Consider the following 57,671-nt stretch of genomic DNA (forward strand, 5'->3'; position numbering starts at 1 on the left):
GGTGGTAAGGGTGGCTGTGCCGCCGCCCTTCTTGATCATGGCCATCAGGTCAGCGGCGGAAACATTGCCCGCAACCACATGATATGTCAGAATATTGCTCAGAGCCGGTTTGTTTTCAGGCTTCAGCAGTGTAGCCACGGTGCCAGCGGGAAGTTTTTCAAACGCCGCATTGGTGGGCGCAAACACGGTGAATGGACCGGGTCCAGACAAGGTTTCCACAAGTCCGGCTGCCTTTACGGCTGCGACCAGCGTGGTGTGATCGGCTGAATTGACCGCGTTCTGGATGATGTTGCGGCTGGGATACATGGCTGCACCGCCGACCATAACCGTCATCGGGCTTTGCGAAGTCGCCATGGATGTATCGGTTGCGGCAACGCAGCCGGTTGTCAGCAAGGCAGCGGCCGCGACAGCGAGGGATTTTTGCGTGATTGTATTGAGCATAATGATCTCCTGTTAAGCACGCCTTTGCAGCCTGCCTGACAAGATACGCAGATGATGGCGCTGCGGATGCAGCCCGTGTTAAATTTATGCAAAGCACCATCTTTTCTGGCATCGCGCCCTTCGCAAGGCCGCCGGCCGCCAGGAAGGAACAGGCGATAGAACCCCGCCCGGCAGGAGGGGGCCGGGCGCAGTTCCTCACGCGGTAAACAAGGGGAAAACCGCGGAGCTGAATTTATATGGGATCAGCGGGGCCGCATCATGCAGTTCCAACCGCCACCACCATGCCAGTGCCTGCTGCCAAGATGGCCGTGCGGGCGAGGGCAAATGATGTGCGCGAATTGTTATTCAGCACGATCCTTCTCCTTTTTCCGCCAGGCCTGTGCGGGCTGACAAAGGAGTTACGCAGCGAGGCGCCACGCGGATGCAGGTGAATTCAGGTTGCCTGAAAAATTCCGTTGGCCACGACCGGCCCGGCATCGCTGCCGGGTTTGGCGCCGCCCAGTGGTTCGCGCGTCAAAAGCAGTTTCGCGCCCTCATGGATTTGCATTGCCACGGCATGGTCCAGCGTCATGCGCCGTTCTGCGCCCGCTTCCACCACGCCAAGTGATTTTGCGCCCTCATCTGGCGTCACCAGCCATAATTCATGGTCATGAACACCGTCGGCTGTAATGCCGCTGGCAGACACGAGCATTTCTTCGCGGTCGGGCAGGTAGGTCAGGCCAATGCGCAGCGGCGTATCGGCAATGGGGATGGACGCGACCAGCGGCGCGGCAGCCGCCAGCGTGGCGGATTGGGGGGCAGGTACGGGGGCAGGCGCGGGGGGCTGCATCAGCGGCAGCGCCAGCAGGGCCAAGGTCACGGCCGCTGCAGCAGAGATACCGGTGGCCATTTGCCAGCGGCGCAGCGTGCGGCGCAGGGCCAGCACTTCGACAACCGGCTGCGCTTCGTCCAGCGCCGCCATGATCCGGGGCCAGATATCATCAGCCGGCGTGATTGCCGGAATCGTGTCCAGAATAGGCGCCAGCCGGTCTTCCCAAGCGGCAACCGCAGCGGCAAAGCCGGGGTCAGTCGCCATCAGCCCGCGCGCCCTGAGTGCCTCTGCACTATCAAGCAGGCCCAGCGCATATTCAGCGGCAAGAATATCCTGCTGCGTCACCCTTCGAGGCACCTTTTCAGCTTCGCCAGCCCGCGGCGCACCCAGCTTTTCATGGTGCCGAGCGGCACATCGCGCATTTCAGCGATTTGCACATACGTCTTGCCTTCCAGAAAGGCAGTGCGGATGGCGTCCTGCTGGTTTTCATCGAGTGTTTTGATGCACAGATGGATTTGCGCGTTCTGCTGAGCGCTTTGCAGCAGATCGTCCGCCAGCGGGGCGGCGTCAGTCAGATCCATCGCTTCATCGACAGGCACGCTGCCCTGCCGCACCTTGCCCGTTCGCAGCCGGTCAATCGCGCGATTGCGGGCGAATGTGGACAGCCAACTGATGGGGCTGGCACGGTCGGCGTCAAACCGGTCCGCCCGCTTCCACAAACTGACATATACATCCTGCAAGGCATCCTCCGCTTCGGCCCGATCACCCAAGATACGGTAGCAGATGCCGAATAGTTTCGCAGAAGTTGCCCGGTAAATGGTTTCCAGCGCGCTGCGGTCGCCATTGGCCAACCGTTCCATCGCCAGTTTCAGCCGGTCACGCGCAGCATCGGCAGCAGTGCGGCCTGCGGGCTGTTCCATGCCGCTCATCCAGCGCAACCGGGGCGTTCAGGCGCAGTTTCGACCTGAACCGTGGAATGGCTGATGCGGAAATCATGGTTCAGCCCATGCGCAATTTTTCGCAGGAACGCGTCACCGGGGTGGCCCTGCGGCATGACCAGATGGGCAGTCAGGGCAGTTTCGGTCGTGCTCATCGGCCAGATGTGCAGATCATGGACCGCCGTGACCCCGTCAAGCGATGCCAGATAGCCGCGAACGGCTGCTTCATCCACGCCTTCGGGCACGCCAAGCAAACCCATTTTGACACTGTCTTTAAGGAGGCCCCATGTTCCCCATGCAATGACCAGCACGATGATGAGGCTGGTCAGCGGGTCAATCCACAATGCGCCGGTCACAAGGATGCCGACCCCTGCAATAACCACGCCCACAGAAACCAGCGCGTCTGCTGCCATGTGCAGGAATGCGCCGCGAATATTGAGGTCGTGCTTGCGGCCGCGCATGAACAGGAGGGCAGTGCCGGTGTTGATCGCAATGCCAATGCCGGCGACCACCACCATGGTCATTCCCTGCACTGGCGCAGGATCATAAAAGCGGTGTACGGTTTCAAACAGGATGGCGCCCAATGCCACCAGCAACAGGCCCGCATTGGCCATGGCAGCGAGAATGGTCGAGCTTTTCAGCCCATAGGTGAACCGCTGCGATGGCGGGCGCCTGGCCAGAATGCTGGCGCCCCATGCAAGCAGCAGGCTGAGAACGTCCGACAGATTGTGACCGGCATCAGCCACCAGCGCCATGGAGCCGGAAATGAGGCCATAGGTGACCTCGATCACCACAAAAGCGGTGTTGAGCACCACGCCTATGGCAAAGGCGCGGCCAAAATCCTTGGGCGCATGGCTGTGGCCGCCTGCATCAGCAGAGCTGTGTGCTGCCCCGTGATTATGTGAATGCCCTGCGCCCATCCCGGTCAGTCGTACACGCAACCATCCAGCCCGTCACGCCTTACAATGCCCATGCGCGCGGCAATTGTGTTGCCATATCTGCGGGTAAAGCCGGTCGGGTTGGTTACTGAACGCTTTTGCGGCAGGGGCAGGGCAGCCGCCATGCGCGCAGCTTCCGTGCGGGTAAGGCGGGCGGCTGAATGGTCGAAATACCGCTGCGCGCCCGCTTCTGCGCCATAGGTGCCGATGCCGGTTTCCGCGACATTGAGATAAACTTCCATGATCCGCCGTTTGCCCCAGATGTTTTCGATCAGGAAAGTAAACCAGGCTTCCATGCCTTTGCGGAAATATCCGCCATCCTGCCACAGAAACACATTCTTGGCAGTCTGCTGGCTGATGGTGGAACCGCCGCGCACGCGCCCGCCTTCGGCATTGCGCTTGATGGCCTTTTCAATCGCTTCTGCATCAAACCCATTGTGGCTGCAGAATTTGCCGTCTTCGGCAGCGATTACCGCCGTGACCAGATTTCGGTCGATGTTGGACAGGCTTTCCCAATCCTTGGTGATGCCGTCACCATTTAACAGCATGGTCGCAGTCACTGGCGGGGGCACGAATTTGAACAGGATCACCAGGGCAAGGCTGAGGCCCACAAACCATATGGCGATCTTGGCAAGGAAAAGGAAAAAACGTGTCATGGCGCTGCGTTAACCGGTTGCCCGCTGTCTTCCTAGTGCAAGAAAGCTCAGGCCAGTGAAGCAATGTCCCGGCAACGTGGAATAATGCCGAAAACATTGCCGCTTGCTCTGCTGACGTTGCCGGATGCCAACCACAAAAAAGGGCGGGTTTGTCGCCCGCCCTTCTGTAAAGGGTCTGACAGTTTATGCCGCTGTCGGCAACAACCGTTCACCGGCAATGCGCTGCATCGCCTTTTGCAGCTTTTCAAACGCCCGCACTTCGATCTGGCGGATGCGTTCACGGCTGACGCTGTAAACCTGTGACAATTCTTCCAGCGTCTGCGGATTATCCGTCAGGCGCCGTTCGGTAAGGATGTGCTTTTCCCGGTCATTCAGGCTGTCCATCGCTTCGCCCAGCATTTCATGCCGCACTGTCGCTTCTTCCGCTTCAGCCACGGTTTCGTCTTGCAACGGGCGATCATCCGTCAACCAGTCCTGCCACTGTCCGCCGCCATCTTCATCGCCGCGCATCTGGACGTTGAGCGAAGCATCGCCGCCCATCATCATCCGGCGGTTCATGTTGATGACTTCCTGTTCGGGCACGCCCAAATCGGTAGCAATCTTGGTCACATCATCGGGATGCAAGTCGGAATCCTCATAGGCTTCCAGCTGCTTTTTCATCCGGCGCAGGTTGAAGAACAGCTTCTTCTGCGCGGCAGTCGTGCCCATTTTCACCAGGCTCCAGCTCCGCAGGATGAATTCCTGCATGCTCGCCTTGATCCACCACATGGCATAAGTGGCGAGGCGGAAGCCGCGATCGGGTTCGAATTTCTTGACGCCCTGCATCAACCCGACATTCCCTTCGGAAATCAGGTCGCTTACCGGCAGGCCATAGCCGCGATAGCCCATGGCAATCTTGGCCACCAGACGCAGGTGTGATGTCACCAACTGGGCCGCTGCCTCAGGGTCTTCATGTTCGGCATAACGCTTGGCGAGCATATATTCCTGCTCGGGCGTCAGAATGGGGAATTTCTTGATCTCGGACAGATAGCGGTTGATGCTCTGCTCACCGCTCAGCGCCGGGACCGTCAAACTTTTCTTGGTGCTCACTTTTTCCCTAACCTTTCTTTCGTCGACCTCGCGGGTGCAAACCCCTGCTGGGCATTCGCGGTCACGGGCCACTTGGTTCTATATAGACCATCGCTGCCAATTCCTGAAGCGCGTTTCATCGATTTCAACGAGTGGCCTGGTCGATCAGTTCCCTCATATCGGTGGGCAATTCGGCGTGAAATTCCACCCATTCACCACTGTCCGGATGAACAAAGCCGAGCGATGCGGCGTGGAGTGCCTGTCTGCTGAAACCAAGATCCCGAAGGACCGGCCTGAGCCTGGAAGGAGTGCGTCCATATGTTTGATCCCCCAATAGCGCATGCCCGATTGACGCAAGATGAACCCTGACCTGGTGGGTTCTACCTGTTTCGAGCCGGCATTCTATCATGCTGCAATCATTGAGAACTTTGAGCGTTTTGTAGTGGGTGACCGCGTGTTTGCCGCGGCTCGATTCGTCATGCAGCACTGCCATTTTCTTGCGGTTGTGATCAGACCTGCCGATTCGCTTGTCAATCGTGCCGGAGGACGGCATCGGGAAGCCGTTGCAGATTGCCCTATACGTCCGTTCGATCGAATGGTCGGCAAATTGCTTTGCCAGCCCTTCATGCGCCTTGGTAGATTTTGCAACAACCAGCAAACCAGAAGTATCCTTGTCGATCCGGTGCACAATGCCGGGCCGCGCGACTCCGCCAATGCCCGATAATTGCCCCTGGCAATGGTGCAGCAGGGCATTGACCAGCGTGCCATCCTGATTGCCTGCGGCCGGGTGGACGACCATGCCCGCAGCCTTGTTGATGACGATCAGATTTTCATCCTCGTACACCACATCCAGCGGGATGTCCTGCGGGCGGGCTGCTGCCTCTGCGGCGGGCGGGACGACAATCGAATATTTCGCGCCAGCCTGCATCTTTGCCGAAGGATTTGTCGCAATGGTCTTGCCAACGGTGATGGCACCTTGGGCCATCAACGCCTTGATCCGCTCGCGCGACAGGCCGCTGGCTTCGGCCAGTGCCTTGTCCAGACGCTGGTTGGATTCCGATAATGCACCAGTAATGACTTCGCTGTCGCTCATGGCAGGGGTAATGACTTCATTGTCGTTCATGGTATTGGAATGGGCGATGAAGCTGGAAGTCTCAAGCTCTGTAATCGATGCCATGCTGCGCGAAGCGGCGAAAGCTGCCCCGCATGAGGCATGCGGAGTGTTGCTGGGCCGCGTTGATGCAGCATTGGCCCACATTGTCGGCATCAAACCTGCGGCAAATGTCGCCACCACGCCGCACATACATTTCGAAATCGATTCCCAGACACTCATCGATTGCCACCGCGACGCGCGTTCGGGCGGGCCGGCGGTCGTGGGCTATTACCATTCCCACCCTACGGGCCCGGCATCTCCCTCGGCAACCGACCGCTCACAGGCAGCGGGAGACAGGCGGGTGTGGGCCATTATCGGTGAAGGGCAGGTCCGCTTCTGGCATGATACTGCGGATGGTTTCGCCGAACTTTCCTGCGTGATCATCCCGGGGTAGTGGCCATTTCAGGTTACAGCCCTGCCTGCCTTCGATATTGATTGGACCAGAGGCAATTGGGTGGGTGGCGCACAAAGGATTTTGCCGTAATACATTTCCAGCTGTAACTGGGCCAACTGTAACTGGAAAATACGCTCTACCATGAACAATACGACCTCTGTCGATCTTGCTGCTCTCCTGTGTTCGCGCTTGTGCCATGATTTGCTCAGCCCGGTTGGCGCGCTGAACAACGGGCTGGAATTGCTGGCCGATGAAAAAGACCCTGAAATGCGCGCCCGCTGCATGGAATTGCTGGAGCAAAGCGCCCGCACCAGTGCCGACAAGCTGAAATTCTTCCGCCTGGCGTATGGCGCTGCTGGCGGGTTTGGTGAATATGTCGAAGTGGCCGAGCCCAAGGCGCTGATCGAAGCGCTGGTGGCGGACAAGAAACGCATCGAGGTGCAATGGGCGCTGGCCGATGCCAAATTGCCCAAGAATGCGGTCAAGGTGCTGCTGAACTTCGCCCATATCGCGATTGACGCGCTGGTGCGCGGCGGCACGCTGGATATCGGCGCGGAAATGCGCGACGGCGCCAGCGAGATTGTGGTGCGCGCGGCCGGCCCCAAAATCGCGTTTGACGATACAATTGGAAAGGCGCTGGAAGGGCGGCTGCCGGAAAGCGAATTGTCCAGCCGCACTGCGCCTGCGCATATGATTGCCCTGCTGGCAGAGCAGGCGGGCGGCGGGCTGCAATATAAGCGCAGCGACGAGGCGCTGGTGCTGGGTGCAGTGCTGCCGCAGCCTGAAGGCATGATCGGATGAAGGACGAGCTCGTTCACCGCGAGCATCTGTCGCCCAATTGCGACGAACGCAGCCTGCCGGTCAGCATGGTGGTGCTGCATTATACCGAAATGGAAAGCGCCGAAGCCGCCTTGCAGCGGATGTGCGACCCGCTAGCCAAGGTCAGCGCGCATTATCTCATCAGCGAAGAAGGCGAAGTCATCCGGCTGGTGCCGGAAGAAAAGCGCGCCTGGCATGCAGGGGCCAGTTTCTGGCGCGGCCACAAGGATGTGAATTCGGCCAGCATCGGGATCGAGCTGGACCATCCCGGCCATGCGCTGGGTTACCGCGAATTTTCCGATAAACAATTCGATGCACTGGTGCCGCTGTTGGCCCGCATCGTGAAGACCCATGATATTCCGCGTGCGAATGTGGTGGGCCATTCCGATATCGCGCCCATGCGCAAGATTGATCCGGGCGAATTATTCCCGTGGGACCGGCTGGCGGAATATGGCCTCGCCATTCCCAAACCGGACATCACGCTTGGTGACCCGTTCGACAATGATGGTGCGTTCTATCTGGCGTTGGAACGGTATGGCTATGACATTACTGATGGGCACAAGGCGGTGGAAGCCTTCCAGCGGCGATGGCGCCCGGAAAAGATCGACGGCGAGATAGATGGGCAGATTCGCGCCATCGCGTTCCAATTGCTCTTGGATCGGGACCGGGGAACCGCTAGATAGGCAGGGCCAGGGGGCCGGGCAGCCGCGTCGTTAGCAATAACGCCGAGGAAAGTCCGGGCTCCACGAAACAAGGGTGGCGGGTAACGCCCGCCGGCTTCCTTCGGGAAGTTAGGGAAAGTGCCACAGAGAGTATACCGCCGGACAGGCGTTCTTCGGGACGCATGACCCGGTAAGGGTGAAAGGGTGCGGTAAGAGCGCACCGCGCGGTTGGCAACAATCGCGGCATGGTAAACCCCACCCGGAGCAAGACCGAATAGGGGCGGCGCGCTGCGCGGCAACGCAAGGCAGGTGTGTTTTGCACTTGATCGCCCGGGTTGGTTGCTTGAGCGGCTTGGCAACAGGTCGCCTAGATGAATGGCTGCCATTGCAGATACGGTCCCGAATGGGATACCGTCTGTGATACAGAACCCGGCTTACAGGCCCCCTGGCACCTATCTGTAAAAACGAAAAAGCCGGAAGAAAATGGCTTTCTTCCGGCGTTTCGTGGGTCAGGGGAGCACAGTTTCAGGCCAGCACGGGCTCAGGCGGGCTGCCTGTATCAGTGGCGGCCAATGCTGACATAGGTGAAGCCTGCATCGCGCACGTCACCCGGCCGGTATATGTTGCGCAGGTCCACCAGCAGCGGCACCTTGGCAAGCTCTTTCACCCGGCCAAGATCCAGCGCGCGGAACACGTCCCATTCGGTCACAATCACCACTGCATCCGCGCCGTCGATAGCCGAATAGGGATCCTTCATCATGGTCACTTCCGGCATCAGCGGGGCGGCCTGTTCCATGCCTTCAGGATCGTAAGCGGTCACTTCCACCCCTGCATCATGCAGCGCCATGGCAATCGCGATGGACGGGCTGTCACGCATATCGTCAGTGTTGGGTTTGAAAGTGAGCCCCAGCAGCGCCACTTTCTTGCCGCGCGCTGTTTCAACGCCGCCAATCGCGTCCAGCACCTTGCGGCCCATCGCGCGCTTGCGCGTTTCATTGGCTTTGACGACCGATTCGACGATCCGCACAGGGCTGTCATAATCTTCTGCGGTCTTGAGCAGGGCCAGCGTGTCCTTGGGGAAGCAGGAACCGCCATAGCCTGGCCCTGCATGAAGGAATTTCGGCCCGATGCGGTTGTCCGCGCCAATGCCGCGGCTGACATCCTGCACGTCAGCGCCGACTTTCTCGCACAGATCCGCCATTTCGTTGATGAACATGATCTTGGTCGCCAGAAAAGCGTTGCCGGCATATTTGATCAGTTCCGAACTGCGCCTGCTGGTAAACAGAATAGGGGACTGATTCAGGAACAGCGGGCGATACACCTCGCGCATGACTTCGCGGCCAAATTCATCCTCGGCCCCAATCACGATCCGGTCCGGGTGCTTGAAATCCCCGATGGCCGCACCTTCGCGCAGGAATTCAGGGTTGGAGACAACTGAAAACTTATGGCTGGTGCCGCTTTCGCGCAGGATCCGTTCCACTTCATCCCCGGTGCCAACAGGCACGGTGGATTTGGTCACTACAACCGCATCGTTCGACAGCGTTTCGCCCACTTCGCGGGCGACCGCATAGACAAAGGACAGGTCTGCATGACCGTCCCCGCGGCGTGACGGAGTGCCAACGGCTATAAAAATGGCCGCAGCCCCGGCAATCCCTTCGGCCAGATTAGTGGTGAAGGTCAGGCGCCCGGCTTTGACATTGGTGCCCACCAGTTCTGCCAGACCGGGTTCGTAAATCGGCATGATCCCGTCATGCAGCCGGTCAATTTTCGACTGGTCCTTGTCGATGCAGACAACGTCATGACCGAAATCAGCAAAACAGGCGCCCGACACGAGCCCAACGTAACCAGACCCCACCATCGCGATTTTCATGTAGCGGTATTCCTCTTTTCGATGGCGATCGTATCGCCGGTCTGAATGGTCTGGATGATGCGGCGCGTATCGCCTTCCAGCACCAGCGCAGTCAGGCGCCCGTTGCGATAGGCGCCGGTGTCAATGCCGATCCGGTTATGCTGCTCGTCCACATCTGTAAAGATCGTGTGGCCGTGAACGACAATATGTGAATGGGGTTCGGTATGTTGCAGAAATCTTTCGCGAATCCACAGCATATCCCGCCGCTTCTGTTCCGCCAGCGGCACACCGGGGTTGATGCCGGCATGGACGAAGACATAATCACCAAGCTGGATATATTCTTCAAAACTGCGCAGGAAATCTGTGTCTTCTGCCGGAATATGGCGGCGCATCAATCCCTGCAATTCGTCCAGCGAACAGTCCAGATAGGACTTGCGGTCGACCCCGTAACTCAGGATGGTTTCGCGTCCGCCATGCTTCAGGAAATGGCGCAGCACGTCGGTATCGTCGAAGGATTCCAAAAACATTTCTTCATGGTTGCCCGCCAGAATGCGTACCGGGCGCTGCTGCTGCCATGCACGGGCGCGGCCAATTACACCGGCACTATCCGGGCCGCGATCAACCAGATCGCCGAGCAGAATGATGGTTGTCGTTGCAGGCGCCTGTTGCCGGTCATCAGCTTCAACCGCTTCAATCAGGGCATCGAACAAATCGAGCCGGCCATGAATGTCGCCAATGACATAGAGCCGCTCGCCCGCAGGCGCCTGCGCGCCGGGCTGCGTTTTCTTCGATTTGAAGAATTGTCTGAAGGGTTCGAACATGGGTATACTATAAGCCTTGTGGTGCCCGCGCATAAGCGAACAATGCATGGCCTGCAACGCATGAGCCGGTGCTTAACTGGGGTCTGATGGTGCAGAAACAACACACCGATGCGCGCTAAATGCGATTGATGGCAATTTCTCTTGTGCAACGCAGCATTGTGCGGCAAGATTATTGCGTATTTGCCAGAGTCCGCACAGCAAAAGATGTGGCCAGCAGATGTGCAGGTGGGACTGAAGCGACACACCAAACAAGGAAGTTTGTCATGCTAACGTCCATCCGCGGCATAGTTGCCGCCTCGATATTTTCTACCACAGCTTTATGTGCAGTTCCGGCATTTGCGCAGGACGCTGCGCCCCCATCTGATTCGTCCATCACCGTTTCAGCCAATGTCGCGCTGACGAGCGAATACCGGTTCCGCGGGGTCGATCTTTCCGGCGGCGATATTGCCGTGCAGGGCGGTTTCGATGTGACGCATGATTCGGGTTTCTATGTTGGCACATGGGGCTCGTCACTTGATGAAGACACTGTGGGTTACGGCGCGATCGAGCTTGATGTCTATGGCGGCTGGACCGGCAATATCGCCGAAGGGCTGTCAGCTGATGTCGGCGTAATCGGCTATCTCTATCCCAATGCAGGACCGGGCGATTTCGATTATATCGAATTCTACAGCTCGCTTGGTTTCACCCTGGGGCCAGCAGAAGCGACAGTGGGCGTGGCCTACGCGCCGGAGCAGGATTCGCTTGGCGGGACGGACAATGTCTATGTCTATACCGACCTTGGGGTGGGTATTCCCGGCACACCAGTGACTGTCACTGGCCATCTGGGCTACACCGACGGTTTCCTGACCTACACCGATGACAGCAAAGCGTTTGACTGGTCGATTGGCGCGGAAGCCGCCATTTATGGCCCGCTGACACTGGGCGTTGCCTATGTCGGCGCAGAGGGCGACTATGCCCCCGGCGCCTATGACTTTACCGATGATGCCATTGTCCTGACACTCAGCGCCAGTTTCTAGGGTTTCAGCCATGTTAAACGATGGGGCTGCGCTGCTTGGGCGCGGCCCCATTGTCGTTTTGGACGGCGCCAGAACATAAGCCCGGGCTTGTCGGGCGCCGCAGATGGCTGCATTGCATCCTGAATGACCCGGCATGCTGCGCTGCGCGCAAGCTGCCTTTGCACAGGACAAGGCACACAAGCGAAATGACCCACTATCTCCACACCATGATCCGGGTTTCCGATCCCGATGCGACCGTGCGTTTCTTCGAACTGGTCGGGCTGGAAGAAGTCCGCCGGTTCGATAGCGAACAAGGCCGCTTCACGCTTATTTTTCTGGCTGCGCCGGGGCAGGCTGGCATTGCCGAAGTGGAATTGACGTATAACTGGCCGCCTGAAGATGGCAGCGCGCCGGAAGAATATTCAGGCGGCCGCAATTTTGGCCATCTGGCCTACCGGGTCGATAATATCTACCAGACGTGCCAACGCCTGATGGACGCCGGCGTGACCATCAACCGGCCGCCGCGTGACGGGCATATGGCCTTTGTCCGCTCGCCTGACGGCATTTCGGTAGAACTTTTGCAGGACGGCAATCTGCCGCCGCAGGAGCCTTGGGCCAGTATGGAAAACACCGGCAGCTGGTAAGCCCGCCGGTTCTGGGTTTACCAGGCCGCTTTAACCGCCGAACCGGGTCAATCCGGTTCGGCTGTCCGGTCGTCAGGATGGGTGGTGGTCAGCCGCAGGATGCCATAACCGATCAGCGCCGAGATGATGGAGCCCAGAAGGATGCCGATCTTGGCTTCGTCAATCAGCAGGCGGTAACCGGGGAACGCCAGTTCGCCAATGAACAGCGACATGGTAAAACCAATCCCGCACAGGACGGACACACCCCAGATTTCCGGCCAGCTTGCGCCCTTGGGACGTTTGGCAAAGCCAAGCCAGTCAGCGATGACGATACTGGAGAAAATGCCCACCTGTTTGCCCATGGCAAGCCCGGCTGCAATGGCCAGCGGCAGGGGCGCCAGAATGCCTTCCATGCCAATCCCCTGCAATTCGACCCCGGCATTGGCGAAACCGAAAATGGGCACAATGGCATAAGCGCTCCACGGCGCGAGGCCATGTTCCAGCTTTTCCAGCAAACTATCCCCGCTCAGGCGGTGCATCGGGATGGTGAATGCGGCCACGACCCCTGCAATGGTGGCATGGACACCGGAATGCAGCACGCAATACCACAACACCGCAGCCATGATGAGATAGGGCGAGATACGGCTGACATGCATCTTGTTCATGCCCACCATGATGCCCAGAACCACCAGTGAACCCACCAGCCACGCCAGTTTCAGATTGGCGGTATAAAAGACCGCAATGATCATGACCGCGCCAATGTCATCGACAATGGCGACAGTGAGCAGAAACAGCCGCAGCGAAGCGGGAACGCGGCTGCCGAGCAGGCCCAGAACGCCCATTGCAAAGGCGATGTCGGTGGCGGCAGGAATAGCCCAGCCGCGGGTCAGTTGCGGATCGCCCCCGGCAAAGAACATGTAAACGGCCGCTGGCGCTGCCATCCCGGCAATGGCTGCCAGCACCGGCAGGCGGCGCTGTTCCGCCGTGGCCAGCTGCCCGCAGATCAGTTCGCGCTTCACTTCCAGACCGACCACGAAGAAGAAAATGGCCATCAGGCCATCGTTGATCCACAAATGCGCAGTGTCGAGCTTGGCCACAGGGGTCCATGGCATGGTGCCGTGGAACAGCTGGTAATATTCATGTGCCAGCGCCGAATTGGCCACCAGCATGGCGGCTGCTGCCACGAAGATCAGAAGCACGCCTGCCGAGGCGTCGCTGACAAACAGCGCGCGTACGGGTGCAAAGACGGAGCGAAGAGGAAGTTTTGTATCTGCCATATGTCTGGCGCCCCTCTTTATTAAATCTTTGCGCGTTGCAACCTTTCAAACCCTTCGTTAGGCATGATTCTTCAGGGAGAGGTCGCACTTGACTGTCGGAGGTTTCACAGAATTTGAATGGCTTATGCTTGTCGAGCATGAGCTGCTTCTGTTTGCCGGAGTCTTTTTTCTGATCGGCGCTGTGGACGAATTTCTGGTCGACCTTGTGTGGTTGTGGCTGCGCGTGACCGGAAAGGCCAAGGCACAAACGATTGGCGCTGTGCCTGCATCGACCGGCATGATTGATGATTTGTCAGGCAAGGCGGCTGTCTTTATCCCTGCATGGCAGGAAGCAGGCGTCATTGGCGCCACCATTTCCCACATGCTGTCGGTCTGGCCGCACAGATCGCTGCGCGTGTATGTCGGCTGCTACCGGAATGATCCCGCCACGATCGAAGCCGCGATCCGGGCCGCTGGCGGGGATGGGCGGATGCGGCTGGTCATTCATGACCGCAACGGCCCCAGCACCAAGGCTGACTGCCTGAACCGGCTGTACCGTGCGCTGGAAGATGATGAACAGCGCAGCGGTGCATTGTCGCACATGGTGGTTCTGCATGATGCCGAGGACATGGTCGATCCGGCCGGCATCGTGCTGCTGGACGACGCCATTCAGAATGCCGAACTGGCGCAATTGCCGGTGCTTCCGCTGCCGCAACCGGCCAGCCCGTGGATCGGCAGCCATTATTGCGAGGAATTTGCTGAAGCCCATGGCAAGGCAATGGTGGTGCGCGATGCCTTGCGCGCGGCCATGCCGCTGGCGGGCGTGGGCTGCGCCATTGGCCGGAACGCCCTGGCCAAACTGGCGGCTGCAAAGACTGACAGGCAGCCTTTCGCGGCTGACTGCCTGACAGAGGATTATGAATTGGGCCTGGGCATTGGCGCCCATGGCGGCAGGGCGCGTTTCCTCAGATATCGCCATCCGTCGGGCGATCTGGTGGCGACAAGGGCGTATTTTCCCGCCCGTCTGGATCTAGCGGTGCGCCAGAAAACACGCTGGATCCACGGCATTGCCTTTCAGGGCTGGGACCGTCTTGGCTGGAGGGGGCGCCCGGCTGATATCTGGATGCAGATGCGGGACAGGCGCGGGCCGTTTACCGCCATGGTTCTGGCATTGGCCTATCTGTTGCTGGTGCTGGCCACCATCAGCTGGGCGCTGTCCATCATGGGCGCGGCGCCCGCGATGGAATTATCTGCCCCTCTTGAGGTGATTTTGGTCCTTAATTTCGCCAGTTTTGTGTGGCGGGCGCTGTGGCGGTTCGGCTTTACAGCGCGCGAATATGGCTGGGCTGAGGGGCTGCGTTCCGTGCTGCGGATACCCGTCTCCAATATCATCGCCATCATGGCCGGGCGGCGGGCGTTTGCCGCCTACGCCCGCGCGCTGTCAGGCCAGCTGCCCGTGTGGGAGAAAACCCACCATCATGCCCATCCCGCCATTTCGCCACTGCCTGCAACGGTCAGCCCGGCGCGAAGGCAGGCGATATGAAGCGCGCGCAACAGCGCCGGGCAGGGCAGCCCATGGTCATGCTGGGGGTATTGCTGGCTGGCTGGACAATTGTGCGCCTGGTGATGTGGGAATCGCCATTTCCCGCGCATATTACTGCCGCGAAGCCATATTTTGCCGCAGCAGATCAGCACGCATCCGGCCCGAAAGGGCAACAGATCAGCCAGACACAGGTGGCACGCAGCCATCAGCCTGCGGCTGCCGTTGCAGCGGGAATGTTTTCAGGAAGCAGTCCAGCCCTTAAGCCGGCCAGCAATCCGGCTCTTGATCCGGCCATCATCCCGGCACCTGTGCCAGCACATATTGACCGCTATCGCCCGCCATCTGGCTACCATTCTGCCCCCCAATCTGTAATGCAATCAGACGGGCAGACGTTTGCTTCGCAACAATTGCTGTGGATGGCAGCGATGGCCAGCGTGTCTGTGCCGGGCGAGCTTGTTTCATCGATGCGCCGGTCTGGCCGCAGCTTTGCGCAAAACGCTTCATCGGCGGCAGCACAACCGGCAGAGGCAGCACCATTCTCGTCAGCCATTCAGCCACCGCGCAAGCGCTGGTCGGCAGATGCATGGGCTTTCCTGCGGCCGGATGCGGCGCCTTCGTTGGCCGCCGCCCCGCGTTATGCAAGTTACGGCGCCAGTCAGGCAGGCGTAGTGCTGCGCTACCGGCTGGCGAGTGACAGCACACATCGCCCGTCAGCCTATATCCGCGCGACCAAGGCACTGGCTGACGGCGGCGAAGCGGATCTTGCGCTTGGCCTTGGCGCGCGGCCACTTGCCCGCATTCCCGTATCCGCCCAGGCAGAAATGCGGCTGACCAGACAGGGCGGCAAGACAGAATTGCGCCCTGCTGCCTTTGTCGTCACAGAATTTGCGCCAGTCCAGCTGCCCCATGGCATCCGTGCAGAAACATATGGGCAGGCGGGCTATGTCGGCGGCAGCTTCAAGACTGCCTTTGCCGATGGCCAGGTACGGGCAGACAAGGCTGTTGCCCGGTTTGACCTGGGCGCATTGCGCGCAGGCGCAGGCATTTGGGGCGGCGCGCAAAAAGGGGCATCGCGGCTGGATATTGGGCCAACTGCGTCGGTTGAAATGCAACTGGGCAAGGTGCCCGCGCGCATCATGCTGGATTACCGAATGCGCGTGGCGGGTGACGCAGTGCCCGGATCAGGTGTTGCCCTCACGCTTGCTACCGGATTTTAATCCCGGTTCAGTCGCGCAGAAAGCACGGTTCGGCTTTAATCCGGCGCCGCGCTCGTTTAGGGCGTGAGGCATGGACGTTTATCTCCCCATTGCCAATCTGTCAGTCAACGGACTGGTCATTGTCGCATTGGGCATGATTACGGGCATTCTGTCCGGACTTTTTGGCGTGGGCGGCGGGTTTCTTACCACTCCGCTGATGATCTTTTATGGCATCCCGCCCACTGTGGCAGCCGCTTCTGCTTCTACCCAGGTAACCGGCGCCAGCGTATCCGGGGTGTTTGCCCATACGCGCCGCGGCGGGGTGGATTACCGGATGGGCGGAGTGATGGTGGTCGGCGGCATTGTTGGCGCAGGCATCGGCGCCATCTTGTTCCGCTTTTTCCAGTCGATTGGCCAGATCGATGTGGTGATCAATGTGCTGTATGTCGTCATGCTGGGCACCATCGGCACGCTGATGGCGCGGGAGGCGCTGCAAACCCTGCGGCCGACTGAAAAAGGCGTGGCGCGTGCGGCCAAGAAACGGCGGCATCATCCACTGGTTACGGCATTGCCCCTGCGCTGGCGTTTCTACGGCTCGGGACTTTATATTTCGCCGCTGGCACCGCTGCTTCTGGGCGTTATCGTCGGCACGCTGACCATGCTGATGGGGGTTGGCGGCGGTTTCATTCTGGTGCCTGCCATGCTGTATATCCTTGGCATGAACGCCAATGTCGTGGTCGGCACATCGCTGTTTCAGATATTGTTCGTCACCATCGCCACCACCATGATGCACGCGCTGACCACCCGCGCTATCGACATTGTGCTGGCAGTGCTGCTGCTTCTGGGGTCTGTATCGGGCGCGCAGATCGGGGCCAAGATTGCCCGCCTCGCCAAGCCTGAAATCCTGCGGCTGGTGCTGTCGATCATTGTTCTGCTGGTGGCGCTGCGGATGCTGTTCGGGCTGGGTTATCGGCCGGACGAGATTTTCACGGTGGTCGGGCTGTGAGGCCGCGATGCTGAACAGGGCGCTGTTACTTGTGCTGTGCTTCTTCGCGCTGACCGGCCAGCGTGATCCCATTCTGGTGCCCGAAGTATCGCAGCATGAAGTCCAGGTCCGCCAGGGTTTTACCGGGACCGAATTGCTGCTGTTTGGCGCGATCCTTGATCCCAGCGGTGCCCGCGGCGGGCGTGATTATGACATTGTGGTGGTGCTGAAAGGGCCGACCGGCGCAATCAGGGTGCGCGAAAAGGAACGCATCGGCGGCATGTGGATCAACGCCAATACGACTGATTTCCGGTCTGCGCCGTCCTATTTCGCGGTGGCATCCTCCGCGCCCGTGGCGGACATTGTGGATGAACGCACAGCGGCCATCTACGAATTCGGGCTGGGCTTCATCCAGCTGTCACCATCGGGCACGATCGATCCTGAAGAACAGCTGAAATTCACCGAAGGGCTGGTTGATCTGCGGCGCAGGCAGGGCCTGTTCAAGGAAGATATGGGCGGCGTGAAAATCAGCGAACAGGTGCTGTATCAAGCCCGGATCGCCTTGCCATCCAGTGTCCAGACCGGCACCTATACTGCTGAAACCTTTGCCATAACGCGCGGGCGCGTGATCGCATCTGCCGTGGCCGAAGTGGAAGTGAAGAAAGTGGGCTTTGAACGGTTCATCGAACTGTTCTCGCAGCAGCAGGCATTCTGGTACGGCCTGATTGCGGTGTCCCTGTCGATTTTCATGGGCTGGCTGGCCGGGCGTGTCTTCGCAATGATTTAAGGCCAGAATGTTTTTGCTTGATGCCCATGTTGATACGAAATTAACCCTCTGATGCCTATTTTTCCTGATAAATAATCTGGGAAAGACGCGTAATCATGACGGATATGGCAAATGGTAATTTCGGCCAGGCACACGCTGTTGCCCAATCCGACCCGCAGCCTGTGAACGGGCAGGCCCGTGATGGCGATCTGGATACGACCGATAATTCATCGCGGCCCATTGGCGTCGTCCTCGAAATTGCCGGTTCCGGTTCGCAGATAGCGCTGGATCTGGAACGGTTGAGCGAATGCATGGCGGACAGCGATCCATCCATCGGGCTTGCAGGCCAGGTGGGCAGCCAGATCAAGATCCGGGTGGGCAACAGCTGGCTGCTGGCCAGCGTGCGCAACCAGCGGCAGGACCGCCGAGCCAATGGCGGCATCATCGCCAACATCGATTTTCTCGGTGAAGGCCAGGAAGAAAAGCTGACCGGCCGCATTCACGGTTTCCGCCGCGGCGTTACCCGCTACCCCATACCGGGCGCGTTGATCTATCCTGCCACAACCGAAGATTTGCGCCAGATTTACGCCAGTGACGGGCGCGCAAACGTGCAGATCGGCACTGTTTATCCCACCAAGGACATTCGTGCCGGCCTGTATATCGACGCGATGCTGGGCAAGCATTTCGCGCTGCTGGGCTCCACTGGCACCGGCAAATCCACCAGCGCGGCGCTGATCCTGCATCGCATCTGCGAAGCGGCACCTGCCGGACATATCGTGATGATCGATCCGCACGGCGAATATTCCGCCGCCTTCAAACAGACCGGCATGATTTTCGACGTTTCCAACCTGCAAATGCCATATTGGCTGATGAATTTCGAAGAACATTGCGAAGTGCTGCTGTCATCCACTGGCAATGAACGCCAGATCGATGCCGATATTCTCGCCCGCTGCCTGCTGCATGCCCGCTGCAAGAACCGGCTGGCAGCGACAATGGGCAAGATTACCGTTGATTCGCCAGTGCCCTACCTGCTGTCGGACCTGTCGAACGAGATCAAGACCCAGATGGGCAAACTGGACAAGGCCACGTCCAGCGCGCCGTTCATGCGGATCAGCAACAAGCTGGACGAGATCAAGTCAGACCCGCGCTACCAGTTCATGTTTTCGGGTATGCTGGTGGGCGACACCATGGCGGACTTCATTTCCAAGGTTTTCCGTATGCCGAGTTCGGGCAAGCCGATTTCCATCATCGACGTTTCAGGCGTGCCGTCCGACATTACCTCCACCGTGGTGGCCGTATTGTCGCGGCTGGTGTTCGATTTTGCCATCTGGGGGCGGGATGAAAAGACCAGCCCAATCCTGCTGGTATGCGAAGAAGCCCACCGCTACGTGCCCAATGAACGCAATGCGGATGGCTCGTCCGTGGGCCGCATCCTCAGCCGCATCGCCAAGGAAGGCCGTAAATACGGCATTTCGCTGGGCCTCATCACGCAGCGCCCGTCCGACCTTGCCGAGGGCGTCTTGTCACAGTGCGGCACCATCATTTCCATGCGTCTGAACAACGACCGGGATCAGGCCTTCGTGAAATCCGCCATGCCCGAAGGCGCGCGCGGCTTCCTCGATTCCATTCCTGCATTGCGCAACCGCGAATGTATTATCTGCGGCGAAGGTGTGGCCATCCCCATCCGCGTTGCATTCGACAATCTGGAAGAAGTGAAACGCCCGGCGTCCGAAGACCCCAGCTTTGTCGAGTTGTGGCGTCAGACCGGCGGCGAGGAGGAAATCGTCCACCGCACCGTGCAGCGCTGGCGCAGCCAGGGAACCTAAGTTCCGCGCGTATCGCCGAAAATGTGGATATGCAGCCGGTCGCTCATGCGGAAACCGTGCTGCAGGCACAGCGGCACCAGCCATTTTTCGCGGGTCCGCAAGGTCGCGCTGTCAGTGCCTTCCGGCATCAAAAACACGCGGGCTGGCGGAATGGCGTGGGCACGCACAATGGCGGCGGCTTCGGCCACATCGCCAGGCCCGGCGCAGACGAATTTGAAAAAGGCCCGCTCATCGCGCGCATAATGGTTCAGCCGTTCGGCAATCAGCGCCAGCTCTGCCGGATTGCCGCTATGCGCCAGTTTCGGGCTGACATTATATTGGTCCACGCGGATATCCACGCGGGCAGGGGCGCTGGTTGTGCCGTTGGTTTCAATTTCCACGGTTACATCGGGCAGCAGTTCCAGCATTTTCGCAAGAGCAGGGGCCTGTAGCAATGGCTCACCGCCGGTGATGACAATCCGGCGTTGGCCCAATGCGGCGATGCGAGCGGCCACATCGTCTTCTTCCAGCGTGACCTGATTGGCCTTGCGGTCAAACGTCTGGCCGCTGCGATGCGGGCGCTCGTCCCCGTCAAAATGCCAGGTGTATGCCGTGTCGCACCAGACGCAGGCAAGATTGCAGCGTGAGAGGCGCACAAACGTGCAGGGCGTGCCGGCTGACGGGCCTTCGCCTTGCACCGAAGCAAAGATTTCCGGCTCACCCGGAATGGTGGTGGCAAGGGTGAGTGCCATGGGTCAGCCGCCTTTCGCAATCGTGTCTATACCGCCATCGAGCGATCCTGTCGCCAGCGCGATGCCGCGCCCCAGAGAGGCGGGCGCAATCAGTTCCAGTTCGAACAGGCCGCCGTCATGGGCGTAGATCGCTTCAATTTCGACTGGTCCCGGAGCGAGGCCCAGTGCCGCAATCGCATCGGCAATCCGCGTTTGCCACTGGGGCCAGTCATTGTGAAGCTGCGCCAAGGTGGCAACGCAGCCATCACGGTCCTGCCCCGAGGCAGAGATGGACACCAGATGGCCGTGCCAGTCACCTTCGGCCACAAGCCCGGGCATTGCCGGCTTTTCCGCCAGGTTGAAACCGGGCGGGCCTTTGGCGCCTGCCACTGCTCAGCCCAGCCGTTCGAGCGCCGCCTGCAGCCGTTCCACTTCGGCGGAATGATGCGCGAAATCAGCCTTGGCCTTGTCCACCGCTTCCGGCTTTGCGCGATCGACAAAATTGGCATTGCCGAGGCGCCCTTCGAGCGATTTGGCTTCTTTGGCTGACGCTTCGAGCGCCTTTGTCAGGCGGGCCTTTTCCGCGTCAATATCGATTAGCCCCTCAAGACCAACGATATATTCTTCTCCAACCGCCTTGAACGGTGACCCCGATCCCGGCAAGACGTATCGTTCTTCAGTGCGATCCTCCAATTGCCCATCAGAAAGGTTGATGCGAACTCCGGTATGGAAAAACTCTACCGCTTCCAATTTGCCGATACGCGCTAGGACAGGCCCGTGTTTCACAAATAAACTAGCAAGTTCATTGAAACGACCTTCGGTCAATTTTCGACGGTCCAAGCCCATCACGATTTTAAGGCCGGGTGGAATGGACGTTTCAGCGCGGAATGAGCGAACGCTCGTGAGCAAAGCAATCAGCCATTCGACTTCAGCCTTGGCAGCGCCGTCCACCTGGGCCGCAGGTTCCGGCCATTTGGCAGTGATGAGCGGATAATCCGCCCGGTCGCTGCCGATCTGCCCCTGCGCGTGCCACAATTCCTCGGTGATGAAGGGCATGAAAGGGTGAAGCATGACCAGAATCTGGTCGAGCACCCAGCCGGCGACTGCTCTGGTTTCCTCGTCAAAATTGCCCTTGATCAGTTCGATGTACCAATCGCAGAAATTGTCCCACACGAAGTGATAGATCGTGTTCGCCGCCGCATCGAACCGCAGGTCCGCCAGCGCCTTGTCCAGGCTGGCAAGCGTTTCGACAACTTCGCCGATGATCCAGCGGTTGACCGCGCTGGTGGCCGCAGCCGCTTCCAGCGTGGTGGATGCACCGATGCCATTGGCCTGGCAGAACCGTGTCGCATTCCACAGCTTGGTGGCAAAGTTGCGATAGCCTTCGACCCGCTTGTCATCCATCTTGATGTCGCGGCCCTGGCTTTCCATCGCCGCCATGAAGAAGCGCAGCGCATCGGCGCCATATTGATCGATCAGCCCCAGCGGATCGACCACATTGCCTTTCGACTTGGACATTTTCGCACCATCTGCCGCCCGCACGAGGCCATGCAGATACAGCCGCTTCCACGGGTTTTCGCCCGTCAGATGCCGCCCCATCATCGCCATCCGCGCATCCCAGAAAAACAGGATGTCGAAGCCGGAAATGAGCAGGTCGTTGGGGTAATGCTTCTGGTACAGCGGCGCGTCCTCATCCGGCCAGCCCAGCGTGGCAAAGGGCCACAGGGCGCTAGAGAACCATGTGTCGAGGACGTCGCTATCGCGGGTCAGCACGGCATCGGCGCCAGCCTTTGCCTGCGCTTCGGCTTCGGTCAGTGCGACAAAGACTTGCCCGTTCTGGTCATACCATGCCGGAATCTGGTGGCCCCACCAAAGCTGGCGGCTGACACACCAGGGTTGAATGTTTTCCATCCAGTTGAAGAAAGTCTTTTCCCAGCTTTTCGGGATGATTTCGATATCCCCATTGCGCACCGCCTTGATCGGGGCCTGCGCCAGCGTTTCGGCATCGACATACCACTGGTCGGTCAGCCACGGTTCGATAACCACGCCGCCGCGATCACCGAACGGCGTCTGGATCGTGCGGGGTTCGGCGTCATGCTCCTGAGTTTCGCCGTCCTTGTCCTTGATCACATGGGGGATGAGGAAGCCAAGTTCCTTCATGCGCGCCACCACCAACTCGCGCGCGCCATCCACCTTGTCGCGCCGGAACCGGTGCAGGCCGATGAATTCATCCGGCACCAGCCCGTCGGCCGTCTGGCAGACATTCGCCTCGCCATTGAGCATGTTGAGCATATCGCCCGCTGCAATACCGGCGCGCTTGCCCACTTCGAAATCGTTGAAATCGTGACCCGGCGTGATCTTCACCGCGCCAGAGCCCAGTTCAGGGTCGGCGTGTTCATCAGTGACAATCTTTATCCGGCGGCCCGTAATGGGCAGGATGATGTCCTTGCCCACAACGCTGGCATAGCGTTCATCCGTCGGGTGCACGGCAACGGCCATGTCGGCCAGCATGGTTTCCGGCCGCGTGGTGGCGACTTCGATGTAATCGCGTCCATCAGCCAGCGTCACTCCGTCAGCCAGCGGATAGCGGAAGTGCCAGAAGCTGCCTTTGACTTCCTGCGTTTCCACTTCGAGGTCGGAAATGGCCGTTTTCAGCTTCGGGTCCCAGTTGACCAGTCGCTTGTCCCGGTAAATCAGCCCCTTGGCATGAAGGTCGACAAACACTTTCATCACCGCATCGGAAAAATGCGGGTCCATGGTGAATTGTTCGCGTGACCAGTCCATCGAACAGCCAAGGCGGCGCAGCTGGGTGGTAATGGTGCCGCCGCTTTCGTGCTTCCATTCCCACACCTTGGCGATGAATTCCTCGCGCGTGTAATTGGTGCGCTTGTCCTGGCGCGCTTCCATCTGGCGTTCGACCACCATCTGCGTGGCGATGCCGGCATGATCGGTGCCCACCACCCACAGCGCATCCTTGCCGCGCAGCCGCTCGTAACGGATGACGATATCCTGCAGCGTATTATCCAGCGCATGGCCGATATGCAGGCTGCCGGTTACATTGGGCGGCGGATTGACGATGGTATAGGGTGCAGCATCGGGGCGCTCGGGCCGGAACAGGCCGTGTTTTTCCCAATGGCTGTACCACCGCTGTTCGATTGCGGCAGGGTCGAAGGTCTTTGAAAGTTCGCTGGTCATGACGGACACGCCTTTGCCAGCGCTGCCGCTTATAGGCAACGCGCTTATCGCTTGTATCTTGTGGTAACCGGATTTTGCCACCATAGCGGTCACTTATGGATTCAGGCGCGCAATTCAGCATCGATGATGACGGTAAAGGGGGGCGCAGGCTGGTCCTGTCCGGTCCCTATCTGGTGTCCACCGTGGGCGAGGTGGACCGCGAACTGCGCGCTGTTGATGGCGAATTCTCAGGCGTCGATCTGTCTGGCATTACCGAAATCGACACGGTTGGCGCATGGACAGCGTGCCATCTGGCCAGCCAGCACAATGCCGAAATCGAAGGCGCCAGTGACCGTGCAGAACGGCTGATCAAGGCGATTGACGCAGGCGAGGATGAAAAGCCCATCCGTGCCCCGCGCGAAGTGATTTTCCGGCGTGTGCCGGGCGCAATTGGCCAGATGGTTGTAGAATTCGGGCAGGGTGTCGCCAGCCTGCTGGCATTTATCGGCCAGATCATCATGGGTTTTGCCAGCCTGATCCGCCATCCCCGCCGTTTCCGCGTCAAGGCGCTGGTGCGGCAGCTGGAACTGGTCGGCGTTTCTGCATTGGGCATTATTGGCCTGATGAGTTTTCTGATCGGCATTGTGGTCGCGCAGCAGGGCGCAGTGCAGCTCCAGCAATTCGGCGCGGAAATATACACCATCAACCTGACCGGCCGGCTGACCATGCGCGAATTGGGCGTGTTGATGACCGCGATCATGGTGGCGGGCCGGTCCGGTTCCGCCTTTGCCGCGCAGCTTGGCACCATGAAACTGACCGAAGAAGTGGACGCCATGCGCACTATCGGCATTTCGCCGATGGAAGCGCTGATCATTCCGCGCATTCTGGCAGCAGTGATCATGATGCCGCTGCTTGGCTTCTATTCTGCCTGCATGGGCATTCTGGGCGGTGCTTTCATTGCTGATGCCACGCTCGACATTCCCTTTTTCACCTTCCTGTCCCGCATCCAGGAAGTGGTGCCGATGTATGACCTTTATGTCGGTCTGGTGAAAGCGCCGGTATTCGGCATGATTGTCGCGATTGCCGGCTGCTATCAGGGCATGCAGGTGGAAGGAAATTCCGAACAGGTGGGCCTGCGCACGACCAAGGCTGTGGTCCAGGCCATTTTCATGGTCATTGTCCTTGATGCCTTTTTCGCGGTGTTCTTCACAAAGATCGGCTGGGCATGAGCGAGTTTTCAGAAGACGAGCAGCGTCAGGCCAGCCTTTCCAAACATGAACGGTTTCGCGGCGAATACCCGATTGTGGTGGAAGGGCTGGTCAACCGGTTCGGCAAGCAGACCGTGCATGACAATCTCTCGCTCAAGGTAAAGCGCGGCGAGATTCTGGGCGTGGTGGGCGGTTCGGGCACGGGTAAATCGGTGCTCATGCGCTCCATCATCGGGCTGCAACGGCCCAATGAAGGCAATATCGAGGTTTTTGGCCGTTCCATCACCGAAGCAGAACCGGATGAGGAAATTGGCGTGCGCGAAAGGTGGGGCGTGCTGTTTCAGGGCGGGGCGCTGTTCTCGACCCTGACCGTGGGGGAAAATGTCGAAGTTCCGCTGAAGCAATTTTACCCTGAACTCAGTGCCACGCTGCGCCATGAAATTGCCCGTTACAAAACGATCATGTCCGGCTTGCCCGAAGAAGCGGTCAACAAGTTTCCATCCGAACTTTCGGGCGGCATGAAAAAGCGTGCCGGCCTCGCCCGCTCGCTCGCGCTTGATCCGGAATTGCTGTTTCTGGATGAGCCGACGGCCGGGCTGGACCCGATTGGCGCCGACAAATTCGACAAGCTGACACGCGAATTGCAGCAGACCCTGGGGCTGACTGTGTTCCTCATCACGCACGACCTTGATACGCTTTATGCCATTTGCGACCGGGTGGCCGTGCTGGCCGACAAGCAGGTGATTGCGGTGGGCACGATCCCGGAATTGCTGGCGACGGACCACCCCTGGATTCAGGAATATTTCAACGGCCCGCGTGGCCGTGCGGCACAAAGCACCCAACAACGCGACAATAAAAAGGCGTCCGGTGCAATGGACAAGCCAACGGTTACAGGGGCATAGGGACAAGCGATGGAAACACGCGCAAATCACGTCTGGGTCGGGGCAGTCACATTGCTGCTTTTGGCAGCCCTGGCCCTGTTCATTGTCTGGCTCGGCCGGTTCAATTCTGACGATCAGAACGAATATGACATTCTGTTCCAGCAGTCCGTTGCCGGGCTGGCCAAGGGGTCAGAAGTGTCCTTCGCCGGTGTTCCGGTGGGCCAGGTCGCAGAAATCGTGCTGTGGGAAGCTGATCCTGAATTCGTCCGCGTCCGCGTGCGGGTGAAGGATAATGTGCCTATTCTGGTGGGCACCACCGCAACCATCCAGGGCTCCTTCACCGGTGTCTCGACCATTTTGCTGGATGGTGCGCGCCGCGGTGCGCCGCCGATTACGTGCGAATCCACCGCATGCCCCGAAGGTGTGCCGGTCATCCCGCCCAAGGCAGGCGGGCTGGGCGAATTGCTGGCCAATGCGCCATTGCTGCTGGAACGGCTGGCCACGCTGACAGAGCGGCTGACAACGGTTCTTTCGGATGACAATCAGAACGAGATTGCCGGCATTCTGCGCAATACCAACCAGATGACGCAGCAATTTGCCAATGCCGCGCCGCAGGTGGAGCGCACCCTTGCAGAACTGCAGGTAACGCTACGCGAATCATCTGAAGCGCTGGACGCTTTTGAAAAGGTCATGGGGTCCACCGACCAGTTGCTGAACAAGGAAGGCGCATCCCTGGCGGTTGAATTGCGCAAGACGCTGGCTTCGGCCAATCAGGCCGCGCAGTCACTCTCCAGCACGCTGGAAGATGCACGCCCTGCCGCCCGCCAGTTGACGGACAGCACATTGCCCGCCGCAGAAGCCACGCTGCGCGATCTGCAGGCGACCAGCAAGGCGCTTCGCAATGTGACGGAACGCATCGAAAACGAAGGCGCGACATCAATTCTGGGCGGCCAGAAACTGCCTGATTACGAAAAATGACCGGGGCGACGTGGCACAGGCTGCCGCCTCAGGCACACCACAGGAGACGCACATCATGCGCCAGATGAAACACATGGGCGCGGTTGCCGCGCTCGCATTTTCAGCGGTTTTGGCAGGCTGCGTCAGCTTCGGTGCAGAACCGCCGCCGAGCCTGCTGACCCTGACACCAACCGCAATCGCGCCCGCAGGCGCGGGCGCATCGGGCACATTGGCAGGGGCAATTTCCATCGCGGAACCTGATGCGCCAGCCAAAATCGCCGTGGCGCGGGTGCCGGTGCAGGTGGATGATGCCAATATCGCCTATCTGAAAGAAGCAGTATGGGTGGAAAAGCCCAGCCGGCTGTTCCGCCGCCTGCTGGGTGAAACCATCCGCCAGCGGTCCACCCGGCTGGTGGTCGATGATGATGAAGCGGCAGTGGTGTCGGGCGATATGCTGCGCGGAACCCTGCGCGAATTCGGCTATGATGCGCGCAGCCAGTCGGTCATCGTCCGCTTTGACGCAATTCGCACATCAGGCGACGGACAGGTCCGCACGCGGCGGTTTGAAAGCATCGTTCCCGGCATTGTCGCAGAAGCAGGGCCGGTTGGATTTGCCCTGAACCAGGCGGCCAATGATGTTGCCGGGCAGGTCGCTGACTGGGTCGGCTAAACACCTTTCCCAGCCTCCCGGTATGGCTGCCCGGCTCAGCCGCGCAGCAAAGTCAGAAACTGCGCGGCATTGCGGAAATCTGCGGTGCGCTTGGCACGGCGGTCCTCGGCCTCATAATCGCGGCCCCACAAGTCTGCCTGCCACAATTCTTCCAGATTTGCCGCGTCCCATAAGGCGGCTGTATCTGCGCCATCTTCCAGCATGGTAAACCCGATGCAGACCGATGCAGACAATGAGGTGGCGGCCTGAATTCCCGCCAGGGTGAAATTGTCCAACGCGCGCAATCGGCCGCGCAGCGCTTCGATTGTCTCTGTTGGCTGGGCGCGGTGCATGATCCCGCTGATGCGGTGCAGGGTGATGCCTTCACGGGCTTCGAATGCAGCCAGCAGCGGTTCCCACACGTCTTGTTGGCGTTGATATAAGGCTTCGTCAGGATCGGCGCGGTAACACAGCGTGTCCGTTTCGGCGAAAGCCAGCAGCTTGTCGATAGTTTCGCCCTGCTGCGGCCCGGCAATGTCAATCGCGTAATCCGCCAGATCACGGTAGCGGAACAGGCGTGGGTCAATATCTTCGCCCTGACTGGACCATTCCGCAGCGAGCGCATCTGCCAATGCGCGTGACGCGGCAATCTGTTCGCGGCCAGCCGCGGTCTTGATTGCGCGGCCATCCAGCAAGACGCGATAACCGCCCTCTGTCTCAGCGACTGTTACTGCTGTGTAAAACCGTTTCATTCAGGCGGGCTCCGCCATTTGCGCGCCAGCACCAGCGGCGCGACGAATACATCCACAATGCCAACCGCGATCAGCACATAGCCCACTGCCATGGGCCATTCGATGGCCTGCTGGTTCACCAGTAATCCCAATATCACCATCGCGACGCCGGCCACCCGGGTGAAACTGATGACCAGATAGCGGTTACGGGCCAGATCGTCCTTCATGACAATAGTTCTCCCAGATGCTGCGCGGATGTCGCCACTGCCGAAGCGCCGGCGCCGTTGAGTTCCGCAGTGGTATGATAGCCCCAATCCACCCCGATGGCCCGCACATTGGCAGCCTGCGCCATATCCATGTCGAAGGTCGTATCGCCAATCATCACGGTATTTTCCGGCTGGGCCAGCGCATCGCCAAGGGCAGCCTGCAACATCGCCGGGTGGGGTTTGGAAGGGTGCCTGTCGGCAGTTTGCAGGGAAATGAAGCGGTCTTTGATGCCATGGCTGTCAAGACAGCTGATCAGGCCGCGATCGGATTTGCCGGTGGCCACTGCCAGCAGCCAGCCAGTTGATTGCAGCAGATCAATCAGTTGAGCAATACCTTCAAACAGTGGTTCTTCCAGCCTGCCTTCCATGCGGCTGGTGCGATAGGCCTGCTTATAGGCATCAACCGCGGCCACCTGCAGGGCATGTTCGGCATCGGGCGCCAGCAGCCTGATCGCCTGGGGCAGGCTCAGGCCGACAATCCGGCGCACGTCGTGATGGTCGGGCGCGGGCAGGCCGGTTTGCGCAAAAGCGATGTCCATCGCTTCGCAAATGCTTGCCTGCCCATCCACCAGAGTGCCATCGCAATCAAAAACTGCCAGCCTGACTGTCATCAAAATCCCGTCATTTCAGTAATGTCCGCATTAACTGCGCAATTCCCGCAGAGCCATTTTCTTCCAGCCCCTTGGCGATATTGCTGCGTTCTTCGGCAGATTTGTTCTGCGACAGTTTGACCGTGTCACGCCGCGCTCTGATGTCCATTTCAAAGCCGACAATGCCTTTCATCAGGCCATGCAGGCGCGCCGGTGAAAGCCTGTCCATCGTCCACGGCTTTCCGCCCTGGATGCGGGCTTCATGGCGGGCAGTCAATGTCTCCAGCATGGCCGAAAGCCCTTCTGCGTCCATCCTGCGGACCGGCCCTTCCAGTTCCAGCGCCACGTAATTCCACGTTGGTGGTTCGTCTGGCGCATCATACCATCGTGAAGAAACATAGGCGTCCGGCCCGTTCACCACCAGCAGCGCAGTGGTGCCTGCCAGATGTTTGGTCAGCGCATTGCGGGCTGAAAGATGGAACTGCACAGTGCCATCGCCAATGGGTTGATCGCCAGTGGATAGGTCGCCTCTGTAAATCAGCGGCGTGTGGCCAACGCGCGGCCCATCGGGCGTCTGCGCGAAGACCATGCCAAACCCGACTTCCTCGATCAGCGTTTCGTGCAGCTGATGGTCAGTGTGGCGGAATGCGGCAGCCGGATGCATCTAGCGCCCTTTGTTGGTGGGACCAGACTTTCGCGGGCCGCCACGCGTGGGCGTGCCTCTGGCTGGGGCGCTGCGCGCTGCGCCGCGCTTGCCGGGTGCAGACTTTGCCGTGTCCGACTTGCGGGGTGCTGGCTTGCCCCCCACTGGTTTGGCACCCGCTGTTTTGCCAGATGCTGGCTTTGGCGAACCCTTGCCCTTGGTCGGACCGCTTTTGCCGGTCTTGGGGCGCCCTTTGGCAACGCCGTCCTTTTCATTGCGGCCACCAGCCAGGCGTTCGCGCCGTTCGCCGCGCCGTTCCTTGCGGATCTGCTTGGAATGCTGGCGCGCAGATTGCTTTTTCTGCTCGCGCGACATGGGCGTTGGTTCATCATCAGGCAGCGCTTCGCTCAGGCTGATGTCGAACCCCAGCTGTTCCATGCTGGCAGCAAAATGCAGCGGCAATTCCGCCGTAACATCCAGCGGCGCGCCATCGGGATGGTCGATTACCAGCCGTCGTGCATGCAGATGCAGCTTCCGGCTGATGCTGCCGGTCAGGAATGCGTCCTGCCCGCCATATTTGCCATCGCCCACAATCGGGTGGCCAATGGCCGCCATATGCACGCGCAATTGATGGGTTCGGCCTGTCAGTGGCTGCAATTCGACCCAGCAGGCGCTGTTGCCCGCCCGTTCGATCACGCGATACCGGGTCCGTGCCGTCTGGCCGTTTTCTTCATCGACATGCATTTTCTCGCCGCCGGTGCCGGGCTGTTTGGACAGGGGGGCGTCAATTTGTCCCTCGAACACATCAGGCACGCCAACAATCAGCGCCCAATAGACTTTTTTGGCAGACCGGCCCGCAAACCGTTTCGAGAAAAATGCGGCACTGCCCGGTGTGCGGGCCACCAGCAGGACGCCGCTGGTATCCTTGTCCAGACGGTGAACCAGCCGGGGACGAGGGCCGCGGCCTGGACCGTCGGGGCCGACATAGGCATCCAGCAAGGCGTCGACATGCTGTTTCATGCCCGTGCCGCCCTGGGTGGCAAGGCCCGGCAGCTTGTTCAGCACAATGGCCGCCCGATCCTGCGTGATGACCATCGAATCGGCCAGTTCGATTTCTTCTTCGGTCAGCTGGCGGCGTTCGTTCGGGCCGCGATCGGGCTGGTCACCGCCCGGCGGCACGCGGATGATCTGCCCGGTGGCAATGCGGTCATCCACCTTGGCCCGTTTGCCATCGATACGGATCTGCCCGGTGCGCGCCCAGCGCGACACGGTGGCAAAGCCGATCTGCGGCAAATGCCGTTTGAACCAGCGGTCCAGCCGCACATCGTCATCATCCTTGCGGACAGTGAACTGGCGAACTTCGCTTGAAGGGCCATCTTGCGGATTGGTGGCTTGCGGATTGGTGGGCTCGCTCATGCTGCGATCCTCATGATGATAAGTCCGATATAAAGGCCGGTCAGGCCTGCCAGAACAGAAACCAGCGCATAGGACAATGCCAGGGCTGGCTGCCCACGCTCGATCAGCAGCATCAGTTCAAGGCTGAATGCGGAAAATGTGGTGAAGCCGCCCAGCAGGCCGACCCCTACCAGCAATCGCCACTGTTCGCCCGAACCATCGCTGTGCCGTGCAAGATAGCCTGCCAGAAGCCCCATGGCGATACTGCCCAGAACATTTACTGCAATGGTGGCCCACGGATAACCGACCATGGTCTGCGCGCCGAACCAGCGCGTCATTCCGCGCCCGGCCTGATACCGCAGCACAGCGCCCGCCGCGCCGCCAATCGCGACATTTACCGTTGCGGCCAAGGGTGAAAGAGAAGTCATGGCGGGTGCCTTAGACGCCCAATTGCCTTTCGTCATCCTGCGACTTCATGTATTGCCAAGGATCAGCGCGATCAGGGCCAATCTCTCCGGCAATATTGCGGCCAATTGGGTAGTGTGTCGTTCTGGCACTTGCCAAAAAGGCTGGGATTGGCTAATTGCGCCCCAGTTCGAGCCGTTCCGAAGGGATTCGGCACAATTTCTATTGATAAGCTGTAGGCGCACCCCCGCGCAGATGCGGGCTCTGTTCCTTTGCTGTGAGGTGTTTGAATTTATGCAGATCATGGTTCGCGATAACAATGTCGACCAGGCCCTACGCGCGCTCAAGAAGAAGCTGCAGCGTGAAGGCGTGTATCGCGAGATGAAGCTGCGCCGCCATTACGAAAAGCCCAGCGAAAAGCGCGCCCGTGAAAAGGCAGCAGCCGTTCGCCGTGCGCGCAAGCTGGAACGCAAGCGTATGGAGCGTGACGGGATCAAGTAAGACCCCGTCTTCCAGGCGGGTCTGCCTGTTTTCAGCTGCGCCGGGTTCGGTGGTTGACGCTGAAATTCGCGCAATTTTAAAGACTCGCTTGAACCAAGCATTGCATTCAGCCATCAGGGCGCGGCTATTTCCGCGCCCTTTTTGCCATGTGCTGCCCTTTTTTGTCCGAAGCTGTCACTCCGGGCGTACCTTTCACGAATCAGGATGATTTGATGACCGAAATTACCCGTGTTCCGCTTCAGCCTATTGCCAAGGGTTCGCTGACCAAGCTGTGGCTTGGCGTCCTTGCTGCCATCCTCATCGGTGTCGGGATTGCGTATTTCGCAGCGCCCAAGGGCGTATCGGTAGAAACATTGCAGGCAGGCACGGGCCCTAACCCTGCGCCCAGCGACGTGGTGCTGGTGAATTACACGGGCAAGCTGGCCAGCGGAAAAGTGTTTGACGAAGGGCAGGGCGCTCCCTTGCCGCTGGAAGGCATGATCCCGGGCTTCAAGGAAGGCGCGCTGCAAATGCAGAAGGGCGGCAAGTACCAGATGACCATTCCTGCGGAAAAAGCCTATGGCGCAGAAGAAAAGGTCAACCCGCAAACCGGTGAAGTGGCCATTCCGGCCAATAGCGATCTGGTGTTCGAAGTCGAAATGATCGATTTCATGTCGCTGGAAGATTTCCAGGCGCGCATGGCGCAGATGCAGCAGATGATGCAGATGCAGCAGCAGGGTGCCGAAGGTGCAGAAGGTGCCGCCCTGCCGCAGCCATAAGGGCTGACCGGCAGTGACTTTGCTGCGGTATTGCAGTCAGCACAAATTTCGCTGACAAGGGCGAATGACCCAGCAATCCGCAGCAGCCCCGCCGGTTTTTCCTGCCGCCCCGTCGCACGAGGCAGATAATGACTGGCCGCTGAGGCCATGGCTTTTGGCCGGGCTGCTGGGCCTTGCGGCTCTGCTGATCCACTTTGTTACCCAGGGCCATGAACAATCGCCTGGCTGGATGGCACTGGCGGCATTTCTTTTCTTCGGGTCGATTTTCGCGGCATTTGCGGTTGAACGTCACCGCTGGCTGACCCCTGCACTGGCGGCGCTGGCGGCAGGGCTGGTGATGGCCGGGCTCGCTTGGCGGGCGGTCGACCCCGGTGATTATCTGGCCGATGAAATATTCGCCTTTGCAGCCGGCATTGTCGCCACCACACTGGCGCTTCCCCTGTTTCAGGCGGGGTTTCACCGAACGCGTTTCGATACGCCCTACCGCGAAACCCATTCGCACATCTGGAATGATCTGGTCAGCGGCGTGGGCGCGCTTGCTTTTGTCGCTTTGTCATGGGCGCTGCTCGCCGTTCTGTCGGAACTGTTCCAGCTGCTGAAAATCGACGTGATCAAGAACCTCATGAACCAGGAATGGTTCGGCTGGACTTACACCGGTGTCACCTTTGGTGCGGCACTTGGCACATTGCGCAACCAGCTGAAGATATTGGGCACACTCCAGTCAGTCGTGCTGGTGGTGCTTGCCCTGCTGGCGGTGCCGCTGGCAGCTGCGCTGGTGATGTTCCTGCTTGCCATGATCCTCTCCGGCCCGGCAGTGCTGTGGGAAGCAACGCGCAGCGCCACGCCCGTGCTGCTGGCCTGTGCCCTTGGCGCCTTTGTGCTGACCAATGCCATCATCCGCGATGATGATAGTGCCATGACCGGTTCGCGCATCATGCGACTCGCCGCCTTCGTTCTGGCCATCGGCATATTTCCCCTGACTGTATTTGCGGCCATTTCCATGGGCACACGCGTGGCCCAGCACGGCTTGTCGCCCGAACGCCTGTGGGGTTTGGTCGCGATTGCTTTTGCCTGTGCTTATGGTCTTGCCTATATTGTTGCGCTGGTGCGCGGTGGCCGTGCCGGATGGCATGACCGGCTGCGCCGGGCCAATCTGCATCTGGCGGTTGGCGGCTGCGGGCTGGCCCTGTTGCTGGCGCTGCCCATCTTTGATTTCGGCGCGATTTCCGCACGTAACCAGATTGCCCGGCTGGACGCTGGCAAGACTGATCTTTCGACATTTGATTTTGCCGCCCTGCGGTGGGATTTTGGCGAAGCGGGTCGCACGGCCTTGCGCGAACTGGTCAAAACATCCGACGGGCCGCTGATGGCCAAGGCGCAGGAAGCCCTGGCCCAGAAGCAGCGCCCCTACCGCATGACCGTAGAGGACGACAGGGTGGACGAGCGGCTAGCCAATCTGCGGGTCGATGCCGAAGACCCGGCAGTGCGCCAGCAAGTCCGCGATTATGTGGCCAGTCAGATGTGGCTGTGCAACCGGCCCTGTATCATCGTGGACCTCGGCACGGTTACGGGCAGTACGCGCAAAATGGCGCGGCTGGAAGACCGGCGATCGATGCCTTTCGACCTCGACATGAATGCCACCTATTCGCCGCAAACCACGGTCCAGATAGTGGAAGCAGCGCCTGTGGAGTCAGTTCAGGAAGTCGACATCGGTGCAAAATCGGAAGTCGAAATCCGCCCCTATACTGGCCGCCAGATTTACGTGGATGGCAAACCCCTCGGCGTGCCGTTTGAATAGCAGGTGTAAAACGCACCGCTCCACGCATCTGCCGCTTGAAGCGGCGCGCTGCCAAGGCTAACGCGCGTTGCATGTCTGTAGATAAACAAACCGTCGCGAAAATCGCTTCGCTTGCACGCATCAGGATGGATGATGACGAGCTTGAGCGCATGGTGCCCGAGCTTAACAACATCCTCGCCTGGGTGGAGCAATTGGGCGAAGTCGATTGTAGCGGCGTCGAACCGATGACTGCGGTCATTCCCAACACCCTGCGCCTGCGCGCCGATGTGGTCGATGCCGACCCGCTGACCGGCGGCGGCATCCGCGACAAGGTTCTGGCCAATGCGCCTGCGCCCGAACACGGGTTCTTTGGCGTGCCCAAGGTGATTGAATAATGACTGATCTGACTGAACTGGGCGTTGCCGCCATCCGCGACGGGGTTGCCAAGGGTGATTTTACTGCCCGCGAAGTGGCAGAAGCCTTTAACGCCAATGTCGCGGCTGCATCCGCACTGAACGCCTTCATCGTCACCACGCCGGAAAAGGCGCTGGAAGCAGCAGGCGCAGTCGATGCTGACCGCGCTGCGGGCAAGGCGCTGGGCAGCATGGCCGGAGTGCCCATTGGCATGAAGGACCTGTTTGCCACGCAAGGCGTGCAGACCACGGCTGCCAGCCACATTCTTGGCGGCTTCGTCCCGCCTTACGAAAGCACCGTGTCCAGCAATCTGTGGGCGGCTGGTGCAGGGATGCTGGGCAAGCTTAATCTTGACCAGTTCGCGATGGGATCGTCCAACGAGACGTCCTATTTCGGCAATGTGATTTCGCCGTGGCGCAGCCGCGACAGCAATGCAGAGCTTGCACCCGGCGGTTCGTCGGGCGGCAGTTCCACGGCAGTGTCCGCACGGCTGGCACCTGCCGCCACCGGCACCGATACTGGCGGTTCCATCCGCCAGCCCGCAGCCTTTACCGGCATCACGGGCGTAAAACCCACCTATGGCCGGTGCAGCCGCTGGGGCGTTGTAGCCTTTGCGTCCAGCCTGGATCAGGCAGGGCCGATGGCGCGCGATATCCGTGACTGCGCCATCATGCTGGGCGCTATGGCCGGTTTTGATCCAAAGGATTCGACCAGTCTCGATATGCCGGTGCCGGATTGGGAGGCGGCGCTGAACGCCGATCTCAAGGGTAAGAAAGTTGGCATCCCGCGCGAATACCGCATGGACGGTATGGATGCCGAAATCGAGGCAAGCTGGGAACAGGGCAAGGCGTGGCTGCGCGATGCAGGCGCTGAAATCGTCGATATCAGCCTGCCGCACACCAAATATGCGCTGCCAGCCTATTACATCATCGCGCCCGCAGAAGCGTCGAGCAACCTCGCGCGCTATGATGGCGTGCGTTATGGCCTGCGCGATCTGCCGGAAGGGGCCGGCTTGCAGGATATGTATGCCGCCACCCGCGCAGCAGGATTTGGCGATGAAGTGAAGCGCCGCGTGCTGATTGGCACCTATGTGCTCAGCGCCGGTTTCTACGATGCCTATTACACACAGGCCCAGAAAGTGCGGACCCTGATTGCGCGCGATTTTGCCGAAGCGTTCGAACAATGCGATGTGATCCTGGCGCCGACGACTCCATCGGCGGCTTTCCCGCTGGGCGACAAGTCTGACGATCCGCTGTCGATGTATCTGAACGATGTGTTCGCCGTGCCAGCCAGCCTGGCCGGCCTCCCGGCATTGTCTGTCCCTGCCGGGCTGACGCAAAGCGGCCTGCCGCTGGGCCTGCAGATCATCGGCAAGGCTTTTGACGAACAGGGCGTGATGAACGCCGGTCTTGCGATCGAACAGCGGGCGAATTTCAGCGCCAAACCAGACAGGTGGTGGGCATGAGCGATTACCGTATCCAGGGTGAAACCGGCGAATGGGAGGTCGTGATCGGCCTCGAAGTGCATGCCCAGGTGACGTCCCATTCCAAGCTGTTTTCCGGCGCGTCGACCACTTTTGGTGCAGAGCCAAATGCGCAGGTCAGCCTGATTGATGCCGCAATGCCGGGAATGTTGCCTGTGCCTAATGCGGAATGTATCCGGCAGGCGGTGCGCACCGGCATGGCGATAGAAGCGCAGATCAACAAGTTCTCGCGGTTTGACCGGAAGAATTATTTCTACGCCGATTTGCCGCAGGGCTACCAGATCAGCCAGCTTTACCATCCCATCGTGGGCGAAGGCTCGCTGGTGATTGAAGCGGATGAAAAGGCCGGTATTCCCCAGCCCAAGACCATCGGGATCGAACGGATCCATGTGGAACAGGATGCGGGCAAGCTGATGCATGACCAGCATCCGACCATGTCCTATGTCGATCTCAATCGCTGCGGCGTGGCGCTGATGGAAATCGTTTCCATGCCGCATATGACCTCGCCTGCAGAGGCAGGGGCTTACGTCCGCAAGCTGCGTTCCATTCTGCGCTATGTCGGATCATGCGATGGCAATATGGAAGAAGGCTCCATGCGCGCTGACGTCAACGTCTCGGTCCGCAAGGTAGGCGCTGCTGAACTGGGCACGCGCACCGAAACGAAGAACGTCAATTCCGTGCGCTTCGTAATGGCCGTGATCGAGCAGGAAGCCCGCCGTCAGGTGGATCTGATCGAAGAAGGCGGCACCGTGGTGCAGGAAACCCGCCTTTACGATCCGGACAAGAACGAAACCCGGTCCATGCGCAGCAAGGAAGATGCGCATGATTATCGCTATTTCCCGGATCCTGACCTGCTGCCGCTGGAACTGGACGATGCATTTCTTGAAGAATGCCGTGCCAGCCTGCCGGAACTGCCCGATGCCAAGCGTGCGCGCTATACCGGCGAGTTGGGTCTGACGGATTACAATGCAGCCCAGCTTACCGCCGAAGTGGAGACATTCGCCCGTTTCGAAACGCTGCTGGCTGCAACTGCCAGCCAGCTTGACAAGTCAGGCGCCGATGTGGCGACGCAGGTTGCCAACTGGACCCTGTCAGTCGCGCCTGGCGTGCTGAAGTCGCTCGGCGATGAAGCGCAGATGGAATTTAATACCGCCGCTGCCAATGCCGCGATTTTGAAACTGGTGGACGCTGGAACAGTGTCGGGCGGACAGGCCAAGGAAATCTACGAAATCGTCCTCAGGACCGGGCGCGAGCCGGACGAGATTGCCGAGACCGAAGGCCTGAAACAGCAGAGCGATACCGGCGCAATCGAGGCCGAGATCGACAAGGTGCTGGAAGCCAATCCTGACAAGGTCGCTGAATATCGCGGCGGCAAGGATAAGCTGTTCGGCTTCTTCGTCGGCCAGACGATGAAGGCGATGCAGGGCAAGGCCAACCCGCAGGTGATCAATGAATTGCTGAAAGCGAAGCTGGGTTAAGCCCTCGCTGGCGTTACAGGAATTAAGGGCGGCTTCGTTAGCGCGAAGCCGCCCTTTTCATTCAGATGGCAGCGGAATATTCGAGGAAGTTCTTGGTGAAGGCTTCCAGCAGATCGGCTTCGGCCGCCTCTGTTTCATCCGTGGTTTTGGGCGGGAAATGGGACAGGCCATTACCGCCGCGTCCCTTGACCATGTTGGTTTCGGTCTTTCCGGTGCGGAAATCCTTGAAAATGAAACGGTTATTGAGCGAGCGGCCGTAAATCGCTTTCTTTTGATACAGGTTCTGCGTGACCAGCAGTTCTGCATAGCAAGGCGCAGCCGAAGATGTGAGGCGGGCTTTTTCCTTGGTGGAAATCTTGCGGTCTTCAATCGGCGCTTCAAAGGTTACGGTCGTCCCTGCGGGCAGTTTCAACTCTGATACCAGGTCGATTGTGCCAAGCGCGGCAATCTGGAATTTCGGGCCCAGCGCTTCTTTCAGATAATCCGTCTCGCTGATGTTACGATCCTTGTTCGCGGCAGCATCCGCAATTGCGCCGACGATACCGAAGCCGGAAAGAAGCGATGTTGTCTGCGCCTGACCTTCGAGGGTCGGAAAGACATGCAGTTCGCAGGCGGTTTCAGCGCCGGTAGTGGCCGCGCCGGCAATATCCTGGCCAAGCGCAGGTGCGGCGGCCAGGGCCGTACCAGCCATTACAATGCCGATACCGGCAAGGGACGTGTGTATTTTCATATATTACCTTTCGGTGGTTGGTGTTGTGATGAGGTCTGATGTCGGGATGCTGGCCGATGGTTCGAGGCTGCCTGATGGTGCGTCATCTGAAGCCGCCGCGGTTGCCGAAATTTCAGGCGCTGCGGCGTTGAACCCGCCTGCCAGCGAGTAAGTAATCGCCTCGCCAGTCCGGGCCTTCAATTCCCGCCCCTTGGGGATGTAGCCATCCTTGCCGCGGATGAAGCCGGAAAACACACCCACTGCGAACCAAGTGGCCGCCGTTGCGCCGTTCTGGTTTCGCCCTTCTTCGCGGTATCGGCCATCGAGGGAGACCTGCCTACCATCGAGATCGAGATGGCGGAGGGAGATGGCGATAATGCCAGCCTTGCCAAAGCCGCCATTGCCGGTGACGAACGTCACTTCGCCTTCGCCTGTGGTGCCCTTGGGGATGGCGACAGTCGCGCCATCGGTCACATCATGCAGCACGGTAACCCCGAAGCGGTCCCCTACCTTGCTCAGCTCGGTGGAGACATCATCGTTCATCATGACGAATACCGGCGTAAGTGCAGGTAGGGTTGCTGTCGGGCCAGCGTCCGGTTCAGCGTGCAATTCAGCGTGCGCGTCACTGGCAAATGGTTCTGGCGAACTATCGTCAGACAGCTCTGGCGAAGCAGGCTGCGGTGCAGCGTCCTGATCAGCTTTGGCAATAGCGATGGTAGAACTGCATAGCAGCAGCAGTGCCGCTGAAGCGCGGCAAATTCTGGCGTGAGCCATATCCCCCCCTGGATAATTTCAGGAAGTGAAATATTTTGCGATTGCGGGAATGTCTAGATAATTTTCGCTTCTATCGCAGCAGGATCCCACGATTTTTCTGCTGGAGGGGCTGGCGCGCTGCGGCCGCAAAAAAGGGTGCCAGAATTGCTTCTGGCACCCTTGTAATTGTTAAGCCGAAAAAGTTCAGCCCTTGCGTTCGCCAGTCATGGGCATGGAGCCGAATGCGCCTGCGTTCACGTTGCCGACCAGCTGGTCGCCGTCGATCGTCGCATCGCAATCCAGCGTCATCGGCATGGGCACGGTCATGTTCATTTTCCAGGTCAGCTTGTTGCCGTCAATCTGGCCATTTTCGACTTCCATGGACCCCATTGCACCAGCATTGGTGCCGGTGAAAGTCTTGCCATCATCGCCTGGCACCACGGTAAAAGTGCTTTTCTGGTCGCCCATCGGGCTCTTGGTCACGCACTCATATGTTCCTGCTACAGACATTCGTTTTCTCCTGTTGGGTGATGTGTGCAATTCAGTCGTCAGCGGTGTTGCTGTCAACCGGCATAATGATTTCAACGGGCAAGTTGATCCCCGCCAATTGCGGTTCAACGACAGACCGGTCACCGACTATGACGAATGTCAGGTCTTTTGAGCCAAGGTTTGCCCGTGCGGCATTATCCAGCGCCGTAGCGTCGAGCGACCTGTAGCGGCTGGCCAGCGTGCTGTAGTAATTGTCGGGCCGGCCAAGGCGCTGGTTGGCAAGAATGGCACCGAGCACTTGCGCGTTTGTTTCAAAGCGATTGGGAAGACCGCGAATATTGCCGTCCGTTACCCGGTTCAATTCCTGCGAATCGACCGGCTTGCCAGATGGAAAGGCGTCCAGTTCTTCGATCAGCAGCCTGATGGCATCGCCCGTGCGGTCAGATTGCACCGGCGCGGTCATGGCGAAGCTGCGCGGGCCGACTGGCGCCGTAATCATGCTGCGGACCCCGTAGCTCCAACCCTTGTCCTCACGCAGGTTCATGTTGAGGCGGGACAGGAAGCCATCGCCCAGCACTTCATTGGCCAGTTCCAGTGCTTCTGTATCGCCGTCGCGTCCGGTCATCGGCAGTACGCGTCCGGCCATGATGACAGATTGCGGTGAATTGGGCCGATCAATCAGCACTATGCGCGGGCGGGGGGCGGGGATGGCCGCATCCCGAGCCTTGACCGGGGCCGCCATGCGGTTGTCCCGCCATTGGCCAAATGCGCCATCCAGCAGCGGCAGCAGGCGTTCCATCGTCACATCACCCACCACAGTGATCGACGCCATGCTGGGGCGCAACCATTTGCCATGGGCCGCGCGCAATGATTGCGATGTGGTTGCCGCCAGCGACGCGCGATCACCCAACCCGTCAGACGACTGGCCATACGGCGTATCGGGGCCAAACAGGATGGGCGCCATTGCCCGGCTGGCAAGGCCGCGCGGTGATGCCAGAACCTGCGACAAGGCCGCCAGACGCTGATCGCGTACCCGGGCAACGTCGGCTTCGGCAAAGGCCGGGTTGCGCACCACATCGGCCATCAGGTCGAGCGATGGCGCGAGATTGGCCGACAGGGCGGACAAGGTGATAGAGGATGTGTCGAGCGATGCGCTAGCCGAAACAGATGCCCCGAGGCGTTCCTGTTCCTCTGCGATCTCGATTGCGCTGCGGCTGGTTGTGCCTTCTTCCAGCAACGCCAGCATGGTTGACTGGGTGCCGGGTGTATCCAGCGCGTCAGCCGCAATGCCGGCATCGAAATTCAGGCTGACCAGCACTTTTGGCACAGCAGTTCTGCGGGCCAGCGCCACTGTAATACCATTGGTCAACTGGGCGCGTTCGACCGTCGGGAAATCAAGATCTGCCACGGGCGCAACGGGCGGAAATGCGCGGGCCGGGCCGGTTTTCAGCGCAGGCGGGGCGGCCTTGGCATCGGGCGCCGGGGGCGCGGCGGTATCTTCATCGCCCCAGCCGCCCATGGTGGCGCCATCTTCGGTGCGTTCGCCCGGAACGATTGCCAGGCTATAGGCAGGGCGCGTCAGCCAGCGGCTCATGGCTGATTGCACCTGCGCCGGGGTCAGCGCCGCCAGCAGTTGCAGATCCGTCTTATATTGCGCCGGGTTGCCCGCATATAGCAGCCCTTCTGCCAGAGTTGCGCCTTTGCCGGAAAATCCGCCGACCTGTTCCAGCGCGCCGATCTGGGTGGAGACACCCTGCGTGGCGGCGCGGCGCAATTCGTCTGCCGTGGGGCCGGTCTTGATGAAATCGGCGATAATTTCATCCAGCCGGGCTTCGGCACGCCCGCGGTCCACGCCGGGCTTCACATCCATGGTCGCGGCAAGCACGGAAAGCTGTTCCTGCCGCCACGCAAATGCGCTGACCGATACGGCCAGCTGTTCTTCGCGCACCAGAATATTATCCAGCCGCGAACTGGCAAGACCGCCCAGAACGCTCATTCCGGCATCAAGTGCGACAGAATCAGGATCGGTCAGGGCAGGGCCGCTCCAGCTGCGGAAAATGCGGGTGACGGGCACCTGATCGGTCATTTCCCGGCTGACCGGCTGCGGCAATGTAACGGGCGCAGCTGGCTTCTGGACAACTTCCGGTCCGCGCGGGATTGCGCCAAACCAGCGCTGCACCATCGGGCGCGCGGTGTCGGCATCAATATCGCCGCTCAGGGCCAAGACAACGTTGTTTGGTCCGTAATTATCGATGAACCATGCGCGCACATCGGCGATGCTGGCAGCGTCAAGATCTGCCATCGAACCTATGGTGGAATGGCGATAGGGGTGGCCGACCGGAAACAGCCCATCCTGAAGTGCGTAAAAAGCCAGCCCATAAGGCTGGTTGTCGCCCTGACGTTTCTCATTCTGAACCACGCCGCGCTGCTTATCCAGCTTGTCCTGTGTGACAGCGCCGAGCAAATGGCCCATCCGGTCACTTTCCATGAACAAGGCAAGGTCTAACGCGCCTGTTGGCACCGTTTCCACGTAATTGGTCCGGTCTGCATCCGTGCTGCCGTTGGTGGAAGTGGACCCGGCACCTTCCAGCGGGATGTCGAAATTCTCGACATTCTCGCTGCCGCCAAACATCAGATGTTCGAACAGATGGGCAAAGCCGGTCCGTCCGCGCGGTTCGTGCTTGGCGCCGACGCGGTAATAGACTGTCACCCCGACAATAGGGGCCTTGCGGTCTGTATGGACGATCGTGGTGAGGCCGTTTTCCAGGGTGAACGTCTGGTAGGGAATGTCCACCGCCGCCACCAGCTGTGCCAGCGATGCAGGTTGCGCTGCATCGGCAGCGGGCTGCTGGCCAGCCGAGATTTGGCCAGCCGGGATTTGTGCAACGCGGTTCTGTGCCAGAGGCGCGGCACAGGCAGTCAGGCTGACGCCCAGAAGAGCCGAAATCATGATATTACGCATGCGAAAAACCTGTCAGTTGATGGAGTGGTATCAGCGGTTGGAAACGACTGTCCGGCTTGCCGTGTTGGCCAGCACATCTGCCCGCCAGAAATGGACAGGTTTCAGCTTGTGTTCGACAAACAGCCGAGCCTGATCGGCAAAATGCGCACTATCCGCCCGTGTGGTGGCCGCGCCATATGGCATGATCGACTGGGACTGCACCTTTTGGCCCGGCCCCCATTCCATGAACATCAGGAAACTGTCGCCATGGCGCACGGACAGGCGCCCATCATCATCCACATCCCACAAGGTGGAGGCGCGCAGCGTATCGCTGCCCCCATCCAGCGGCAGGTCAACATCGCCCTGCCGCAACCGCAGCAGATCGGCCATGGGCGGATCAATCCGGCCGAAATGGGTCTGGAGATGAACCACCGCGTCCTGCAATGCAGCGCGCGGTGCAGGTTCCGGCTTGTTCTGATATTCCGCGCTCATGAAAGGGCGGATCATCAGCAGCGCCAGCGCATCTGCACGGCCGACATTATCAGACGTCAGATCCCACTGGCCCAGCAATGTCTGCGCCTTTGCAAGGTCTGGCGCATCGGCCAGATCGAGCGCGGCAACGCCGTCCAGCATCCGCGCAACATAACCCTCCCGTTCATAGGCCGTGTCATATTTGATGCGTTCCAGCGTGGCGCGGTCAATCTTGCCCGCAGCAGCCATCAGCTTGGCCGCCCGTGCAGCGCGGTTGGTGGTTTTCAATTCCACACCCATTTCCGGTGCGAAGTCGGCTGGGGACAGGTCACTGCCTGGGCCGGCGGCAGAAAAGGGCGAATTATTCGCGTTGAATAGCCAGCCCGATGCCGGGTTCACGATTTGAGGGATGTCATCAAAGCTGACCGGACCATCCCAAATAAGGGAACTGTCATTGCCGGGCAGCACATTGCGCCAGTCAGGCCCCACTTTACGGTCCGGCATGGCGGCATTGTAGAAATATCCGATATTGCCTTCGCGGTCGGCATAGATGAAGTTGGTCGAAGGAATATCCATTCGCGCCAGAATGGCCTGCCATTCGGCGAAATTCTTGGCCTTGTTCAGCCGGTAATAGGCATCAAGCTGGCCCAGATTGTCGATCCCGCCGTAACGGAAGGCATAAGCGCCGCTGTCATTGATGATGACCGGGCCATGCCGGCTGCGATAGACGGTTCTGGGCACGGGCAGCACCAGCGGGCCAAGTTTGACCGGCAGGGTGAAGCTGGTTTCTTCCAGCGGCAGCCATTTGCCATCCAGCCGGTAGCGCGTTCCACTGGCGTCCATTTCCAGCTTGTAAATATCGACCATGTCGGGCCGGTTGACCGTATTGGTCCAGCCGAGGTTTTCATTATGACCGAGGAAAGGAAAGGGGCTGCCGGGGAAATTGGCCCCTGCAAAATGCCAGCCTTCGCCGCTTTCGACCACCAGTTCGTACCATGCCACGCCGCCGCGCCATGGCTGGTGGCTGTTGGACACCAGCCGGGTCACCCCGTCGCCTGATTTTTCCGGCGCAATTGCAAAGGCATTGGACCCTGACATGGCTGCTTCTTCGCCCGACGGAAGCGGACCGGGGTTGCCAAGCGGCGCTTCGGCAGCAGCCGTGACATTGGGCGCATTGGCGGGTTGCGGGCCGATTGCCGGCCCAAATTCCGGTGCCAACGGTGTGTTGGAAACCAGCGGTTCGATGACATTGTTTAGCCCAAAGAAGAACGGCTGGCGCAGCGCAAATCCCGCGGCGACATCCTCGCCATTGACGGGGAAAAGATTGTCCAGCTTCACTTCGCCCGGATGGTCAGCCGCAAAACTGTTGAGGCCGGATGCATAGGCATCGAACAGCGCGCGCGTATCGGCCGGCAAGCCCTTGAACTGGCGCTGCGCTGTGCCGCGCGCGTCCAGCAGATGATAGACATAGTCAACTGCTGCGCCTTCTTCGCCGGCAACCGCGCCATACCGGCCCCGGCTCATCGCGATAACATCCTGCAGAGTAAAAAAGTCATCCTGGGCATGGGCAACAGCGATGCCATAGGCGGCATCTGCGTCGGTCTTGCCGTAAATATGGGGGACACCAAATTCATCGCGGATGATTTCAGCGGTATAGATGCGCGGTGCAGGCGCTTCGCCCGGCTCCGCCACCAGCGGTTCCCACACCATCAGGCCGATCAACGATACAATCAGCAGGCCAAGCGTTGCCCAGCCCAGACGGGCCACCCATTTTTTCATCCGGTAATCCTCTCGGCTAACGGACTAGCTTCCTTTGGCAACGGCGTGAAGTGCCAAAGGGTTAGGGCGGCAGGTTGGAGGGGCTGGATAGGCCCGCGACGCAAGACCGCGTGGTCGCTGCCGAAAATTGATCTGGATCAATGGTAAATCACGATTTTGGCTGCATGATCTTGTGACGGCGATAACATCACCCCTATATATCACTAACACACCTATGGTGGTGGCAGTTCTTGTGTTGCGGTGATGCCACACCATATCCGGCAGGACTATTTTTAGGGATTTCTCATGAACCTGGAAAAATTTACCGATCGCGCCAAGGGCTTCCTTCAGTCTGCCCAGACTGTTGCCATCAGAAACAACCATCAGCGCATCAGCCCGTCCCATCTGCTCAAAGCCCTGCTGGAAGACGAAGAAGGCATGGCCGCTGGTCTGATCCAGCGTTCCGGCGGCGACCCGAAGATTGCGGTGACCGAAGTCGACGCGCAACTGGCGAAAATTCCCGCCGTGTCGGGCGGCGGCGCGCAGCAAACGCCGGGGCTTGATAATGACACGGTGCGCTTGCTCGATCAGGCAGAGCAGATCGCGGAAAAAGCGGGCGATTCCTATGTTACCGTGGAACGGTTGCTGGTCGCGCTGGCGCTGGCCACCACCACCGATGCGGGCAAGGCGCTGAAAGCTGCCAATGTGAATGCGCCCGCGCTCAACAAGGCCATCAATGATCTGCGCGGCGGGCGAACGGCCGATAGTGCCAGCGCGGAAAACGCCTATGACGCGATGAAGAAATATGCCCGCGATCTGACGCAGGCTGCGCGTGACGGCAAGCTGGATCCAGTGATTGGCCGCGACGAGGAAATCCGCCGGACAGTGCAGATCCTCGCCCGCCGGACCAAGAACAACCCGGCGCTGATTGGCGAACCGGGAACGGGCAAGACCGCCATTGCCGAAGGGTTGGCCCTGCGCATTGCAAATGGCGATGTGCCGGACAGCCTGAATGGCCGCACGCTGATGTCGCTCGACATGGGCGCGTTGATTGCCGGCGCCAAATATCGCGGTGAATTCGAAGAACGGCTGAAAGCGGTGCTGGATGAAGTGAAGGGCGCTGATGGCCAGATCATCCTGTTTATTGACGAAATGCACACTCTCATCGGGGCAGGCGCGTCTGAAGGATCGATGGACGCCAGCAATTTGCTGAAACCGGCACTGTCGCGCGGCGAATTGCATTGCATCGGCGCGACTACGCTGGATGAATATCAGAAATATGTTGAAAAAGACCCGGCGTTGCAGCGCCGGTTCCAGCCCGTCTATATCGAAGAACCCAGCGTGGAAGATACGATTTCCATCCTGCGCGGGATCAAGGATAAATACGAACTGCACCACGGCGTGCGGATTGCCGATGGCGCCCTGGTGGCAGCGGCCCAATTGTCCAACCGCTATATCTCCAACCGTTTTCTGCCGGACAAGGCCATCGACCTGATGGACGAAGCGGCCAGCCGGATCCGCATGGAAGTGGAATCCAAGCCCGAAGAAATCGAAGGGCTGGACCGCCGTATCATCCAGCTCAAGATCGAGGAATCCGCGCTTGGCAAGGAAAAGGACGATGCCTCGAAAGACCGGCTGGTGGCCTTGCGCGAAGAACTGGCCAATCTGGAACAGCAATCATCTGAGCTGACCACGCGCTGGCAGAACGAGCGCGACAAGATTGCTGCTGAAGGCAAGATCAAGGAACAGCTTGACCACGCCCGGCTGGAGCTGGAACAAGCCCAGCGCGAAGGCGATCTGGCAAAGGCGGGCGAGCTTTCCTACGGCAGCATACCGCAGCTGGAAAAGGCGCTGGCCGAAGCTGAAGGCAGCAATGAAAACGCCATGCTGCGGGAAGAAGTCACCGAAGATGACATTGCCGCTGTCGTCAGCAAATGGACCGGCGTGCCGGTCGACCGGATGATGCAGGGCGAACGCGACAAACTGTTGAAAATGGAACAGGTCATCGGCAAGCGGGTGATTGGCCAGGAACAGGCGGTTAACGCTGTGTCCAAGGCTGTTCGCCGTGCGCGGGCAGGGTTGCAAGACCCGAACCGGCCATTGGGTTCATTCCTGTTCCTCGGCCCCACCGGTGTCGGCAAGACCGAACTGACCAAGGCGCTGGCGGAATTCCTGTTCGATGATGATACTGCGATGGTGCGTATCGACATGAGCGAATTTATGGAAAAACACGCTGTCGCCCGCCTGATCGGCGCGCCTCCGGGCTATGTCGGTTATGAAGAAGGCGGTGTGCTGACCGAAGCCGTGCGGCGCAGGCCCTATCAGGTGGTGCTGTTCGACGAGGTGGAAAAAGCCCATAATGACGTGTTCAATGTGCTGCTTCAGGTGCTCGACGACGGGCGCCTGACCGATGGGCAGGGCAGGGTGGTGGACTTTTCCAACACGCTGATCATCCTGACATCCAACCTCGGCAGCCAGTATCTGACCAATCTTGAGGAAGGCCAGAAGGTCGAGGAAGTGGAACCGCAGGTAATGGACGTGGTGCGCGGCCATTTCAGGCCAGAGTTCCTGAACCGCCTGGACGAAATCATCCTGTTCCACCGTCTGGGGCAGGAACATATGGCCCCGATTGTCGATATTCAGGTCCTGCGGGTGCAGAAGCTGCTCAAAGACCGGAAAATCATGCTGGACCTGACAGATGAAGCGCGCCGGTGGCTTGGCCGGGTTGGCTATGACCCTGTCTATGGAGCAAGGCCGCTCAAACGCGCGGTGCAGCGCTATTTGCAGGATCCGCTGGCAGAGAAGCTGCTGGCAGGCGAAGTCCCCGATGGCAGCAACGTCCACATCGACGAAGGGGATGGGGAGTTGAAGATGGTCATCACCTGACCATTACCTTCTAATTCTTCGCCACCAACAAAAAGGGCCCCGGTTTCCCGGGGCCCTTTCTTGTTTGGCTCTCTTGATCAGAAAGAGAAGTTGGCATTCGCAAAGAATGTCCGGCCACGATAATCATAGCCAGAGTACAATGGCGCGTTCCCAACCGTGCTGAACCCAACCGCAGTAATCTGCGGAGGAGCAGTGTTGAGGAGATTGCGTACACCCATTGTGAATTCAAAATTATCTACGTCAAACTGAACCGAAGCAGAGTGAAGGAAATAATCGTTGGTTTCGAGGTAGAAAGAGTCGCGGTAAGATTGAACCAGATCTGGATCAATAGTGCCGGTCTGCTCGTCAAACGCGAAGAAGTCATACGTCTTGTTGCGATCGCCGTCAGTCCAGTCAAGACCATAACGGAACGTTACGTTTTCGAGCCCGAAGGTGAGATCGAAATTACCAACCCAGTCAGGCTGCGTAACGATACCATTTGCGTCGCTCAGGAACTCTTCCGGGAACAGACGCGACGATTGCTCGGTGTACTTTGTGACATTCGCGTTCAACACCATGCGGCCACCGAAGATGTCACGTGAATAGCGGGCATTTGCTTCAAAGCCCTTCACGATGTCTTCCGAGAGGTTCACGTAGCTGCTGACCACTTCCAGACGCTGGTTTGGATCACGCGTTACGAACCGGCAGAAACCTGCGTTAGGATCGAAATTCGGATCGCTGTAGCAGCGGCTAAGAATGGTTCCGCCAGCAAGATCTGACACGCCGTTGCTTACCTTGATGTCAAAGTAATCAAGCGAAGCCGAGAACCTGCCGATGGCTTCGGGCAGTGGTGGGCTCACCACAACACCGACGGACCAGTTCTTCGAAGTTTCTGCGGCCAATCCTGCTTCTGCGCCACCAACGCGGAATACGCTGATGCCACTTGTCTGAACGAAACCGACAGGGATACCGATGGATGCACAATTGCGCGCGGTAATCTGTTCGGTTGGTGACTGCGCACCTGCAGCAGGAAGGTCGTCACATGGGTCAGAGCCAGAGCCAAGGAAACCGCTTGTTGCGCCCAGGAACTGTTCAGCCAACGCTGGCGCACGGTAAGATGTGCCATAGCTGCCGCGGAATGCGACCCCACGAATGGGCTCCCACTCGCCGCCGATCTTGTATGTGACGTCCGAGCCGTAAGATGCGTAGTCGGTGTAACGAACCGAACCAGTAGCATTCAAACGGTAGAAGAACGGCACATCTGCAAGGATCGGGACGAAGAGTTCGCCGAAGACTTCTTTGACGTTATCACTGCCAACCGTTGGAGTACCGGCAGTCAGGCCATAGAGATTGCCATTGATCGAATTCGGATCTGGCTGATCGTTGATGCTTTGCTTGCGATATTCAACACCCAGCGCCAGCTGGGCAGTACCACCAGGCATTTCAAAGAGTGGACCATCGATGTTGAATGCAAAGGTCGTTTCACGGAACTGGGTTTCACCAACCGTATTCACGACGATATAGTCACGGAATGCCTGCGGAAGGTTACCGCCGATGACAGCAGCGCTAAGTGCTGGCGCAGCAACGCAATTTGGATTGATTGCCTGTGTTGCGCAGCTGAACGTGCCGTTAGCATTTTGGACCACGTCCAAGGACGAAGCCAGACGGTCGGTCAGGAATGATTCAATAGCATAAGAGCCGTCATTCCAGGACTTGCCGACATATGCATCATAACGCCAGTCAGAGAGGAAGAAGTCCCCGCGGATGCCGCCAGAAGCACGAACGTAGTCAACCTGCTGTTCGGATTCTGTCAGGCCGTAGCCGATGAAAGCCCGCGCTGCGACAATCTTGCCGTTGGAGGTCGTGTTCGGGTTAAGGAAACGGCCATCGCGCAAGCTGGCAGGAAGCAATGGGCTGCCGGTTACGTAATCAAGCGACAGCTGGCGATAAAGAGGTGACGACGAGTTGCGACGGGTGCCGAGCAGCTCAGCGTAGATCTCCGCATTGCCGAGCGAACCGAGCTCGTAATTGGCCGACACATAACCGGTATAGATTTCAGCTGCCGTAATCAGCGGCTCTTCTTCCTGGATCGGATCGAAAGTGTCACGACTGTAAAAGTCTACACCCTGGAAGCCAGGGAACGGTCCGGCTGTCTGGCCTGGTGCTGGCACGAAGCGGTTGAAGCGGCCAATAGCACCCGTTGTACGGCTCACGGCATCGCGTGTTGGCGCGCCGAGAGTATTGATGGTGACGCCGCCATTATCGAGCGTGAAGCATGGCGAGCCGTCAAAGCCAACAGAATCGCCGGAGCCAAATTCGCTGCCTTCTCCATCGAGAAAACCGCCAACTGGGCAATCGAAGAAGGATACATCGTTACGGGCCAGCTTGTTGCGCTTGCGATATTCAACCGAGCCAATCACGCTGAGACGATCAGCCTGGAACCCGAAAGATGCGGCAACACGCGAATCGACGCCAGCGCCCACTTCAGGGACGTTTACCTGCATATCGATATTCAGGCCGCGCAGTTTCTGATCGGTGAGAATATTGACAACGCCGGCAATCGCGTCCGAACCGTAGATGGATGAGGAGCCGGCTTTCAGCACTTCGATCCGGTCAATAATGGCCGTTGGCAGCACGTTAAGGTCGGCGGCGAGAACTGAACCGCGCGTACCGCCTGGAGCGAGGCGGCGACCGTTCAGCAGAACAAGAGTTCTGGATGGTCCGAGGCCGCGAAGACCCAGAGTGTTGGCACCGGTGCCGCCGTCGGTAACGAAACCGCCGTAAGCATTGTTAATCTGGCCTGCGCCCTGCGTGACAGCATTGCTCTGCAATGCGTCAGTCGCGCTGTTGAAGCCAGCCTGCGTGATTTCTTCTGCGCTAATGACCGTAATAGGCTCAGCGGTCGTGTATTCGTCACGACGGATACGCGAACCGGTTACAACAATCGCGCCGCTGGTTGCGGGATCTTCAACGACGGTAGTGGTTTGCGTTTCTTCATCGGTGGCATCCTGCGCGTAGGCAGGCGCAGCAAATGCTGCAAACGACAGAGCAGCGAGGCCAGCGCCTGCAAACAGGCGCCCTTTGCCATTGCTCATCATGGTGAAAGTCTTTTTCATCTAAGGTCCAGTCCCTCTTGATGGCCGGCGCGACCCGGCATCAGTTCTTTTCGATTACAGAAACATATATCGTTGCGCCGAATGCGCGATGATATTGTTATTCCATCGAATGAGGGACCAGCAGTGTCGTCGCAATTGAAATTAAATGAGTCGCCGGACTTTGTGGAGCGTATGTTGCGCACAAGCCACAGTCGTGTGCGTCACCGAAATATCCGGTTACGACATCGCCTCTCACCATACTGCGGCTGGTGCAGTCTCTCCTTGCTTTGATCTGCGACAGTTCGGACGAATTTCCCCCCTTCGTCCGCACATGGAACAATTTGCCCATTCCTATGCTGGCCGTAGACTCCGCTCTTTGCTGCTTTTGACAAGCGTCTTGCCGATGATCAAGGCGGAGCATGTCTGGTCAGAAATCCCGTATCCTGGAAGCCATTGCCTTGCTTGGCAAAGGTGAGCGCCGTGAAGCAGCCAAGCCTATTGCCGGTGAATTAAGCGGTGCTGGACCAACGGGGGAACGGTGGGCAAATGTGCACAAGCTTGCCAGCAAGATTGGTGAAATAGATCTTGGATTGGAAGCCTCCCGCAGGTTCGCCATCACAGAGCCGAAGACGCTCGAACGGATTTTGTTCCGTTGCGGGGCACTGGCGCAGGTGGGCCGATCGGAAGAAGCGTTGCGTTTGGTGGACGGGCTGCCGTCCGCTGTGCAGAACCACCCCGCTGTCCTCCATTTTCGCGGCACAATTGCAAGCGAGAGCGGGGATTTCGACGCGGCAGAGGCACTGATGCGCCAATCCTTGAAAATGGCACCCGGCTCTCCGCAAGGCTGGTTCGCATTGGCGATGATAAAGACATTTACCAAAGGCGATCCAGACCTGGCGGCAATGGCGTCGATTGAAAATCAGATTCACAGCGTCGATATCCTGACACAGGCGCGGTTCTATTACGGGATGGCAAAGGCGCTGATAGACGCTGGAGAAGTTGATCGCGGATTTTCCTATTATGAGAAGGGCGCTGCCCTGCGCCGTAAGGAAAAGCCATATGATCGCGCTGAGCAGGACAGGTTTACAGACGCTTTGATTGCAGATTTTACGGCTGAATCGCTTGCCAGATTAACACCGTCAAAAGCTGCTCAAAATCGCGCCATTTTCGTAAATGGGCTGCCTCGCTCGGGCACCACACTGGTCGAATCCATCATCGTGAGCCATTCGCGCGTTTCGGACGGCGCCGAGGTTAACCTTGTTCAGCCCGCCTTGCTGCCAACACTGGACTATTCTTTTGCTGGCGCGCTGGAATATCAACAGCGTTCGAACACCAGTGATCCGTGGGGCGAAATCGCTGATGACTATCTGGCGATGTTGAATATGCGATTTGCCGGCAATGCGATGGTGGTCGACAAGACATTGAGCCAGTCGGCAGTAATGGGTTTGCTGCTCCACGCCTTGCCCGATGCCAAGGTTATCTGGATGCGGCGGCGGCCTGACAATAATGTATTATCTGCCTATCGGGCGTTTTTCACATCATCAGTTCCATGGAGCTGGTCGATGGCGGACATTGCGCATCAGATGAAATCAGAAGACAAGTTGTTCGCACATTGGAAATCGCTGTTTCCAGAACGCATTCTGACAGTGCCTTACGAGGAACTGGTGACCGCGCCAGATCATTGCATAAAGCGTATACTTGGTCACGCAGGGCTGGCGATGGAACCTGCTGCTCGTGATTTTTATAAAAGTCGGCGCAAGGTCAGAACGGCGAGCGTACAACAAGTCCGGTCGGACATAAGCACTGATGCAATTGGCAAGACTGATCGCTTCGCCAGCCACCTCGAACCGTTCCGCAAGGCATATTTCGGCTAGGCGAAAACAAGGGCGAGGCCGATTGTGGCACGCCCTGTCGGTTGAAGTCTCTCAGGCGAGGTAATTTGCGGAGACCATTTGCGCTGCGCTTCGAGGCGCCAGCGCTTCTTTGCATCCAGCCGGGATTTGAACCTTGGGCATATGCGCCCAGCAGCCTTGCAGCAATCGAAGCGGGTAAACCCTGACCCTGGATTGCACGAAAAAGGGGAGAGCCCTGCGGCTCCCCCCAAATTCTTTCGCACATTCTTCGGATTAGAAGGTAATGTGTCCGCTCAGGCGAACGTAGCGTGGTGCTTGGTAGTTTGTTGCATGTTTCAATCCAATCGCCAGTCCGATCAACAGGATATTTGCGGTTTGTGACTAAATAGCAACATTGTTGCATTGTTGCAGTCGCTTCCCCGGGATGTGGGTTGATGCCATTTGTCGGCAAGATTGCCCCACAATTCTGGGCCAATAGAAGTAACGTAACGGCGGTGAGTGGACGGTTCTTGAGCCATTGGTCCTATTGCCATAGAAACCATATCGCGACGCGATTTGGTCGCGCACAACCGCGACTAGATCAGGGATCGACTTTCGAAACTACCGTTCGCGCCCACCTGGGCCTGCTGCGCTATCTGCCCAATCCACTGCTCAACCATAGCCGATTCTTCTCTGAAAACCGGACTTGAGCTGTCTGCCGATGCGAGTTTTTTTCGAAGGTCGTAATTTCCGCCGAGTTTCGCATGGGTCTGGAATATTTCCGACCGCACTGCGCGGTCAATCTGTGCAGTGGCGATATCCAGACCCGTGAATTGTGCAATCGCACGCAAACTGGCGCTGCGGGCATCATTGAAATGTGCACTATCGAGAGAGCGCATTCTCAGGCCATTAGTGCCCTTCATATTGGCCTCGAACCAGCGGCGCTGCAGCAGCCAAGCGAGGCCGGCAATCTGCAAGTCGCTGAGCAAAAAATGCTCCTGGGGACTGATGCCCAGGTCTAGCGGCGCATAAGACTGAACTTCCAAGTAAAGATTGCGTGCCCATCGCCGCCCCAATAATCCCTTGCGATTGACCGATCGAAGGAACGCCGAAAGGCTGTTGCTAAGCATCACCGCTTTCGCGTCGGGTGCGGCATGCATCAACGCCGGGATCAAACTGTTGGCATGGTTGGTTGGTTTTACAAACACCGCTTGCACCGCGCCATCAGGCCCAGTGCGGCGGCGTGACAATAATTTGAGGCATGGTTCAATCAGGTGGGCGCCAGCATTGCCCGCGCTGGCCAGGCTGGCAATAATTCCCGGTTCGCTCATGCCAGTGGCCACACCGTCGATATTCATTACTCGCGCTAGCAAGGTCGAGCGACAAAAAGCCGTGTGGAAAATGAAATGGAGTGGTCCGGCCTCGGGCTGCATTGCGGCTAGTTCATCAAGAGAGATCGTGGCAGTGTCGAGCGCAGTCTCTGGCGTGTAATCGGCCAAAAATCCCTCGCCCGCAAAGGCGCTCGCCGGAAATCGCAAAAAATGCGCAATACCCGATTTTATGTCGATCCCGTGCGGGATCCAGTCAGGGTCCGATACCAGCAAATCTGTCTTGATCACGCAGTTCGCCCTCAACTCAACCAGCAGGGTCATCAAAAAAGCCTGCCAGAGCCCAAATACGTTGCAGGCGGGTCGATGTGCCGAAGGTTAGCCGATCCTGGTGCCTTTTACACCCATCTGACCGTCAATCCTGATAAAGTAACTGTTGAGGGCTGCCTGTTTGAAAACCACGGTCTGGCCAGGCTGGAGCGGACGCAAACGTGACGGCGCGTTCTTGATTTGCCAAACTGCACCTTCTTGTGTCTGGAAGGTCCAGCTGTTGCGGCGGGTCTGGCTGACGCTGGCGATTGTGGTTTCCAGCATGTCCAGCTTTTGATCGTCACCCACTTTGCCGTCTCCGAACCAGCCGATATCGGGCAATGTAAAGCCAAACAAGCGCCGCCGGGTCTGTTTGGCCGCCTCCTTGTCTACAATCCGGATGTCTCCGCTTTCCTGCGCGGCAATCACCACACTGACGGCGCTGTCAAAGCAGGCAAGCCGCCGGGCATTATCTGCGATGGTGCGGCAAGACTTCAGCGTATCGAAATCCTTGACCTGGGTGGCTGCTTCTTGCGCTGAGCCTACTGATGCCGCGCTAAGCGCTACGCCAAAAAGCAGGCATTTGCAGAAATTGCAGATTACTGGGTGAAGCATCAGGGGATTCCTTAAAGGCACATACTATTCGGTTCAGTCAGAGAGTGCCACAGGTAGTGACCGGTTCCAACTGTAACGAGAATGACACACCGACCGCAGCAATTTGCCATCGCCGCATGGATATCATTGAAGAGGCCCCTGCACTCTCATAGATGGGCCAAGTTCGGGCAAGAGCCTGATACGCAATTTTTACAAAATGGGCGCCGCAGTGGCACTCATCCTAAGGGGGATTGGCATGTCCAACCGTTTTACTAAGTCTGCGCTTCTTGCAGGCACCATCATGGCCGGCGCCATGATTGCAACTCCTGTCTCGGCGCAAACCGTGGATCAGGAAAACGAGCCGGCACTTCAGGCTTTACCGGATAATGGCGCAGGCAATGTCATCGTCGTAACCGGTTCGCGTATTCAGCGTCGTAACGTTGAATCTGCTGCGCCTGTAGCTGTTGTGAACGCTGAAGAGTTTGAGCTTTCCGGGACGGTCAACGTCGAGAATGTGATCAATACACTTCCTCAGGTTGTTCCGGGCACGACTTCGTTCTCGAACAATCCTGGCACTGGCGCTTCGACGCTCAACCTGCGCGGGCTCGGTACGCCTCGTACGCTCGTTCTGGTCAACGGCCGTCGCTGGATGTCCTATGACACCAACCAGATTGTCGATCTCAACACGATTCCTTCGTTCTTGATTGATTCGGTTGATGTCGTAACCGGCGGCGCTTCGGCTGTTTACGGTTCCGACGCTCTCGCTGGCGTGGTCAACTTTCGTCTGAAGCAGGTTGATGGTATCGAACTGGGCGGCCAGTACAATATCACTGAACGTGGTGATGGCGCCCGTTACGAAGTCCATGGCGCAATCGGAACATCGTTTGACGATGGACGCGGCAGTGCAACGGTCTTCGCCGAATATTATAACCGCGAGCCAATCTTCCAGTCCGGTCGGAATTTCTCCAACTTCGCGCTGGGCGGTGAGAGTTTTGACGCCCCGCTGCAGCGCTTCGGCTCCGGTACTCCGCCACAAGGTCGTGTAAACGCTCCAGGTAACGTGATCGTGCGTAATGCAATCGATCTTAACAATGACGGTGACACCACCGACGCTGGTGAAGCTGCAATCCGCCGCGACATTGCTGCTGGCCTGGTCCTTGATGACGGTCTTTTCCGTACGCCTGGCGTTGCGACACCTAACGCTGGCAATTCCTACAACTATGCGCCCGCCAACTATTTGCAGCTTCCTCAGGAACGCTATTTGATTGGTGGCTATGCCGATTACGAATTTTCGGATGGGCACTCTGCCTATACGGAAGTTTCGTTCGTCAATAACCGGGTGGCACAAGAACTAGCTGCTACGCCTGTAACCGGCACGTTCAACGTCAACATTGCGGCAGTTTCGCCGTTCCTGTCGGCTGCCGTGATTAACGAACTGAACATTATCGACCAACGTGAAGCGGCAGCTAGTGCAGAGCGCGTCGCTAATGGTCTTTCGGCTCTTCCGACCGCTCAGCTGGGTGTTATCAGCACGGCAATCAACCGTCGTACGATCGAAAGTGGATCGCGCAACAGCCTCGATGAGCGGAATGCCTTCCGCGTATTGGGCGGTGTTCGCGGTGACATCACCCAGACCATCAATTACGATGCATATTATATGTATGCGCGTACTCGTAATGCCAACATTCAGGCGGGTAACATTTCCCGCTCTGCATTCCAGCGCGGTCTTGATGGCACTGATCCAGCAATCAACATCTTCGGTCTTGGTCAGCTTTCCCAAGGTTCCATCGACCAGATTTCCATTCAGGCACAGAATGGCGATGTCTCGACGACACAGGTCGCCAGTGCCGTTATTTCCGGCACGTTTGGTGATTTTGCGATTGGTGCAGCACAGCCGATTGGTTTCGCATTGGGCGCAGAATACCGCAAGGTTGGGTCGGAATTCCTTCCTGACACGGCGCTTTCTTCAGGTGACGTAATCGGCTTCAACGCCGGTGATGCAACTGCAGGTAGCTACAACGTGAAGGAAGTCTTCGGCGAATTGAACATCCCGATCTTCGAAACCGATGGCGGGGCTCGTTTGAATTTGACCGCTGCTGGTCGTATTTCCGACTATTCGCTTGAAGCTGTGGGCACAACGTACACCTACGCTGGCGGCGTGGAGTTCTCACCTATTCGTGACGTAACTCTTCGTGGTCAGTATCAGCGAGCAGTTCGTGCGCCAAACGTCGCCGAACTGTTCCAGGGGCAGGCAATCAACTTCCCCGGTGTTGTTGATCCATGCGCGAACGCTGCGACAGGTGCAGTAGCTGCAACTCGTGCAGCCTGTATCGCCCTTGGTGTTCCTGCAGGTAATGTCGGCCAGGGCCTGATCGTTCAGCCTAACGCCCAGGTCCCAGTGCTCATTGGCGGCAATCCAAATCTGGAAGAAGAAACTTCGGACAGCTTCACCGCTGGTATCGTTCTTCAGCCTAGCTTCCTGCCAGGGTTCACTTTGACTGCCGATTATTTCGACATCACGATCGACAATGCGATCGCGTCTGTCGGCGGCAGCCCGCAGGGTGCATTTGACCTTTGCTTCGTAACTGTTGCGGCAGCAGCAAACCCTGTCTGCGACGCCTTCCGCGGCGTTCGTAACGGTGACGGTGCAATCGTGGTCGACAATCCCCCATTAATTTCGCAGGCTAATATTTCGAGCCTCGGCGTCAGCGGTATCGATCTTGAAGCGAATTACACGACGACGATTCCCTTCTCCTTGCTCACAGAC

General features: G+C 58.8%; 50 protein-coding genes and 1 other RNA gene (2 of these 51 cut by a window edge). 24 read left to right on the forward strand and 27 right to left on the reverse strand.

Translation table 11 applies throughout. The features are described from left to right. From GRI44_RS01180 to GRI44_RS01210, 7 genes are all read right to left on the reverse strand, one after another. A protein-coding gene (locus GRI44_RS01180; RefSeq protein ID WP_232842940.1) for a fasciclin domain-containing protein crosses the window boundary here: on the reverse strand, positions 1–441 show its 5' portion. Its footprint begins 150 nt before the window's first position; 441 of the gene's 591 nt are visible here — the first part of the coding sequence; it begins with the start codon at positions 439–441; its stop codon lies beyond the left edge, outside the window. Positions 442–874: 433 nt separating this feature from the next. Beyond that, on the reverse strand, positions 875–1,597 hold the full coding sequence (locus tag GRI44_RS01185) for an anti-sigma factor (protein WP_332872323.1): 723 nt from the start codon (positions 1,595–1,597) through the stop codon (positions 875–877). Next, on the reverse strand, positions 1,594–2,172 hold the full coding sequence (locus GRI44_RS01190; RefSeq protein ID WP_160599490.1) for a sigma-70 family RNA polymerase sigma factor: 579 nt from the start codon (positions 2,170–2,172) through the stop codon (positions 1,594–1,596). Before GRI44_RS01190 ends, GRI44_RS01185 begins: the two co-directional genes overlap by 4 nt. Positions 2,173–2,177: 5 nt before the next feature. After that, the gene (locus GRI44_RS01195) at positions 2,178–3,110 is read right to left on the reverse strand and encodes a cation diffusion facilitator family transporter (RefSeq protein WP_160601153.1); all 933 of its coding nucleotides are present in this window, start codon (positions 3,108–3,110) and stop codon (positions 2,178–2,180) included. Between the two features lie 5 nt (positions 3,111–3,115). Then, positions 3,116–3,784, reverse strand: a complete 669-nt coding sequence (gene mtgA / locus GRI44_RS01200) for a monofunctional biosynthetic peptidoglycan transglycosylase (protein WP_160599492.1) — start codon at positions 3,782–3,784, stop codon at positions 3,116–3,118. Positions 3,785–3,967: 183 nt separating this feature from the next. After that, entirely contained in the window at positions 3,968–4,855 is an 888-nt protein-coding gene (gene rpoH / locus GRI44_RS01205) for an RNA polymerase sigma factor RpoH (protein WP_160601155.1), read from the reverse strand. Positions 4,856–4,997: 142 nt separating this feature from the next. Next, positions 4,998–5,945: an RluA family pseudouridine synthase gene (locus tag GRI44_RS01210; protein ID WP_160601157.1), complete on the reverse strand. Its 948-nt coding sequence runs from the start codon at positions 5,943–5,945 to the stop codon at positions 4,998–5,000. 10 nt (positions 5,946–5,955) lie between these two features. On the opposite strand from GRI44_RS01210, the gene GRI44_RS01215 reads away from it, so the two are divergent. From GRI44_RS01215 to rnpB, 4 genes are all read left to right on the forward strand, one after another. Further along, positions 5,956–6,399, forward strand: a complete 444-nt coding sequence (locus GRI44_RS01215; protein ID WP_232842941.1) for a M67 family metallopeptidase — start codon at positions 5,956–5,958, stop codon at positions 6,397–6,399. A 141-nt stretch (positions 6,400–6,540) separates the two neighbouring features. After that, positions 6,541–7,200, forward strand: coding sequence for a histidine phosphotransferase family protein (locus GRI44_RS01220; RefSeq protein ID WP_160599494.1), 660 nt, complete (start codon positions 6,541–6,543; stop codon positions 7,198–7,200). Continuing rightward, entirely contained in the window at positions 7,197–7,901 is a 705-nt protein-coding gene (locus tag GRI44_RS01225; protein WP_160599496.1) for an N-acetylmuramoyl-L-alanine amidase, read from the forward strand. Before GRI44_RS01220 ends, GRI44_RS01225 begins: the two co-directional genes overlap by 4 nt. Before the next feature lie 6 nt (positions 7,902–7,907). Continuing rightward, positions 7,908–8,333: RNase P RNA component class A (gene rnpB, locus GRI44_RS01230), an RNA gene on the forward strand. 106 nt (positions 8,334–8,439) lie between these two features. On the opposite strand, the gene GRI44_RS01235 is transcribed toward rnpB, so the two are convergent. Together GRI44_RS01235 and GRI44_RS01240 are read right to left on the reverse strand one after the other, a co-directional pair. Continuing rightward, on the reverse strand, positions 8,440–9,750 hold the full coding sequence (locus GRI44_RS01235) for a UDP-glucose dehydrogenase family protein (protein ID WP_160599498.1): 1,311 nt from the start codon (positions 9,748–9,750) through the stop codon (positions 8,440–8,442). Further along, positions 9,747–10,550, reverse strand: coding sequence for a metallophosphoesterase family protein (locus GRI44_RS01240; protein WP_160599500.1), 804 nt, complete (start codon positions 10,548–10,550; stop codon positions 9,747–9,749). The genes GRI44_RS01235 and GRI44_RS01240 overlap by 4 nt, the downstream gene beginning before the upstream one ends. A gap of 263 nt (positions 10,551–10,813) precedes the next feature. Here GRI44_RS01240 and GRI44_RS01245 point away from each other — a divergent pair, with 263 nt between their 5' ends. Further along, complete coding sequence (locus GRI44_RS01245) at positions 10,814–11,566, forward strand: TorF family putative porin (RefSeq protein WP_160599502.1); 753 nt, start codon at positions 10,814–10,816, stop codon at positions 11,564–11,566. Between the two features lie 185 nt (positions 11,567–11,751). Then, positions 11,752–12,189 carry a VOC family protein gene (locus tag GRI44_RS01250; RefSeq protein ID WP_160599504.1) on the forward strand — a complete coding sequence of 146 codons (438 nt, stop codon included), beginning with the start codon at positions 11,752–11,754 and terminating at the stop codon, positions 12,187–12,189. Positions 12,190–12,236: 47 nt separating this feature from the next. Here the strand turns inward: GRI44_RS01250 and nhaA are convergent, their stop codons facing one another. Further along, on the reverse strand, positions 12,237–13,445 hold the full coding sequence (gene nhaA, locus GRI44_RS01255; protein ID WP_160599506.1) for a Na+/H+ antiporter NhaA: 1,209 nt from the start codon (positions 13,443–13,445) through the stop codon (positions 12,237–12,239). Between the two features lie 88 nt (positions 13,446–13,533). Between nhaA and GRI44_RS01260 the strand changes: the two genes are divergently transcribed. From GRI44_RS01260 to GRI44_RS01280, 5 genes are all read left to right on the forward strand, one after another. Continuing rightward, entirely contained in the window at positions 13,534–14,967 is a 1,434-nt protein-coding gene (locus GRI44_RS01260; protein ID WP_269800963.1) for a glycosyl transferase family protein, read from the forward strand. After that, the gene (locus tag GRI44_RS01265; protein ID WP_160599510.1) at positions 14,964–16,184 is read left to right on the forward strand and encodes a hypothetical protein; all 1,221 of its coding nucleotides are present in this window, start codon (positions 14,964–14,966) and stop codon (positions 16,182–16,184) included. Before GRI44_RS01260 ends, GRI44_RS01265 begins: the two co-directional genes overlap by 4 nt. A 70-nt stretch (positions 16,185–16,254) precedes the next feature. Further along, on the forward strand, positions 16,255–17,169 hold the full coding sequence (locus tag GRI44_RS01270; protein ID WP_160599512.1) for a sulfite exporter TauE/SafE family protein: 915 nt from the start codon (positions 16,255–16,257) through the stop codon (positions 17,167–17,169). Positions 17,170–17,176: 7 nt separating this feature from the next. Further along, the gene (locus GRI44_RS01275) at positions 17,177–17,935 is read left to right on the forward strand and encodes a TIGR02186 family protein (protein WP_160599514.1); all 759 of its coding nucleotides are present in this window, start codon (positions 17,177–17,179) and stop codon (positions 17,933–17,935) included. Positions 17,936–18,030: 95 nt separating this feature from the next. Beyond that, on the forward strand, positions 18,031–19,740 hold the full coding sequence (locus tag GRI44_RS01280) for an ATP-binding protein (protein WP_160599524.1): 1,710 nt from the start codon (positions 18,031–18,033) through the stop codon (positions 19,738–19,740). Here the strand turns inward: GRI44_RS01280 and GRI44_RS01285 are convergent. From GRI44_RS01285 to GRI44_RS01295, 3 genes are read right to left on the reverse strand one after another with little or no spacing between them, the layout of a single operon-like run. Then, a complete protein-coding gene (locus GRI44_RS01285) occupies positions 19,737–20,471 on the reverse strand; it encodes a 7-carboxy-7-deazaguanine synthase QueE (RefSeq protein ID WP_160599527.1) in 735 nt (244 codons plus the stop codon). The genes GRI44_RS01280 and GRI44_RS01285 overlap by 4 nt on opposite strands. Before the next feature lie 3 nt (positions 20,472–20,474). After that, positions 20,475–20,840, reverse strand: coding sequence for a hypothetical protein (locus GRI44_RS01290; protein WP_160599529.1), 366 nt, complete (start codon positions 20,838–20,840; stop codon positions 20,475–20,477). Positions 20,841–20,843: 3 nt separating this feature from the next. Next, entirely contained in the window at positions 20,844–23,645 is a 2,802-nt protein-coding gene (locus GRI44_RS01295) for a valine--tRNA ligase (protein ID WP_160599531.1), read from the reverse strand. A gap of 95 nt (positions 23,646–23,740) precedes the next feature. On the opposite strand from GRI44_RS01295, the gene GRI44_RS01300 reads away from it, so the two are divergent. The 4 genes from GRI44_RS01300 to GRI44_RS01315 are packed head-to-tail and all read left to right on the forward strand — an operon-like array spanning position 23,741 to position 27,340. After that, positions 23,741–24,853, forward strand: a complete 1,113-nt coding sequence (locus GRI44_RS01300; protein ID WP_160599533.1) for an MlaE family ABC transporter permease — start codon at positions 23,741–23,743, stop codon at positions 24,851–24,853. Further along, positions 24,850–25,734, forward strand: a complete 885-nt coding sequence (locus GRI44_RS01305) for an ABC transporter ATP-binding protein (protein ID WP_160599535.1) — start codon at positions 24,850–24,852, stop codon at positions 25,732–25,734. Before GRI44_RS01300 ends, GRI44_RS01305 begins: the two co-directional genes overlap by 4 nt. Before the next feature lie 9 nt (positions 25,735–25,743). Beyond that, positions 25,744–26,691: an MlaD family protein gene (locus tag GRI44_RS01310; protein ID WP_160599537.1), complete on the forward strand. Its 948-nt coding sequence runs from the start codon at positions 25,744–25,746 to the stop codon at positions 26,689–26,691. 55 nt (positions 26,692–26,746) lie between these two features. Next, a complete protein-coding gene (locus tag GRI44_RS01315; protein WP_232842942.1) occupies positions 26,747–27,340 on the forward strand; it encodes an ABC-type transport auxiliary lipoprotein family protein in 594 nt (197 codons plus the stop codon). A gap of 35 nt (positions 27,341–27,375) precedes the next feature. On the opposite strand, the gene GRI44_RS01320 is transcribed toward GRI44_RS01315, so the two are convergent. The 6 genes from GRI44_RS01320 to crcB are packed head-to-tail and all read right to left on the reverse strand — an operon-like array spanning position 27,376 to position 31,372. Beyond that, complete coding sequence (locus GRI44_RS01320; protein WP_160599539.1) at positions 27,376–28,071, reverse strand: ATP12 family chaperone protein; 696 nt, start codon at positions 28,069–28,071, stop codon at positions 27,376–27,378. Continuing rightward, on the reverse strand, positions 28,068–28,277 hold the full coding sequence (locus GRI44_RS01325) for a hypothetical protein (RefSeq protein WP_160599541.1): 210 nt from the start codon (positions 28,275–28,277) through the stop codon (positions 28,068–28,070). Before GRI44_RS01325 ends, GRI44_RS01320 begins: the two co-directional genes overlap by 4 nt. Then, positions 28,274–28,927 carry an HAD-IA family hydrolase gene (locus tag GRI44_RS01330; RefSeq protein WP_160599543.1) on the reverse strand — a complete coding sequence of 218 codons (654 nt, stop codon included), beginning with the start codon at positions 28,925–28,927 and terminating at the stop codon, positions 28,274–28,276. The genes GRI44_RS01325 and GRI44_RS01330 overlap by 4 nt, the downstream gene beginning before the upstream one ends. Before the next feature lie 10 nt (positions 28,928–28,937). Beyond that, a complete protein-coding gene (locus GRI44_RS01335; RefSeq protein ID WP_160599545.1) occupies positions 28,938–29,570 on the reverse strand; it encodes an FMN-binding negative transcriptional regulator in 633 nt (210 codons plus the stop codon). Beyond that, a complete protein-coding gene (locus tag GRI44_RS01340) occupies positions 29,571–30,965 on the reverse strand; it encodes an RluA family pseudouridine synthase (protein ID WP_160599547.1) in 1,395 nt (464 codons plus the stop codon). Next, positions 30,962–31,372: a fluoride efflux transporter CrcB gene (gene crcB / locus GRI44_RS01345; protein WP_160599549.1), complete on the reverse strand. Its 411-nt coding sequence runs from the start codon at positions 31,370–31,372 to the stop codon at positions 30,962–30,964. The genes GRI44_RS01340 and crcB overlap by 4 nt, the downstream gene beginning before the upstream one ends. A gap of 271 nt (positions 31,373–31,643) precedes the next feature. Between crcB and rpsU the strand changes: the two genes are divergently transcribed. The 6 genes from rpsU to gatB all read left to right on the forward strand — a co-directional run bounded on the left by rpsU (position 31,644) and on the right by gatB (position 37,760). Beyond that, entirely contained in the window at positions 31,644–31,850 is a 207-nt protein-coding gene (gene rpsU / locus GRI44_RS01350; RefSeq protein ID WP_006834591.1) for a 30S ribosomal protein S21, read from the forward strand. A 212-nt stretch (positions 31,851–32,062) separates the two neighbouring features. After that, positions 32,063–32,608, forward strand: coding sequence for an FKBP-type peptidyl-prolyl cis-trans isomerase (locus GRI44_RS01355; protein WP_160599551.1), 546 nt, complete (start codon positions 32,063–32,065; stop codon positions 32,606–32,608). Positions 32,609–32,672: 64 nt separating this feature from the next. After that, positions 32,673–34,406: a DUF4153 domain-containing protein gene (locus GRI44_RS01360; protein ID WP_160599553.1), complete on the forward strand. Its 1,734-nt coding sequence runs from the start codon at positions 32,673–32,675 to the stop codon at positions 34,404–34,406. A gap of 71 nt (positions 34,407–34,477) precedes the next feature. Next, a complete protein-coding gene (gatC, locus tag GRI44_RS01365; protein ID WP_160599555.1) occupies positions 34,478–34,780 on the forward strand; it encodes an Asp-tRNA(Asn)/Glu-tRNA(Gln) amidotransferase subunit GatC in 303 nt (100 codons plus the stop codon). Further along, positions 34,780–36,264 carry an Asp-tRNA(Asn)/Glu-tRNA(Gln) amidotransferase subunit GatA gene (gene gatA / locus GRI44_RS01370; RefSeq protein WP_160599557.1) on the forward strand — a complete coding sequence of 495 codons (1,485 nt, stop codon included), beginning with the start codon at positions 34,780–34,782 and terminating at the stop codon, positions 36,262–36,264. Before gatC ends, gatA begins: the two co-directional genes overlap by 1 nt. Next, positions 36,261–37,760 carry an Asp-tRNA(Asn)/Glu-tRNA(Gln) amidotransferase subunit GatB gene (gatB, locus tag GRI44_RS01375; protein ID WP_160599559.1) on the forward strand — a complete coding sequence of 500 codons (1,500 nt, stop codon included), beginning with the start codon at positions 36,261–36,263 and terminating at the stop codon, positions 37,758–37,760. The genes gatA and gatB overlap by 4 nt, the downstream gene beginning before the upstream one ends. A 61-nt stretch (positions 37,761–37,821) precedes the next feature. Here gatB and GRI44_RS01380 read toward each other — a convergent pair whose 3' ends face one another. The 5 genes from GRI44_RS01380 to GRI44_RS01400 form a co-directional block, all read right to left on the reverse strand. Continuing rightward, positions 37,822–38,451: a hypothetical protein gene (locus tag GRI44_RS01380; protein WP_160599561.1), complete on the reverse strand. Its 630-nt coding sequence runs from the start codon at positions 38,449–38,451 to the stop codon at positions 37,822–37,824. A 42-nt stretch (positions 38,452–38,493) separates the two neighbouring features. Further along, positions 38,494–39,243: a hypothetical protein gene (locus GRI44_RS01385; RefSeq protein WP_160599563.1), complete on the reverse strand. Its 750-nt coding sequence runs from the start codon at positions 39,241–39,243 to the stop codon at positions 38,494–38,496. A 183-nt stretch (positions 39,244–39,426) separates the two neighbouring features. Beyond that, positions 39,427–39,732, reverse strand: a complete 306-nt coding sequence (locus tag GRI44_RS01390) for a hypothetical protein (protein WP_160599565.1) — start codon at positions 39,730–39,732, stop codon at positions 39,427–39,429. Positions 39,733–39,763: 31 nt separating this feature from the next. Then, a complete protein-coding gene (locus tag GRI44_RS01395; RefSeq protein ID WP_160599567.1) occupies positions 39,764–42,673 on the reverse strand; it encodes a M16 family metallopeptidase in 2,910 nt (969 codons plus the stop codon). A gap of 30 nt (positions 42,674–42,703) precedes the next feature. Next, positions 42,704–44,902, reverse strand: a complete 2,199-nt coding sequence (locus GRI44_RS01400) for an acylase (RefSeq protein ID WP_160599569.1) — start codon at positions 44,900–44,902, stop codon at positions 42,704–42,706. 285 nt (positions 44,903–45,187) lie between these two features. On the opposite strand from GRI44_RS01400, the gene clpB reads away from it, so the two are divergent. Continuing rightward, positions 45,188–47,767, forward strand: a complete 2,580-nt coding sequence (clpB, locus tag GRI44_RS01405; RefSeq protein WP_160599571.1) for an ATP-dependent chaperone ClpB — start codon at positions 45,188–45,190, stop codon at positions 47,765–47,767. 77 nt (positions 47,768–47,844) lie between these two features. On the opposite strand, the gene GRI44_RS01410 is transcribed toward clpB, so the two are convergent. Next, positions 47,845–50,862, reverse strand: a complete 3,018-nt coding sequence (locus GRI44_RS01410; protein WP_232842943.1) for a TonB-dependent receptor domain-containing protein — start codon at positions 50,860–50,862, stop codon at positions 47,845–47,847. Positions 50,863–51,260: 398 nt separating this feature from the next. Here GRI44_RS01410 and GRI44_RS01415 point away from each other — a divergent pair, with 398 nt between their 5' ends. Beyond that, a complete protein-coding gene (locus tag GRI44_RS01415; RefSeq protein WP_160599573.1) occupies positions 51,261–52,715 on the forward strand; it encodes a tetratricopeptide repeat-containing sulfotransferase family protein in 1,455 nt (484 codons plus the stop codon). Between the two features lie 554 nt (positions 52,716–53,269). Here the strand turns inward: GRI44_RS01415 and GRI44_RS01420 are convergent. Then, positions 53,270–54,325 carry a hypothetical protein gene (locus GRI44_RS01420; protein WP_160599575.1) on the reverse strand — a complete coding sequence of 352 codons (1,056 nt, stop codon included), beginning with the start codon at positions 54,323–54,325 and terminating at the stop codon, positions 53,270–53,272. Between the two features lie 54 nt (positions 54,326–54,379). Further along, positions 54,380–54,925: a hypothetical protein gene (locus tag GRI44_RS01425; RefSeq protein WP_160599577.1), complete on the reverse strand. Its 546-nt coding sequence runs from the start codon at positions 54,923–54,925 to the stop codon at positions 54,380–54,382. A gap of 235 nt (positions 54,926–55,160) precedes the next feature. On the opposite strand from GRI44_RS01425, the gene GRI44_RS01430 reads away from it, so the two are divergent. Further along, positions 55,161–57,671 carry the 5' portion of a TonB-dependent receptor domain-containing protein gene (locus GRI44_RS01430; protein ID WP_160599579.1) on the forward strand. The gene runs 516 nt beyond the window's last position, so the window shows 2,511 of its 3,027 coding nt (coding positions 1–2,511); its start codon is at positions 55,161–55,163; its stop codon lies off the right edge, out of view.

This window comes from Allopontixanthobacter confluentis (assembly GCF_009827615.1).
GTDB lineage: Bacteria > Pseudomonadota > Alphaproteobacteria > Sphingomonadales > Sphingomonadaceae > Allopontixanthobacter > Allopontixanthobacter confluentis.

Coding starts and splice junctions, on each gene's coding strand:
- GRI44_RS01400 (WP_160599569.1), bottom strand. CDS start 44,902: ATGAAAAAATGGGTGGCCCGTCTGGGCTGGGCAACGCTTGGCCTGCTG.
- GRI44_RS01310 (WP_160599537.1), top strand. CDS start 25,744: ATGGAAACACGCGCAAATCACGTCTGGGTCGGGGCAGTCACATTGCTG.
- GRI44_RS01325 (WP_160599541.1), bottom strand. CDS start 28,277: ATGAAGGACGATCTGGCCCGTAACCGCTATCTGGTCATCAGTTTCACC.
- GRI44_RS01235 (WP_160599498.1), bottom strand. CDS start 9,750: ATGAAAATCGCGATGGTGGGGTCTGGTTACGTTGGGCTCGTGTCGGGC.
- GRI44_RS01270 (WP_160599512.1), top strand. CDS start 16,255: ATGGACGTTTATCTCCCCATTGCCAATCTGTCAGTCAACGGACTGGTC.
- gatB (WP_160599559.1), top strand. CDS start 36,261: ATGAGCGATTACCGTATCCAGGGTGAAACCGGCGAATGGGAGGTCGTG.
- GRI44_RS01240 (WP_160599500.1), bottom strand. CDS start 10,550: ATGTTCGAACCCTTCAGACAATTCTTCAAATCGAAGAAAACGCAGCCC.
- rpsU (WP_006834591.1), top strand. CDS start 31,644: ATGCAGATCATGGTTCGCGATAACAATGTCGACCAGGCCCTACGCGCG.
- GRI44_RS01320 (WP_160599539.1), bottom strand. CDS start 28,071: ATGAAACGGTTTTACACAGCAGTAACAGTCGCTGAGACAGAGGGCGGT.
- GRI44_RS01295 (WP_160599531.1), bottom strand. CDS start 23,645: ATGACCAGCGAACTTTCAAAGACCTTCGACCCTGCCGCAATCGAACAG.
- GRI44_RS01380 (WP_160599561.1), bottom strand. CDS start 38,451: ATGGCTGGTACGGCCCTGGCCGCCGCACCTGCGCTTGGCCAGGATATT.
- GRI44_RS01330 (WP_160599543.1), bottom strand. CDS start 28,927: ATGACAGTCAGGCTGGCAGTTTTTGATTGCGATGGCACTCTGGTGGAT.
- GRI44_RS01250 (WP_160599504.1), top strand. CDS start 11,752: ATGACCCACTATCTCCACACCATGATCCGGGTTTCCGATCCCGATGCG.
- GRI44_RS01355 (WP_160599551.1), top strand. CDS start 32,063: ATGACCGAAATTACCCGTGTTCCGCTTCAGCCTATTGCCAAGGGTTCG.
- crcB (WP_160599549.1), bottom strand. CDS start 31,372: ATGACTTCTCTTTCACCCTTGGCCGCAACGGTAAATGTCGCGATTGGC.
- GRI44_RS01340 (WP_160599547.1), bottom strand. CDS start 30,965: ATGAGCGAGCCCACCAATCCGCAAGCCACCAATCCGCAAGATGGCCCT.
- GRI44_RS01360 (WP_160599553.1), top strand. CDS start 32,673: ATGACCCAGCAATCCGCAGCAGCCCCGCCGGTTTTTCCTGCCGCCCCG.
- GRI44_RS01245 (WP_160599502.1), top strand. CDS start 10,814: ATGCTAACGTCCATCCGCGGCATAGTTGCCGCCTCGATATTTTCTACC.
- GRI44_RS01410 (WP_232842943.1), bottom strand. CDS start 50,862: ATGAAAAAGACTTTCACCATGATGAGCAATGGCAAAGGGCGCCTGTTT.
- nhaA (WP_160599506.1), bottom strand. CDS start 13,445: ATGGCAGATACAAAACTTCCTCTTCGCTCCGTCTTTGCACCCGTACGC.
- gatC (WP_160599555.1), top strand. CDS start 34,478: ATGTCTGTAGATAAACAAACCGTCGCGAAAATCGCTTCGCTTGCACGC.
- GRI44_RS01390 (WP_160599565.1), bottom strand. CDS start 39,732: ATGTCTGTAGCAGGAACATATGAGTGCGTGACCAAGAGCCCGATGGGC.
- GRI44_RS01215 (WP_232842941.1), top strand. CDS start 5,956: ATGACTTCATTGTCGTTCATGGTATTGGAATGGGCGATGAAGCTGGAA.
- GRI44_RS01335 (WP_160599545.1), bottom strand. CDS start 29,570: ATGCATCCGGCTGCCGCATTCCGCCACACTGACCATCAGCTGCACGAA.
- GRI44_RS01195 (WP_160601153.1), bottom strand. CDS start 3,110: ATGGGCGCAGGGCATTCACATAATCACGGGGCAGCACACAGCTCTGCT.
- gatA (WP_160599557.1), top strand. CDS start 34,780: ATGACTGATCTGACTGAACTGGGCGTTGCCGCCATCCGCGACGGGGTT.
- clpB (WP_160599571.1), top strand. CDS start 45,188: ATGAACCTGGAAAAATTTACCGATCGCGCCAAGGGCTTCCTTCAGTCT.
- GRI44_RS01275 (WP_160599514.1), top strand. CDS start 17,177: ATGCTGAACAGGGCGCTGTTACTTGTGCTGTGCTTCTTCGCGCTGACC.
- GRI44_RS01385 (WP_160599563.1), bottom strand. CDS start 39,243: ATGGCTCACGCCAGAATTTGCCGCGCTTCAGCGGCACTGCTGCTGCTA.
- GRI44_RS01280 (WP_160599524.1), top strand. CDS start 18,031: ATGACGGATATGGCAAATGGTAATTTCGGCCAGGCACACGCTGTTGCC.
- GRI44_RS01210 (WP_160601157.1), bottom strand. CDS start 5,945: ATGAGCGACAGCGAAGTCATTACTGGTGCATTATCGGAATCCAACCAG.
- GRI44_RS01395 (WP_160599567.1), bottom strand. CDS start 42,673: ATGCGTAATATCATGATTTCGGCTCTTCTGGGCGTCAGCCTGACTGCC.
- GRI44_RS01220 (WP_160599494.1), top strand. CDS start 6,541: ATGAACAATACGACCTCTGTCGATCTTGCTGCTCTCCTGTGTTCGCGC.
- GRI44_RS01300 (WP_160599533.1), top strand. CDS start 23,741: ATGGATTCAGGCGCGCAATTCAGCATCGATGATGACGGTAAAGGGGGG.
- GRI44_RS01285 (WP_160599527.1), bottom strand. CDS start 20,471: ATGGCACTCACCCTTGCCACCACCATTCCGGGTGAGCCGGAAATCTTT.
- GRI44_RS01415 (WP_160599573.1), top strand. CDS start 51,261: ATGTCTGGTCAGAAATCCCGTATCCTGGAAGCCATTGCCTTGCTTGGC.
- GRI44_RS01190 (WP_160599490.1), bottom strand. CDS start 2,172: ATGGAACAGCCCGCAGGCCGCACTGCTGCCGATGCTGCGCGTGACCGG.
- GRI44_RS01315 (WP_232842942.1), top strand. CDS start 26,747: ATGCGCCAGATGAAACACATGGGCGCGGTTGCCGCGCTCGCATTTTCA.
- mtgA (WP_160599492.1), bottom strand. CDS start 3,784: ATGACACGTTTTTTCCTTTTCCTTGCCAAGATCGCCATATGGTTTGTG.
- GRI44_RS01420 (WP_160599575.1), bottom strand. CDS start 54,325: ATGACCCTGCTGGTTGAGTTGAGGGCGAACTGCGTGATCAAGACAGAT.
- GRI44_RS01425 (WP_160599577.1), bottom strand. CDS start 54,925: ATGCTTCACCCAGTAATCTGCAATTTCTGCAAATGCCTGCTTTTTGGC.
- GRI44_RS01305 (WP_160599535.1), top strand. CDS start 24,850: ATGAGCGAGTTTTCAGAAGACGAGCAGCGTCAGGCCAGCCTTTCCAAA.
- GRI44_RS01265 (WP_160599510.1), top strand. CDS start 14,964: ATGAAGCGCGCGCAACAGCGCCGGGCAGGGCAGCCCATGGTCATGCTG.
- GRI44_RS01225 (WP_160599496.1), top strand. CDS start 7,197: ATGAAGGACGAGCTCGTTCACCGCGAGCATCTGTCGCCCAATTGCGAC.